At 55.0% G+C, this 57,671-nt stretch carries 48 protein-coding genes and 3 tRNA genes (2 of these 51 cut by a window edge); 21 read left to right on the forward strand and 30 right to left on the reverse strand.

From position 1 onward, the window contains the following. On the reverse strand, positions 1-841 hold the 5' portion of the coding sequence (gcvA, locus tag OOJ60_RS06875) for a glycine cleavage system transcriptional regulator GcvA (RefSeq protein WP_042288871.1). 77 nt of this gene lie to the left of the window's left edge; the window shows 841 of its 918 coding nt (coding positions 1-841); its start codon is at positions 839-841; its stop codon lies off the left edge, out of view. A gap of 350 nt (positions 842-1,191) precedes the next feature. Further along, positions 1,192-1,419, reverse strand: coding sequence for a YgdI/YgdR family lipoprotein (locus OOJ60_RS06880; RefSeq protein ID WP_012906999.1), 228 nt, complete (start codon positions 1,417-1,419; stop codon positions 1,192-1,194). Positions 1,420-1,610: 191 nt separating this feature from the next. On the opposite strand from OOJ60_RS06880, the gene csdA reads away from it, so the two are divergent. Further along, positions 1,611-2,819 carry a cysteine desulfurase CsdA gene (gene csdA, locus OOJ60_RS06885; RefSeq protein WP_200035440.1) on the forward strand — a complete coding sequence of 403 codons (1,209 nt, stop codon included), beginning with the start codon at positions 1,611-1,613 and terminating at the stop codon, positions 2,817-2,819. After that, entirely contained in the window at positions 2,816-3,265 is a 450-nt protein-coding gene (gene csdE / locus OOJ60_RS06890) for a cysteine desulfurase sulfur acceptor subunit CsdE (RefSeq protein WP_042288877.1), read from the forward strand. The genes csdA and csdE overlap by 4 nt, the downstream gene beginning before the upstream one ends. A 63-nt stretch (positions 3,266-3,328) precedes the next feature. Here the strand turns inward: csdE and tcdA are convergent, their stop codons facing one another. Both tcdA and mltA read right to left on the reverse strand, forming a co-directional pair. Next, positions 3,329-4,135 (reverse strand): tRNA cyclic N6-threonylcarbamoyladenosine(37) synthase TcdA, encoded by an 807-nt coding sequence (gene tcdA / locus OOJ60_RS06895; RefSeq protein ID WP_060569367.1) that lies wholly within the window; start codon positions 4,133-4,135, stop codon positions 3,329-3,331. Positions 4,136-4,212: 77 nt separating this feature from the next. Further along, positions 4,213-5,310, reverse strand: a complete 1,098-nt coding sequence (gene mltA / locus OOJ60_RS06900) for a murein transglycosylase A (protein WP_042288882.1) — start codon at positions 5,308-5,310, stop codon at positions 4,213-4,215. Positions 5,311-5,517: 207 nt separating this feature from the next. Between mltA and OOJ60_RS06905 the strand changes: the two genes are divergently transcribed. The 3 genes from OOJ60_RS06905 (at position 5,518) to OOJ60_RS06915 (ending at position 5,833) form a co-directional block, all read left to right on the forward strand. Then, a tRNA-Met gene (locus tag OOJ60_RS06905) sits at positions 5,518-5,594 on the forward strand. 43 nt (positions 5,595-5,637) lie between these two features. Continuing rightward, positions 5,638-5,714 (forward strand) — tRNA-Met (locus OOJ60_RS06910). A 42-nt stretch (positions 5,715-5,756) separates the two neighbouring features. Then, positions 5,757-5,833 (forward strand) — tRNA-Met (locus tag OOJ60_RS06915). A 110-nt stretch (positions 5,834-5,943) separates the two neighbouring features. Here the strand turns inward: OOJ60_RS06915 and amiC are convergent. After that, entirely contained in the window at positions 5,944-7,197 is a 1,254-nt protein-coding gene (amiC, locus tag OOJ60_RS06920; protein ID WP_042288884.1) for an N-acetylmuramoyl-L-alanine amidase AmiC, read from the reverse strand. 234 nt (positions 7,198-7,431) lie between these two features. Between amiC and argA the strand changes: the two genes are divergently transcribed. After that, entirely contained in the window at positions 7,432-8,763 is a 1,332-nt protein-coding gene (gene argA, locus OOJ60_RS06925) for an amino-acid N-acetyltransferase (protein WP_205612295.1), read from the forward strand. 40 nt (positions 8,764-8,803) lie between these two features. Here argA and recD read toward each other — a convergent pair whose 3' ends face one another. The 12 genes from recD to rppH form a co-directional block, all read right to left on the reverse strand. After that, positions 8,804-10,630, reverse strand: coding sequence for an exodeoxyribonuclease V subunit alpha (gene recD, locus OOJ60_RS06930; RefSeq protein ID WP_205612296.1), 1,827 nt, complete (start codon positions 10,628-10,630; stop codon positions 8,804-8,806). Next, positions 10,627-14,172, reverse strand: coding sequence for an exodeoxyribonuclease V subunit beta (gene recB / locus OOJ60_RS06935; protein ID WP_205612297.1), 3,546 nt, complete (start codon positions 14,170-14,172; stop codon positions 10,627-10,629). Before recB ends, recD begins: the two co-directional genes overlap by 4 nt. Then, positions 14,165-17,053: a pitrilysin gene (gene ptrA / locus OOJ60_RS06940; RefSeq protein WP_205612298.1), complete on the reverse strand. Its 2,889-nt coding sequence runs from the start codon at positions 17,051-17,053 to the stop codon at positions 14,165-14,167. The genes recB and ptrA overlap by 8 nt, the downstream gene beginning before the upstream one ends. Positions 17,054-17,163: 110 nt before the next feature. Further along, a complete protein-coding gene (recC, locus tag OOJ60_RS06945; protein WP_205612299.1) occupies positions 17,164-20,535 on the reverse strand; it encodes an exodeoxyribonuclease V subunit gamma in 3,372 nt (1,123 codons plus the stop codon). A 15-nt stretch (positions 20,536-20,550) separates the two neighbouring features. Beyond that, positions 20,551-20,871: a prepilin-type N-terminal cleavage/methylation domain-containing protein gene (locus tag OOJ60_RS06950; protein WP_042288899.1), complete on the reverse strand. Its 321-nt coding sequence runs from the start codon at positions 20,869-20,871 to the stop codon at positions 20,551-20,553. Then, positions 20,856-21,263, reverse strand: a complete 408-nt coding sequence (locus tag OOJ60_RS06955) for a DUF2509 family protein (protein ID WP_205612300.1) — start codon at positions 21,261-21,263, stop codon at positions 20,856-20,858. Before OOJ60_RS06955 ends, OOJ60_RS06950 begins: the two co-directional genes overlap by 16 nt. Continuing rightward, the gene (locus OOJ60_RS06960) at positions 21,260-21,823 is read right to left on the reverse strand and encodes a prepilin peptidase-dependent protein (protein ID WP_205612406.1); all 564 of its coding nucleotides are present in this window, start codon (positions 21,821-21,823) and stop codon (positions 21,260-21,262) included. The genes OOJ60_RS06955 and OOJ60_RS06960 overlap by 4 nt, the downstream gene beginning before the upstream one ends. Continuing rightward, on the reverse strand, positions 21,814-22,284 hold the full coding sequence (locus OOJ60_RS06965) for a prepilin peptidase-dependent protein (RefSeq protein WP_181822594.1): 471 nt from the start codon (positions 22,282-22,284) through the stop codon (positions 21,814-21,816). Before OOJ60_RS06965 ends, OOJ60_RS06960 begins: the two co-directional genes overlap by 10 nt. A gap of 183 nt (positions 22,285-22,467) precedes the next feature. Further along, entirely contained in the window at positions 22,468-23,262 is a 795-nt protein-coding gene (thyA, locus tag OOJ60_RS06970) for a thymidylate synthase (RefSeq protein WP_042288907.1), read from the reverse strand. A gap of 6 nt (positions 23,263-23,268) precedes the next feature. Continuing rightward, positions 23,269-24,144, reverse strand: a complete 876-nt coding sequence (gene lgt / locus OOJ60_RS06975) for a prolipoprotein diacylglyceryl transferase (RefSeq protein WP_042288910.1) — start codon at positions 24,142-24,144, stop codon at positions 23,269-23,271. Positions 24,145-24,319: 175 nt separating this feature from the next. Beyond that, positions 24,320-26,566 carry a phosphoenolpyruvate--protein phosphotransferase gene (ptsP, locus tag OOJ60_RS06980; protein WP_042288913.1) on the reverse strand — a complete coding sequence of 749 codons (2,247 nt, stop codon included), beginning with the start codon at positions 26,564-26,566 and terminating at the stop codon, positions 24,320-24,322. A gap of 12 nt (positions 26,567-26,578) precedes the next feature. Continuing rightward, positions 26,579-27,109: an RNA pyrophosphohydrolase gene (rppH, locus tag OOJ60_RS06985; RefSeq protein ID WP_042288915.1), complete on the reverse strand. Its 531-nt coding sequence runs from the start codon at positions 27,107-27,109 to the stop codon at positions 26,579-26,581. Positions 27,110-27,793: 684 nt separating this feature from the next. Between rppH and mutH the strand changes: the two genes are divergently transcribed. The 4 genes from mutH (at position 27,794) to OOJ60_RS07005 (ending at position 30,769) form a co-directional block, all read left to right on the forward strand. Then, complete coding sequence (mutH, locus tag OOJ60_RS06990; protein WP_205612301.1) at positions 27,794-28,489, forward strand: DNA mismatch repair endonuclease MutH; 696 nt, start codon at positions 27,794-27,796, stop codon at positions 28,487-28,489. A gap of 63 nt (positions 28,490-28,552) precedes the next feature. Beyond that, positions 28,553-29,266, forward strand: coding sequence for a TerC family protein (locus OOJ60_RS06995; RefSeq protein WP_042288921.1), 714 nt, complete (start codon positions 28,553-28,555; stop codon positions 29,264-29,266). Between the two features lie 136 nt (positions 29,267-29,402). Continuing rightward, positions 29,403-29,621, forward strand: coding sequence for a lipoprotein YgdR (gene ygdR, locus OOJ60_RS07000; RefSeq protein ID WP_042288923.1), 219 nt, complete (start codon positions 29,403-29,405; stop codon positions 29,619-29,621). Between the two features lie 107 nt (positions 29,622-29,728). Continuing rightward, positions 29,729-30,769: an NADP(H)-dependent aldo-keto reductase gene (locus OOJ60_RS07005; RefSeq protein ID WP_205612302.1), complete on the forward strand. Its 1,041-nt coding sequence runs from the start codon at positions 29,729-29,731 to the stop codon at positions 30,767-30,769. Between the two features lie 76 nt (positions 30,770-30,845). On the opposite strand, the gene lplT is transcribed toward OOJ60_RS07005, so the two are convergent. Both lplT and aas read right to left on the reverse strand, forming a co-directional pair. Further along, the gene (lplT, locus tag OOJ60_RS07010; RefSeq protein WP_042288927.1) at positions 30,846-32,051 is read right to left on the reverse strand and encodes a lysophospholipid transporter LplT; all 1,206 of its coding nucleotides are present in this window, start codon (positions 32,049-32,051) and stop codon (positions 30,846-30,848) included. Further along, positions 32,044-34,203, reverse strand: coding sequence for a bifunctional acyl-ACP--phospholipid O-acyltransferase/long-chain-fatty-acid--ACP ligase (gene aas, locus OOJ60_RS07015; RefSeq protein WP_042288931.1), 2,160 nt, complete (start codon positions 34,201-34,203; stop codon positions 32,044-32,046). The genes lplT and aas overlap by 8 nt, the downstream gene beginning before the upstream one ends. Before the next feature lie 589 nt (positions 34,204-34,792). On the opposite strand from aas, the gene galR reads away from it, so the two are divergent. Both galR and OOJ60_RS07025 read left to right on the forward strand, forming a co-directional pair. Then, positions 34,793-35,821 (forward strand): HTH-type transcriptional regulator GalR, encoded by a 1,029-nt coding sequence (galR, locus tag OOJ60_RS07020; RefSeq protein WP_042288933.1) that lies wholly within the window; start codon positions 34,793-34,795, stop codon positions 35,819-35,821. A gap of 13 nt (positions 35,822-35,834) precedes the next feature. Further along, complete coding sequence (locus OOJ60_RS07025; protein ID WP_199957162.1) at positions 35,835-36,869, forward strand: LacI family DNA-binding transcriptional regulator; 1,035 nt, start codon at positions 35,835-35,837, stop codon at positions 36,867-36,869. A 28-nt stretch (positions 36,870-36,897) separates the two neighbouring features. Here the strand turns inward: OOJ60_RS07025 and lysA are convergent, their stop codons facing one another. Continuing rightward, entirely contained in the window at positions 36,898-38,160 is a 1,263-nt protein-coding gene (lysA, locus tag OOJ60_RS07030; RefSeq protein ID WP_042288939.1) for a diaminopimelate decarboxylase, read from the reverse strand. A 117-nt stretch (positions 38,161-38,277) separates the two neighbouring features. Between lysA and OOJ60_RS07035 the strand changes: the two genes are divergently transcribed. Further along, complete coding sequence (locus OOJ60_RS07035) at positions 38,278-39,213, forward strand: LysR family transcriptional regulator (protein ID WP_181822587.1); 936 nt, start codon at positions 38,278-38,280, stop codon at positions 39,211-39,213. Here OOJ60_RS07035 and OOJ60_RS07040 read toward each other — a convergent pair. Next, positions 39,200-39,892 (reverse strand): aspartate/glutamate racemase, encoded by a 693-nt coding sequence (locus OOJ60_RS07040; protein WP_205612303.1) that lies wholly within the window; start codon positions 39,890-39,892, stop codon positions 39,200-39,202. The genes OOJ60_RS07035 and OOJ60_RS07040 overlap by 14 nt on opposite strands. Before the next feature lie 93 nt (positions 39,893-39,985). Next, positions 39,986-41,110, reverse strand: a complete 1,125-nt coding sequence (gene wzz(fepE) / locus OOJ60_RS07045; protein WP_205612304.1) for an LPS O-antigen length regulator Wzz(fepE) — start codon at positions 41,108-41,110, stop codon at positions 39,986-39,988. Positions 41,111-41,523: 413 nt separating this feature from the next. Between wzz(fepE) and OOJ60_RS07050 the strand changes: the two genes are divergently transcribed. The 5 genes from OOJ60_RS07050 (at position 41,524) to OOJ60_RS07070 (ending at position 46,573) form a co-directional block, all read left to right on the forward strand. Then, positions 41,524-41,850 carry a cupin domain-containing protein gene (locus tag OOJ60_RS07050; RefSeq protein ID WP_042288945.1) on the forward strand — a complete coding sequence of 109 codons (327 nt, stop codon included), beginning with the start codon at positions 41,524-41,526 and terminating at the stop codon, positions 41,848-41,850. Positions 41,851-42,346: 496 nt separating this feature from the next. Continuing rightward, positions 42,347-43,237, forward strand: coding sequence for a carbohydrate ABC transporter permease (locus tag OOJ60_RS07055; RefSeq protein ID WP_042288949.1), 891 nt, complete (start codon positions 42,347-42,349; stop codon positions 43,235-43,237). After that, positions 43,230-44,132 carry a carbohydrate ABC transporter permease gene (locus OOJ60_RS07060; RefSeq protein WP_042288951.1) on the forward strand — a complete coding sequence of 301 codons (903 nt, stop codon included), beginning with the start codon at positions 43,230-43,232 and terminating at the stop codon, positions 44,130-44,132. Before OOJ60_RS07055 ends, OOJ60_RS07060 begins: the two co-directional genes overlap by 8 nt. A gap of 12 nt (positions 44,133-44,144) precedes the next feature. Next, a complete protein-coding gene (locus OOJ60_RS07065) occupies positions 44,145-45,272 on the forward strand; it encodes an ABC transporter ATP-binding protein (protein WP_181822586.1) in 1,128 nt (375 codons plus the stop codon). Between the two features lie 14 nt (positions 45,273-45,286). After that, positions 45,287-46,573 carry an ABC transporter substrate-binding protein gene (locus OOJ60_RS07070; protein WP_060569446.1) on the forward strand — a complete coding sequence of 429 codons (1,287 nt, stop codon included), beginning with the start codon at positions 45,287-45,289 and terminating at the stop codon, positions 46,571-46,573. A 123-nt stretch (positions 46,574-46,696) separates the two neighbouring features. Here the strand turns inward: OOJ60_RS07070 and araE are convergent, their stop codons facing one another. The 3 genes from araE to kduI form a co-directional block, all read right to left on the reverse strand. Continuing rightward, a complete protein-coding gene (araE, locus tag OOJ60_RS07075; protein ID WP_060569447.1) occupies positions 46,697-48,106 on the reverse strand; it encodes an arabinose-proton symporter AraE in 1,410 nt (469 codons plus the stop codon). 315 nt (positions 48,107-48,421) lie between these two features. Next, entirely contained in the window at positions 48,422-49,183 is a 762-nt protein-coding gene (kduD, locus tag OOJ60_RS07080) for a 2-dehydro-3-deoxy-D-gluconate 5-dehydrogenase KduD (RefSeq protein WP_042288962.1), read from the reverse strand. Between the two features lie 57 nt (positions 49,184-49,240). Beyond that, positions 49,241-50,077, reverse strand: a complete 837-nt coding sequence (gene kduI / locus OOJ60_RS07085) for a 5-dehydro-4-deoxy-D-glucuronate isomerase (protein WP_042288966.1) — start codon at positions 50,075-50,077, stop codon at positions 49,241-49,243. 435 nt (positions 50,078-50,512) lie between these two features. On the opposite strand from kduI, the gene OOJ60_RS07090 reads away from it, so the two are divergent. Then, entirely contained in the window at positions 50,513-51,688 is a 1,176-nt protein-coding gene (locus tag OOJ60_RS07090) for an oligogalacturonate lyase family protein (RefSeq protein WP_205612305.1), read from the forward strand. Between the two features lie 199 nt (positions 51,689-51,887). On the opposite strand, the gene OOJ60_RS07095 is transcribed toward OOJ60_RS07090, so the two are convergent. The 3 genes from OOJ60_RS07095 to OOJ60_RS07105 form a co-directional block, all read right to left on the reverse strand. After that, positions 51,888-52,571, reverse strand: coding sequence for an oligogalacturonate-specific porin KdgM family protein (locus OOJ60_RS07095; RefSeq protein WP_042288972.1), 684 nt, complete (start codon positions 52,569-52,571; stop codon positions 51,888-51,890). A gap of 477 nt (positions 52,572-53,048) precedes the next feature. Next, positions 53,049-54,227 carry an acetyl-CoA C-acetyltransferase gene (locus OOJ60_RS07100; RefSeq protein ID WP_205612306.1) on the reverse strand — a complete coding sequence of 393 codons (1,179 nt, stop codon included), beginning with the start codon at positions 54,225-54,227 and terminating at the stop codon, positions 53,049-53,051. 109 nt (positions 54,228-54,336) lie between these two features. Beyond that, positions 54,337-55,212: a LysR family transcriptional regulator gene (locus OOJ60_RS07105; RefSeq protein WP_042288975.1), complete on the reverse strand. Its 876-nt coding sequence runs from the start codon at positions 55,210-55,212 to the stop codon at positions 54,337-54,339. Positions 55,213-55,312: 100 nt separating this feature from the next. On the opposite strand from OOJ60_RS07105, the gene OOJ60_RS07110 reads away from it, so the two are divergent. After that, complete coding sequence (locus OOJ60_RS07110) at positions 55,313-55,768, forward strand: multidrug/biocide efflux PACE transporter (RefSeq protein WP_042288976.1); 456 nt, start codon at positions 55,313-55,315, stop codon at positions 55,766-55,768. A 141-nt stretch (positions 55,769-55,909) separates the two neighbouring features. Then, positions 55,910-57,139, forward strand: a complete 1,230-nt coding sequence (locus OOJ60_RS07115) for an amino acid permease (RefSeq protein ID WP_205612307.1) — start codon at positions 55,910-55,912, stop codon at positions 57,137-57,139. Between the two features lie 23 nt (positions 57,140-57,162). On the opposite strand, the gene OOJ60_RS07120 is transcribed toward OOJ60_RS07115, so the two are convergent. Both OOJ60_RS07120 and OOJ60_RS07125 read right to left on the reverse strand, forming a co-directional pair. Further along, entirely contained in the window at positions 57,163-57,630 is a 468-nt protein-coding gene (locus OOJ60_RS07120) for a hypothetical protein (RefSeq protein WP_205612308.1), read from the reverse strand. After that, positions 57,620-57,671: the 3' portion of a winged helix-turn-helix domain-containing protein gene (locus OOJ60_RS07125; RefSeq protein WP_205612309.1), read on the reverse strand. The gene runs 737 nt beyond the window's last position; 52 of the gene's 789 nt are visible here — the last part of the coding sequence; its start codon lies off the right edge, out of view — the gene reads right to left on this strand; the stop codon is at positions 57,620-57,622. The genes OOJ60_RS07120 and OOJ60_RS07125 overlap by 11 nt, the downstream gene beginning before the upstream one ends.

Below are 57,671 nucleotides of genomic sequence, written 5' to 3' on the forward strand. Positions count from 1 at the left end.
TTTTACCCAGTTCTGCCTGACTGTCATGACAAACCAGATAAAATGCGTTTTTACTCACCAACACATCGTTAAACGGACAGACCAGACGTCCGGCCTCAATTTCCGATTGCGCCATCACGTTATTCGCCAGCGCAACGCCCTGACCGTGAATCGCCGCCTGCAGCACCATCGCGCTGTGGCTGAAGATCGGCCCCTGCTGGACGTTAATATGATTCAGGCCCAGCTGGCGCGTATAGGTTTGCCAGTCGCGGCGCGAGGCGTCATGCAATAGCGTGTGCTTCGCCAGATCCTCTGGCGACTTCAATGGCTTATCCCCCGTCAGCAGCAGCGGCGAACAGACGGGCAACAGATATTCTGCGTACAATTTTTCGACGCGCAAGCCCGGCCAGTTGCCGCGACCATAAAAAATCGCCACGTCGACATCGTCCGACAGCTTGTCTTCCTGACGGTCCACCGCCTGGATCCTGACGTCGATTCCCGGATAAGCTGAGTTAAAGCTAGAGAGTCGGGGAACCAGCCACTGGATCGCAAAACTGGGCAATAAACTGACCGTCAGCGCCCCTTTTGCGCTTCGCGCCTGAAGTTTACGCGTCGCTTCGGTTAATTGCGAAAAAATCTCTTTGATGTCGAGGAAGTAGCTTTGGCCTTCCTCGGTGAGAAGAAGAGAACGGTTGCGTCGCCGAAACAGTTTAAGTCCCAAAAAATCCTCAAGTGACTTGATTTGGTGGCTTACTGCGGCCTGCGTCACAAAAAGCTCTTCTGCTGCGCGAGTGAAGCTGAGATGCCGTGCGGCGGCATCAAAAACACGTAATGCGTTCAGAGGTGGAAGACGTTTAGACATGGCTATTAGACTTTGATGTTAAAACAATTTAACAATTAGATTACAAGCTGTAACCTATTAGTTTTTTTTATCTGAGCCATTATAATTTGTCCGTTGAGGAACTACCAGCAAATACCTATAGTGGCGGCACTTCCTGAGCCGGAACGAAAAGTTTTATCGGAATGCGTGTTCTGGTGGGCTTTTGGCTTACGGTTGTGATGTTGTGTTGTTGTGTTTGCAATTGGTCTGCGATTCAGACCACGGTAGCGAAGCTACCCTTTTTCACTTCCTGTACATTTACCCTGTCTGTCCATAGTGATTAATGTAGCACCGCCAAATTGCGGTGCTTTTTTTTACCTGTCCGCTACGGATTAGTCTTCCAGCGCGACCATCTCTTTCACGTCAGTACGGTTGATCTGCTGTTTGTTGCCGTTAGCGTCTTTGTAGGAAATCATCCCGGTATCGTTATCGGTCTGCGGTTTACCGTCAGACACGATGCTGCGACCATCGTTGGTGTGCATTACATAGTTCGGACCGGAACAGGCGCTCAGGGCAAAAGTCAGCATACATGCAGAAATAATTGCGGCAGTCTTTTTCATCTTCTTCTCCTTAAAGCTGTTTATGCTATTAAAAACGTACTCCGTAACAGGCAGAAACATTTGCCTAACACTATTCAGCATAAGACACTGGTCTGATTTCGCCAGGTTATCCAGAAGATTCCTGGTGACAGGCAAGCCTTGTCACGGCGGCAAAATTGCGCCACGATCGGCTGACTGAACCGAGGAATACCATGAACGCTTTCAATCCCGCGCAGTTTCGCGCGCAGTTTCCCGCACTGGCCGACGCTGGGGTTTATCTCGACAGCGCCGCCACGGCGCTGAAGCCACAGGCCGTTATTGACGCGACGCAGCAATTCTACAGCCTGAGCGCCGGAAACGTGCATCGCAGCCAGTTTGCCGAAGCTCAACGCCTTACCGCGCGCTACGAAGCCGCCCGGGAGCAGGTCGCACGGCTGCTGAACGCGCCGAATGACAAAACCATCGTCTGGACTCGCGGCACCACCGAGGCCATTAACATGGTGGCGCAAAGCTACGCTCGCCCCCGCCTTCAGCCTGGCGATGAAATCATCGTCAGCGCCGCCGAACATCACGCCAATCTCGTTCCCTGGCTGATGGTGGCGGAGCAAACCGGCGCGAAAGTGGTTAAATTGCCGCTCGATGCGCAATTTTTACCGGACGTTGAGCGCCTGGCGGAGAGAATAACGCCGCGTAGCCGCATCCTCGCGCTGGGACAAATGTCGAACGTTACCGGCGGCTGTCCGGACTTAGCCCGCGCCATTACCCTTGCCCATCGTGCAGGCATGGTGGTCATGGTGGATGGCGCGCAGGGCGTGGTCCATTTTCCCGCCGATGTACAACGGCTCGACATCGACTTCTACGCGTTTTCCGCGCATAAGCTGTACGGTCCGACGGGAATTGGCGTGCTCTACGGCAAACCAGAACTGCTGGCGGCCATGTCGCCGTGGCTTGGCGGCGGTAAGATGATCGACACCGTCAGCTTTGACGGCTTCACTACTCAGGCCGCGCCGTGGAAGCTGGAAGCTGGAACGCCTAACGTCGCAGGCGTCATCGGGATGAGCGCGGCGCTGGAATGGTTAGCCGATACCGATACTGCCCAGGCGGAAAACTGGAGCCGAGGGCTGGCGACGCTGGCGGAAGACGCGCTGGCGAAGCGTCCCGGTTTTCGCTCCTTCCGCTGTCAGGACGCCAGCCTGCTGGCCTTTGATTTTGCAGGCATTCACCACAGCGATATGATCACGCTGTTGGCGGAATACGGTATCGCCCTGCGCGCCGGACAGCACTGCGCCCAGCCGCTGCTGGCGGAAATGGGCGTAACGGGCATCCTGCGCGCCTCATTTGCGCCGTATAATACAAAGAGTGATGTGGATGCGCTGGTCAACGCCGTTGATCGGGCGCTTGAGCTATTGGTGGATGAATGACAAGCCCAATGTTTGCCGGACACCCGTTCGGCACAACCGTGAATGAAGAGACGCTGCGCAAGACCTTCCTGCCGCTCAACCAGTGGGAAGATAAATACCGCCAGTTGATATTACTGGGAAAGCAACTGCCGACGCTGCCCGACGATCTCAAAGCCCAGGCGAAGGAGATCGCGGGCTGCGAAAATCGCGTCTGGCTGGGTTACACCCGTGGAGAAAATGGCGCGCTGCACTTTTACGGCGATAGCGAGGGGCGGATTGTACGTGGACTGCTGGCGGTGTTGCTGACAGCTGTCGAAGGGAAAACCGCGGCGCAGCTGCTGGCGCAGTCACCGCTGGCGTTCTTCGATGAACTGGGGTTGCGCGCGCAACTGAGCGCGTCGCGCAGTCAGGGGCTGAACGCGCTGAACGAGGCGATCATGGTCGCGGCCCAGGAAGCCGGATCTTAACGAACCGAAGGCAAAATAAGCGCAGCTTCATCTCCCTCATTGCCGGCATCATTTCGGGTCCCACTAAGCCTGACGCGCCGCCTTCGCCATCATTTTCTTCAACGCATGAGAGACCGCGACAAAGCCAAACGTGGCGGTCACCATCGTCGCCGCGCCGAATCCCGATGCGCAGTCCATCCGTTTGGGTCCTTCCGCGGTCGCTTTCATCGCGCAGACGCTGCCGTCTGACTGAGGATAAACCAGCGCCTCAGTGGAGAATACGCAGTCAACGCCCAGCTTACCTTTGCTATTTTTCACCACCCCAAAGTCGCTTTTCAGCCGCTCGCGCAGTTTTGCCGCCAGCGGGTCCTGAATCGTTTTCGCCAGATCCGTCACCTGGATCTGAGTGGGATCGATCTGTCCGCCCGCGCCGCCGGTGGTGACCAGCGGAATTTTGTTGCGACGACAGTACGCGATCAGCGCCGCTTTCGGCCGCACGCTGTCAATGGCGTCAATGACATAGCTGAAGCCTGCGCGCAGATATTCCGCGACATTATCCGGCGTGACAAAGTCATCGACCACGGTGACCCGGCATTCCGGATTGATCTGGCGAATACGTTCTGCCATGACGTCTGCTTTCGCCAGACCAACGTTATCGCGCAGGGCATGAATCTGGCGGTTAGTGTTGGTGACGCAGACGTCATCCATATCAATAAGGGTAATGGCGCCGATGCCCGTACGCGCCAGCGCCTCTGCCGCCCACGAACCAACGCCGCCAATCCCGACCACGCAAATATGCGCATCGGCAAACAGTTGCAGCGCTTTTTCACCGTACAAACGCGCCGTGCCGCCGAAGCGCTGACGCCAGGCATCACTTATTACTACTGACATACCACCTCAGAATTAAAAAGGGCGAGGTTATCCCTCACCCTGTCTGATCCATAGAAACAGCGCTCAGAATACCATATTCAGCCGCTAAACACGTTACCAGCGCCAGGCGCGCTTTTCAGCACCCAGACGCGACCATAGTGGTTATACCAACCTGCGCGATGTCCGGCGTCCGGACCAATTCCCTGATAAATATCGAAGTGCTGGCCTTTTATCGCGCCGCCGACATCCAGCGCCACCATCAGACGTAGCTCATACTGGCCGTTGAATTTGCCGTTGTTGTCGAGCAGCGGGACTTCAGCGAGCAATGTTGTCCCCGGCGGGATAATGCTGCGGTCAGAGGCAACGGAAGCCCGGCCAATCAGCGGCACCGCGCTTGCGCCTTTCACTGGCGCGAAAGACTGCGGCTTAAAGAAAACAAACGACGGGTTTTGTTCCAGCAGTTCGCGGACTTCCGCTTCGCTGTGCGTTTCCCCCCAGTGACGGATCGCCTGCATCGACATGTCTTCCCGCTTCACTTCGCCGCGATCGATCAGGACCTTACCGATACTGCGATAAGCATGCCCGTTTTTCCCTGCATAGCTGAAGAAATTAAGCGGGGAGCCGTCGCCAAAATCGATATAGCCACTGCCCTGCACATCCATAATGAAGTTATCCATCAAAGAATTGCTGTAGGCAAGAATGTAATTGTCGCTCAGCGCGCCAGCGTAAATCTCTGCGCGAGACGGCAAGCGTCCGCGTTTTGGCGGCATACGGTAAATGGGATACTGGAATTCGCCCTGACGCGTGTGGCGCGCCTGAACAACTGGTGTGTAATAACCGGTAAACTGGACGTTGCCGTAGTTATCGGCTCCTTCCATCTGCCAGGCGTCGATTCCAAACTGGCGCATGGTACGGGTATCGCCGCCGGAACGTAGCCAGTCCTGAACGGCGTTATAGACGCTGCTCTGACTGCCGTACAAGCGCGGAGAGGCACTGCGGATCTGGCTCACCTGCTCGGCAAAATCACCGGCGTTGATGGGGGCGCCAACGGCGTCAGGCTGGTTCACCAGTGAGAAAGGCTGGGTAAACTTCCCGTCTTTATACTGCTGTCCGCGATCGGTCGGTTTAGAGGAACAGGCAGCAAGCATAGCAACCACCGCCCCCAAAAGAAGATAACTTACCCAACGTCCTTTCATTGTTCTCATCTTTTCGCTGTCATTCATACGCAAAGAAGATAACAAACCCCGCCAGCTAATGAAACGAGCAGGGTTACCCTGACGCAAATTCCGCGCAAAATTTAAACTGAAATGCCTTGTTTTTGTTCAATTTCGCCCTTAAACCGTGATCCAAGTGAAAAAAGGGTTGCATGAAAATGTTAGCAGAGTATAGTGCGCATCCACGGACGCGGGGTGGAGCAGCCTGGTAGCTCGTCGGGCTCATAACCCGAAGGTCGTCGGTTCAAATCCGGCCCCCGCAACCAATTAAAATTTGATAGCAGTGCTTTCTGCATAGCAGAAGACGGACGCGGGGTGGAGCAGCCTGGTAGCTCGTCGGGCTCATAACCCGAAGGTCGTCGGTTCAAATCCGGCCCCCGCAACCAATCAAATTTGACAGAAGTGCTTTCTGCACAGCAGAAGACGGACGCGGGGTGGAGCAGCCTGGTAGCTCGTCGGGCTCATAACCCGAAGGTCGTCGGTTCAAATCCGGCCCCCGCAACCAATACTAAACACCTTAACGGGTGTTTTTTTGTTTCTGCGATCCGTGAAAGGTTTTTCTGGTGACCAAACGCGGCCGGGCGGCGACACCTGCGCCTTCTCCGGCCTCTCTGTTTATCCTCTTCTCGCCAATGTTGCCCCGTCGGCAAAATAGGCTTTGATCCCGGCAAGAATCGACTCGGCCACTTCCTGCTGGAACTTTGCGGTTTTAAGCTTGCGTTCTTCTTCAATATTACTGATAAACGCCGTTTCGACGAGAATCGACGGAATATCCGGCGCTTTCAGCACCGCAAACCCGGCCTGTTCGACCTGATTTTTATGCAGATTGTTAATCTTGCCGAGCTTGTTCAACACCGCTTTACCAAATTTCAGGCTGTCGGCGATGGTCAGCGACTGCACCATATCGAACATCGTATGGTCGACGTAGCGGTCACCGCTTTTGCTCACGCCGCCAATTAAGTCCGAGGCGTTCTGCGTTTGCGCCAGATATTTCGCTGCCGTACTGGTCGCCCCTTTGGTGGAAAGCGCGAATACCGATGACCCGCTGGGCTGGCGGCTGGTAAAGGCGTCCGCGTGAATCGACACAAACAGGTCTGCGCGCTGTTTCTGGGCCTTCGCCACACGCACCTTCAGCGGAATGAAGATATCTTCGTTCCGCGTCATGTAGACCTTCATATTGCCTTCTCTTTCGATCAGCGCGCGTAAGCGCCGGGCGATTTGCAACACCACGTCTTTTTCACGCGTTTTGTATTTACCGACCGCCCCGGAGTCTTCTCCGCCGTGTCCCGGATCAAGCATGATCACAATCGGGCGATCGCGCCCGGCTTTCCCCGGCTGCGGCCCGCTCTGCGCAGGCGGTACCTGTTTATCCAGATCGCCCTTGTTGTAATCTTCCAGTAGCGCCAACAACGGATCCTGCATATCCTGCGCATTGACAGGATAAAGATCCATGACCAGACGCTCTTTAAACCCGGCAACCGGCGCCAGCGCGAACAGCTGCGGCTTCACGTTTTGCTTTAGTTCGAACACCATTCGGACGGTCTGCGGGTCGAATTGTCCTACCCGCGCCGACTTAATATAAGGATCATCAGGACGAATTTGCGCCCCCATGCCTTTCAGCACCGAGTTCAGATTTACCCCTTCAATATCCACCACCACGCGCTCAGGATTGCTCAGGGCAAACTGTTTGTACTTCAACTGTCGGTTCGACTCCACCGTCACACGGGTGTAACTCGACGCTGGCCAAATACGAACCGCAACGACCTGACTGGTGGCAGCCAGGCCGACCTGACTGACGCTCAATAGCCACATGGCGCCCGCCCCTTGTAGTAATCGACGGCGGCTGATGGGTGGATGTGATCCCGACATGCTTCTCCCGAGCAAAGTAAATCTTAACGGTGTTGAGTGAGTAAACGTCCAAATTGACCGGAAACTTTAGCGAATGACGCATAATCTGTCATCAATAAAAGGGTAAACATTCTTTTGGTATTCACGGTATTACTGAGAAAAAACTTTGCCCGGATTAAAATTTGCGCTTGCGCACGGCGAAGAAACAGAATAAAAATACAATAATTACGAATAATCATGCAGTGAGGGTAGGCCGTGGTGAAGGAACGTAGAACCGAACTGGTACAGGGATTCCGCCATTCTGTTCCCTATATCAATACCCATCGGGGAAAAACGTTTGTGATTATGCTTGGTGGCGAAGCCATTGAGCATGAAAACTTTTCCAGTATTGTCAACGACATTGGCCTTCTCCATAGCCTTGGCATTCGCCTGGTGGTGGTGTATGGCGCGCGTCCGCAAATCGACGCCAACCTGGCCGTGCATCATCATGAGCCGATGTATCACAAAAATACGCGTGTCACCGACGCCAAAACACTGGAACTGGTTAAACAGGCAGCGGGCACCTTGCAGCTGGATATCACTGCGCGCTTATCAATGAGCCTGAACAATACGCCGCTTCAGGGCGCGCACATTAACGTGGTCAGCGGGAATTTCATTATCGCGCAGCCGCTGGGCGTCGACGATGGGGTCGACTATTGCCACAGCGGACGCATTCGCCGTATTGACGGAGAGGCGATCCACCGGCAGTTAGACAGCGGCGCGATCGTACTGATGGGCCCGGTCGCGGTCTCGGTGACTGGCGAAAGTTTCAACCTGACGTCGGAAGAAATCGCCACCCAACTGGCGATCAAGCTGAAAGCAGAAAAGATGATTGGCTTCTGTTCGTCTCAGGGCGTGACCAACGAGGACGGCGATATCGTCTCTGAACTGTTCCCCAACGAAGCGCAGGCCAGAGTTGAGGCGCAGGAAGAAAAAGGCGATTACAACTCCGGCACCGTGCGTTTTCTGCGTGGGGCGGTGAAAGCCTGTCGCAGCGGCGTGCGCCGCTGTCATCTGATTAGCTATCAGGAAGATGGCGCGCTGTTGCAGGAGCTGTTCTCCCGTGACGGCATCGGGACCCAGATCGTAATGGAAAGCGCCGAACAAATTCGTCGCGCGACCATAAACGATATCGGCGGCATTCTGGAACTGATTCGCCCACTGGAGCAGCAGGGGATCCTGGTGCGCCGCTCACGCGAACAACTGGAGATGGAGATCGACAAATTCACCATTATTCAGCGCGATAACATGACCATCGCCTGCGCCGCCCTGTACCCCTTCCCGGAAGAAAAAATCGGCGAGATGGCCTGCGTGGCGGTGCATCCGGACTACCGTAGCTCCTCGCGGGGAGAAGTTCTGCTGGAACGCATTGCCGCCCAGGCAAAGCAAATTGGCCTGAGCAAGCTGTTCGTACTCACCACCCGCAGCATTCACTGGTTCCAGGAGCGCGGCTTTACGCCGGTGGACATTGATTTGTTGCCGGAAAGCAAAAAAGAGATGTACAACTACCAGCGGCGTTCAAAAGTGCTGATGGCGGATTTAGGATAAGCGGGGGCCGGAACGCGCAACCGCTTCTCCGGCCAGACAGTTAGCCTTCGCCATTGAACAACGCGGACAAACCGCTTCGGCGTTCGGTGCGGGTGGCCACCGCGCTGCTCAGAATGCGCTCATCGGCATACAGCGACAGCCGCTGGCGCGCGCGGGTTACAGCAGTGTACACCAGTTCGCGGGTCACCACCGGCGAGCGCTGGGTGGGCAACACCAGCGCCGCATGGTCGAACTCCGATCCCTGCGATTTATGCACCGTCATTGCCCACGTTGTTTCATGCTCCGGCAGGCGGCTGGGCTGTATGTCTTTGATGCTGCCGTCCGGCATCGCGAACCAAACCCGTAAGCCGTCCCCGCGCTCAAGCGCAATGCCAATATCGCCGTTAAACAGCCCCAGCGCGCTGTCGTTGCGGGCAATCATAACCGGCCGCCCTTCATACCAACGGGAATGCGGCAGACGGCGAATTTTCCGCTTCTGCTGCATAGCCTGCTCAAGACGTTCATTCAGTCCGCTGACGCCAAACGGCCCTTCACGGAGCGCGCAGAGCAACTGGAATTCATTGAAAGCCTCAATGATTGCGTCTGGTTCCGCACGCTGTGAAAGCAGTTGCAAATAGCGTCCGTAGCCGCGCAGCGCGTCATCAAGCATAGCGCTATAGTCTTCCCCGCTCTGCAATATCCGTTTCTCAATATCTGCAAAATCCTGCTGAAAGACGGTGTTTATCGCCGCCTTATCGCCCCGGTTGATCGCCGCCGCCAGTTGGCCAATGCCGGAATGGCTGCCAAAGCGATAGCTTTTTTGCAACAGACACAGGCTGTCCCGCAGAGAAGCGGCTTCAGTACCGGTACCTGCCGGGACGGGCATACCGGTCAGGCGGGTCAACTGTTGCGCCCGCTCCGGCGTATAACCCGCGTTCACATACGCGCAGATATCGCCGAGCACCGCCCCTGCTTCTACCGACGCCAGCTGGTCGCGATCGCCGAGGAAAATCACCCGCCCATGCGGCGGCAACGCGTCTATCAGGCGCGACATCATCGGCAGGTCAATCATGGACGCTTCATCAACCACCAGCACGTCCAGATGCAACGGGTTACCCGCGTGATGACGCAAGCGCTGACTGCCCGGTTGGGCGCCCAACAGCCGGTGCAGCGTGCTGGCCTCTTCAGGAATGCGTTTTTTCTGTTCGTCTGTCAGCGGAAGCTGGCGCAGGGCCTTACCTAATGATTCGGTCAGCCGCGCTGCCGCTTTGCCCGTCGGCGCCGCCAGTTGGATGCGGCATCGCTCGCCGTCCGCCAGTTGAATTAACGCCGCCAGCAGTCGCGCCACGGTTGTGGTTTTTCCCGTCCCCGGCCCGCCGGAAATCACCGAAATCCGTCGGGTCAGCGCGACCGCCGCCGCCACTTTTTGCCAGTTAATGTCATCAGCGTCCGGAAATAGCGCTTCCAGCGTTTGCGACAACAGGGCTTCATCCACCGCAATGGGCTGATTTACTTCGCTAAAGAACCGCGCTACCGTCCGTTCGTTACACCACATGCGATTCAGATACAAACGTTCGCCGTAGAGAATCATCGGCGAGGGACGCTCGCCGCGGCTGACCGCGCTGGAGGCCAGCAGACATTCACGCCAGTCTGCTGGCTCGCCGATCTCACTCAGGCAGGCGGCCAGCACCGGTGGCAGATCATCCTTCTGCGTCAGGCGCGCAAGCGGTAAACAGACGTGCCCCTCTCCGGCGTCCCGACTCAACAGCGCCGCCGCCAGCGTCACGGCAGGCTCATTCTCGCCAGTTACCGCCAGCGCAAACTGCGCGTCCAGCGGGCGAAGCTGTTTTTGTTCCACAGCGTCGAGCAGTCGCTCCTGTAACGTCATCGCGTCTCCTCCTCTGTCACACCCGCAAACATCTCATCCATGCGGGTAATCAGCTCGCTGTCAGGGCGGGTAGTGAAAATCCCCTGCTGCGGCTGTTCGCTGTCCACTCCGCGTAAAAACAGATAAATCACGCCGCCAACGTGGCGCGTATAGTCATAATCCGCAATGCGATGTCGCAGGTAGCGATGCAGCGCAAGGGTATAAAGCTGATACTGTAAATCGTAGCGGTGTGCCTGCATTGCCGCCGCCATCGCTTCCGGCGTGTAGGCCTGGCTATTGTCGCCCAGCCAGTTTGACTTATAGTCCAGCAGGTAATAGCGGCCTTGATGACGAAACACCAGGTCGATAAAGCCTTTCAGCATCCCACGAACCTGCGTGAAATCCAGCGGCGGACAGCCCGCCGAGAGCGGATCATATTGACGAATAAGCGCATCAAGTTCCGCAGCGACCAGCGGCTTGCCGATCGGCAGATAAAACTCCATCTCAACCTGTTTTTCACGCGCCGAAAGCTGGTTCAGGCTGACGCCCGTTTCATTGAGGGGGGTGCGTAAAATCGCCGCGATCCACTGGGTAAGCGTCGGCTCCCAGTGCGTCTCATAGCCGCCCAATTCAAGCTTTTCCCGTACCCAGGCGGGATCAACCGGCTGGGTAAAGTCGAGATCTTCAAACAGGCTGTGCAGGAACGTGCCCGGCGACGCGCCGCGCGGAAACTGGTGCGGCGTCAGTTCAGGGGCGTCCACCACCTCGCCGACGCCTGCGGCATCGATATCCAGTCGCGGCATAAGATCCTGAGCGATGCCGTGTCCGCGCTGCTGCAGGCCAGAATAACTGGTCACACGCCAGCTATCGCCGGGGGTGCGCAGTACATGACGAACGCTCAGCGCCGCCTCGCTTTCCGCGAAGGCTGGCAGTGACTCAGGACGGATCACGTCCGGGGTCCGGCAATGAATATGCTCATCGCACAGCGCTTCAATCGCGGCGCGAAGCCCGGCGGCGTCTTTCGGCTCGCCTTTTTGCAGCAGACGGCCAAGCGCGCTCAGATGCACATCGGTATCGCCTTTTTTGTCGCCCCGGCGGCGCACCAGAGGCGCAACGCCCAGACTACAGTGCCAGACGGAACGGGTCAGCGCCACGTAAAGCAACCGCAGATCTTCCGCCAGCCGCTCGGCTTCGGCCAGCGCAATGCTCTCTTCCGCATGGCTGAGATCCAGTACCGCTTCAAAGGACTGACGATCATGGTAAAACGCCTGATCCTGAACGCGAAAGTGGGTGATAAACGGCAGCCACACCAGCGGGTATTCCAGCCCTTTCGATTTATGAATGGTGACGATTTGCACCAGATGCTTATCGCTTTCCAGACGCATCTGCTGGCTGGCGGCATTGTTGTCCGGCTCAAGAATATGTTGAGAAAGCCAGCGTACCAGCGCATGTTCGCTCTCCAGCTGCGACGCCGCCTCCTGCAATAGCTCGCTGATGTGCAGGATATCGGTCAGGCGACGTTCGCCCCCCGCCGTTGCCAGCAGGTTTTCCGCGATATGACGCGCCGACATCAGCGCGCGCAGCATCGGCATGACGCCGCGCTTCTGCCAGATCTGACGATAACCGACAAACTCTTCCACCACCCGATCCCAGGCGCTTTCGCTTTGATTAAGCGTTTCGATATCACGGGCGTTCAGTCCCATCATCGAAGTAGCTAACGCGCTACGTAAGGTATTTTCCCGCTCAGGGTTCATGACCGCCTGCAGCACCCAGAGCATTTCCTGGGCTTCCAGCGTGTCGAACACGCTGTCGCGGTTGGATAGATAGACAGAAGGAATGGCAAGCAGGGTCAGGGCATCGCGCACCAGCGCGGCTTCCTGGCGGCTTCTGACCAGTACGCTGATATCGGACGCGCTCACCGCTTGCGCGCGCTCACCGCGGATGAGCAGAGCGTCGCCACGCTGCCCGGCTTCCAGCCAGTCGCGGATTTGCGCAGCACAGACCTGCGCCATGTAGCTCTGGTAATCCCCCACGCCGCAGCCTTCCCCGTCCATCAGCCACATTGTCATCGCGGGCTGTGCTTCGCCACGAAACTCAAAGCGCAGCGACTGGTTTTTTTCGGCTGACTTAACTGGCTGGAACGGAATCTCACGAAACATGAAGGCATCGTCCATCTGGCCGAACAGTCGGTTAACACTGTTGACCATTCCTGGCGCGGAACGCCAGTTGGTATCGAGCGTATAGTGCGCGTTCACTTCGCTACGCGCTTTCATATACGTGAAGATGTCCGCGCCGCGAAATGCATATATCGCCTGCTTCGGGTCGCCGATCAGTAACAGCGCCGTCTCCGGCTGCCGCTGCCAGATACGGCGGAAAATTCGGTATTGCTGGGGATCGGTGTCCTGGAATTCGTCAATCATCGCGACCGGAAAACGGGTACGAATGGCGGCCGCCAGCGCATCGCCGCTCTCACTGCGCAGCGCGGCGTCCAGCCTGCTGAGCATGTCGTCAAACCCGAGTTCGCCGCGGCGGCGCTTTTCGCGGGCAACCGTTTCACGAATTTCCGCCAGCGCGCGCGTGATCACCAAATCCCGGATGGTCAGAGGCTCCGCCAGCAGTTCATCAATGGCGACAAACAGCGGATGTTCCGGCACGACGCCGCCCGCTTTGGTCCGTTCCTGCAAAAAACGCTGCGAAAATTTCTCCAGCGCGTCCGGGAGCTGGTAACTCAGGGTCTCTTCCTGCGCCCAGGCGCTGATCTTTTCGATCCATTTACCCTGATTACCACGGTTAAATTTGCGCCGATCAATGCCAGAGGATTCCAGCAGCCCCTCCAGTTGGTCGACTGATTCACACCACTTTTGCTTGAGCGCGTTGATCCGTCCGACGATGGCGTCATGACGGGAGGCCAGCGTTTCGTCATCGGGCGGCGGCGCTTTAATGACCGGCGCTTCCCCCTGCAAATAACGATTGATATCGGCGAGCAGCGACTTAGGGCCTTTCCAGGTCTCAAATACCACCTGAGCGATTTCACGCGGTAAGGGATAGCAGTGGCGACGCCAGAAATCCGCGCACGCCTGATAGCGCAGCAGGGATTCGTCCTCAATCAATTGCTGTTCAAACAGCATGCCGGACTCAAAGGCATTCAGGCTCAGCATGCGCTGACAAAAACCATGGATAGTAAACACCGCCGCCTCGTCCATCTGCCGCTCAGCCAGCAGCAGCCACTGGGCCGCCTGTTCGGTATCGGCGATCTCATCCAGCAGGCTGGCATAAAGCGGGTTATCGGTGGACTTGCGCAGGCAGGCGATACGCAGCTCATGAATATTGCTGCGAATACGGCCGCGGAGTTCTTCGGTGGCGGCCTCGGTGAAGGTCACCACCAGGAGTTCTTCCACGGTGAGCGGACGAGGAAAGGCGGCTGTACCGCCGAGTCCAAGCAACAGGCGCAAATAAAGCGCTGCGATGGTAAAGGTTTTGCCGGTCCCCGCCGAGGCTTCAATCAGGCGCTCGCCCGTAAGGGGCAAGCGCAGGGGATCAAGGGACTCGGCAACATCATTCATTCTTATCACTCATCAGGGGCAAAGTTTGCTGCAACGCGCTGACGTTATCCCACACTTTCCAGCCTTCCGGGCGGGCGTAACCCGTCTTCCCGCTCTGACCACCGGAAATTTGCGACAGTATCGCCATGCCTTGCGGCGCGACCACCGCCTGATGGAAGAAATCCGCGAGCTTCTGTGGCGTCAGCAGTTTTATCTGGGCGACGATTTTATCACGCGAATCGAAACGCATATTGCCGCGATCGAAATCTTTGCTGATTTTCGATGCTTCTTCACCCAGCGTCTGCGGCGCCTGCACCATTTGCGCAATGATCGCCTGCTGGATCTGCACAAACTCTTCCGGCTTCATTGCCCGTAGTTTTGCTTCCGCCGTTGGGAAAAACGCTTTATAACGCTCCCACAAATACTTAGGTTGTTTGTCGCTGCTTTGCAGGAGGAAGCCCATCCCCCATTGACGCCCTACGCTCATCGGGAAAGCGAATACCGCGTAACCCAGTTGTTCTTCAGTACGAAGCTGATGGTAAAACCACGGCTGCACAATCTGACCGAGCATCGCACTGTAGGCCGAGCTGGCATACTCGTCGTAGCCCGTGGGCACAAAGACCGCCGCCAGTGCGGAGTCTGTACTGCTGCCCGCTTTTTCAAAAATCACGGACTGCTTTTTATCGACCACCACATCTTTATTACGACACCACTCAGAGCCGTTCGCGCCCAGCTGTTTCTGGATATCGCGCGCCATTGACGTCACCTGCGCCTCGCTCATGTTGCCGATAGCCAGGAACTCCGGACGCGCGCCGGTTTTTAACGCCTCACGATACTCCATCACCTCTTTCAGCGTGATTGACGGCAGCAGCGCGCGACGCTCATCGCGGGTGAAATAAGGCACCTGCGAGATCATCTGCACCGGCATGATGGCTTGCTCGTAAGCTTTACCTTTCTCAGCGGAATCCATCATCTGGCTGTACCAGGATTTCGCCTGTTCCAGCTGTTCTTCCGTCGCGCTATAGGTGAAATACCCTTCAAGCAGCGCCTTGAAAAGCTGCGGCAAGCGCTGCGTATAACCGTCGGCATTCAGCATCAGACCATTATTCGCGTTCGTGGAAAAGCCGATCCCGCCGACGGAGGCCTGGTTGCTTAACTGATCGAGCGCGATCCCCGCCAGATAATCATTCAGGGCAAACATCACCTGATTTCTGGCGCTGTCCATCGCTTTAGGGTTGCGCAAAATGACGCTGACGTCCGCCCTGGGTTCGCTGGCAAAGTGCTGGCTTGGCGCGTAAACCACTCGCAGCGCCGGCTCATCGACAATCAGCGCCGGGCGGGGGTATGACTTTTGCGGTTTAGTCAGGGTGAAATCGTCAGGAATATAGGGGTTAAGTTCCGGCAGCGACAGGGTAATGCCCTGCGCTTTTTTCTGCCATGCAGCAAACGTCTGCTCGCTGATTTTATCAACCTGATACGGCGCATCGACAAAGTAAGCGGTTTTATTGTGCGGCTCTTTCGGGCTGATGTACCAGATACGCGCATTTTGCGGCGTCATCATGCCAAGACGCGCATTTATCGCTTTGGCGTCGTAATGATCGGCAATGTTTACGGCGTCGAGAGTATGCGCCACCGGTACGCGGATCATGGTATCCGCCAGCCACTCGACGTAGTCCATATCGCGGGTAATTGACGGATAACGGAAGTCGAGGTCAAGTACATGCGCCAGTTCGTCAAAGTAGCGCTTATCAATTCCCTTTTCACGCAGCAGATTGAGGTAACTGAAAATAGCGGCGACAACCTCTTCGCGTTGGGCCAGCCCTTTGTCGGTCAACGTAGCCGAAATTGCCAGCACGCCGCTGTTGCCATTCACTACCGGATCGGAGTCCGCGCGAATACCTTCCACCAGTCCCTGCTTTTGTAGCCAGTCAGAAAGCGTGCCTGGCGTACGATTACCGATCAAATATGCGATCAGTTCGTCCGTTTTGCTGCGAAACTGCGCGCTGTTATTGTCGATGCGAAACTCGACGCGCAGCACTTTTCGCGGCAGCGCGGGAACGTAGTGGATGATAATCCCTTTTTGCGCGTCGGTGACCACCGGGACGGTGATAGCCGGTTTTTCGATGTTTTTATTCGGCACCCGACCATAGGTTTCAGCAGCCATCTTCGCCAGCTCCGGCAGCGGCTTATTGCTGTATATCACCGCTTTCATGAGGTTGGCGGAGTAATATTTTTTATGGAAGTCGACCAGCGCCTGTTGCACCGGGTTTCCGGGTTTATCGCTCAGGGTTTCCAGGTTTCCACCGGAAAAGCGTGAGCCCGGGTGCGCAGGGTTGATGGTTTCTGCGCTGACCTGCGCCATTCGCATCCCGTCACGAGTACGCGCCATCGTCAACTCTGCGTTCACCGCGTTGCGTTCACGATCCGCATATTTTTTATCCAGAAGCGGTTGTGCGACGGCGTCTGACAATCGATCAACGGCTCCGGCCAGAGCGTCGTTTTCGACTTCCAGATAAAAAGCGGTGCGATACGGCGCGGTGCTGGCGTTATGGCTGCCGCCGTGCAGTTTGAGATATTCAGCAAGGCTGTCGGCCTGAGGGTATTTTTTCGATCCCATCAGACACATATGCTCAAGATAGTGCGCCAGCCCCTGATGCGCCTCCGGATCTTCAAGCGAACCAACGGGTACCACCAGCGCAGAGAGGGATTTTACCGCCTGCGGATCGGATACCAGCAAAACCACCATGTCATTATCCAGACGCACGGCCTGATACTGACGGGTATCTTTGTCGCTTTTCCGGATAGTTTCCGCTATGGGTTGCCAACCGGTGTCTGCCTGACTTAAGGGCGCCCAAAAGGCGACGAACAACAGTAACGCTTTGAACCAGGTGCTGCGGGGCATTCAAAAACCTCATCATTAACTTTCTTTCTGCGCAAAGACACGCCGTTTGCGACTCCGGGCAGGGCAACGCATCTTAAAGGAAGCCTTTAAATTGCGCAATTTTTATACAATCATGACGACTGATTAAATCTGAAAAGCGGAAGCAGGTAACGTTGCGACTGCGCGAGTATCATCTCAAGCGTGTCTGGCTCCAGCTGCCGCCACAGGCGCTGATACCAGATATCATCGCCTTCGCCACGCACGATCATATTCCCTTCGTAAGCCTGCAAAAACTTCGTGCGGGCCTTCTGGCGCGTGTCGTCGTCCTCTAACATGGCATCATTTGCCGCGTCGTAACAGGCTTTTATCCACGCGCCGCCGCTTTCCGGCAGAACCAAAAGCGGCGCGGACATCCCTTCGCGATAGCCTTCAATCAGTTGCGCAAGGTAGCCTAACGCCTGCTCTTTTTCTAACGGCGGGAAGCGCCATTCGCCGTCTTTTCGCAAAAACAGCCGACTTTCGCCTTTTCCCCCGCAGGCACAATAGACAAGGTGTTCGAGCCAAAGTTGCACGCCCTGCGAAACGCTGATTAGGGAAGGCCGCCAGCGTAACAGGCCGTCCTCCTGCACCTGCGGCAGCCAGCCGGTCAACTGGACGCCGTGACAGTCGAGATCAATTTCCAGACTCTGACTCGGCTGGCGACAGGCAATAATTTTGTCGGCCAGCGTCTGCATTTCCTGATGCTGAGCTTCCCAGAAAATTTCGCCAAACGCCCCGTAAGGCAGATCGCCCGCCGCGCGGAAACGACGGAACAGGCTTTCCGCATCGCCCTGCTCGACCAGCGCGTTCAGCAACTGCTGGTTGAGCTGATAACGGCTTAAACCTTCCAGAGTAAAAGGCTCCGTGTCCGGAATATCACTCTCCTCAGCGCGAAAATTAACCCGCAATCGCATCTGGAAAAACGCCCGTACCGGATGCGCCCAGAAACGCTGAAGCGTGTCGAGATTCAACGTATCCGGCATCGCAAATTCCAGCGGCTGGACAAAATCGCTATGGGCCTTTCCGCTACGGCTGGCCGCTGGCAACCACTCGCTGGCGTAGCTCTGCAACTCGCCAGGCTGGAAGTTCTGCGCGTCAAACGGCATTCGCGTATGCAGACAGGCAATATGTGCTTTCACCCGCGCCTCGCTTTCATCGCAGGTCAGCGCCTCGTCGCCCGGCAAATAATGGCTTTGTCCGATATAGTCGAGCAGTTCCTGCACCAGAACCGAAGGAAAGCGTTCACTGTTATCCTGAATGGAGCGCCCGATGTAGCTGATATACAACGTCTGTTGGGAAGAAATTAATGCTTCCAGGAATAAGTAGCGGTCATCATCCCGACGACTGCGATCGCCACGCATTGGCTTCTGGTTCATCAGGTCAAAACCAAGCGGGGGCAGTTGGCGTGGGTAAATGCCGTCGTTCATTCCCAGCAAACAAACCACTTTGAACGGGATGGACCGCATCGGCATCAGGGTACAGATGTTCACCGGGCCGGCCAGGAATCGCTGACTGATTCGCTCCTGATCCAGTCGCTGCGCCAGTTCATCACGCAGTAGCGAAAGCGGTACCGCATCGCCATATTCCGCGCCTATTCCTTCGGCAATAATCGTCTGCCACTGCTGCTCTATCAGCGTCATGGCGGCTTCCGTTTCGCTGTCCGGCTGGAAAAAATCGTTGAGCATGTCCCGGCAAACGGGTAACCACTCCTCCAGAGGCCGCTCCTGCGCCAGTCCACGTCGCCAGATGTTGAGCTGCATCAGCAGAGACGCAAGATGCCCAACCAGTTCCGCAATCAGCCCGCTGGATTCGTCATACGGCAGGACGGACTGCCATTCGCCCTGCGCGCTTTCCATCGCGTAGCCGAGCAGCATTCGCGTCAGGCCAAATCGCCAGGTGTGCTGCCCCGTCGCCGGAAGCGCCAGCTCCCGTACGTTATCGTCATCAATCCCCCAACGGATGCCGGATTCGTTAACCCACAACCGCAGATAGCGCAGCCCTTCTTCACTGATATTAAAACGCGCCGCCAGCACCGGCACATCCAGTAAAGCCAGCACATCTTCAGAAACAAAGCGGCTGTCAGGCAGTGACAGCAGACTGATAAACGCCTGCAAAACCGGGTGAGACTGGCGGGCGCGGCGATCCGAAATGGCATAGGGCAGATAACGCTCAGGCGGCGCGCTGCCAAATACCGCCTGAATAAACGGGCTATAACTGTCGATATCCGCCACCATTACGATAATATCGCGCGGGGTCAGCGAGGGATCGGCCTCAAGCATTGCCAGCAGGCGATCGTGAAGCACTTCCACTTCTCGCTGCGGACTATGACAAACGTGAAAAGTAACGCTGGTATCGTTCGGGTCAAGCCGACGCTTACTGTCGCTGCGCGAATATTCTTCCAGATTCACGCCCGCTACCGCGCGGTTCTCCAGCTCAAGGATATCGGCCTGAATAGCGTGCAGCAGGTTATCCGGCGTGACGTCGACGAACGCATCCAGCTCCTGGCTGTTTTCCAGTTCGGAGAGCAGGTAAATGTAGTCTCGTCCCAGCTTCCCCCATGACGCCAACATTGGATTGCCGACGTCCTGTTCTCCGTCGCGGTTAAATAAGCTTTCGGCTTTCGCATTATCACGAAACAACGGTAAATGGCGCTCTTCGAAGCTATGCTGCCGTTGACGCGCCAGCAGCTTTGCCAGCCAGGCCGGATCTTTAATATCACCCCAGTAATAACGGCAGGGATTGGTAAAAAGCAAATGAATGTCGATATGTTTACCGAGGGCCTGCAGCGCCTGCAAATAGACGGGCGGTAGCGCGGAAATTCCGCAGATAAACACCCGAGAAGGCAGCCCGGGCGGACAGGAACTGGCGTTGTTAAGAGTCTGAATGAAACGCTGGTAAAGGTTAGCGCGGTGCCAGCGCGGTTGTCCTAACTCCGCGGTGTATTCCACCAGCGCCTTCCACAGCGGCGCCTGCCAACGTTGAGCCTCGCCCAGCCCCTCAATCCTGCGCCCTGTTTCCCACTGCGTCAGCCAGTCAGGACGGTAAACCAGGTACTGGTCGAACAGATCCGCCGCGCGCGAAGAAAGCTGGAACAGTTTGCGTTTGTCACTGTCGTCCGTCAGATAGTGGCGCAGCAACGCGAAGTCGTCTTGCTCCAGAAGCTGTGGCAACAGCGTCATAAGTTTCCAGCTCATGCTCTGTTTGCTAAATGCGCTCTCTTTAGGAATTTCCGGCAACACGCGAACAAACATGTCCCAGATAAAACTCGCCGGCAGGGGAAACTCGATATTGGCGGCGATGCCAAACTTCTGCGAAAGGGTCATTTGTAACCACTGCGCCATACCGGTGCTCTGCACCAAAATCATTTCTGGCTCGAACGGATCGTCCAGCCGCTCGCGCTCGACGATAAACTCCATCAACGCTTCCAGCACATCCAGACGGTTTGAGTGGTAGACCCTTAACATAGAGACTCCTGACAACTAACGATTAGGGCAGTGCAGACGCGTCATCGCGCCCTGTCTGCCCAGCGGTGAAACCAGCTGAACGCTGATGCTGACACATCCGGCCTGCGTTGTCTGCATCCGGTTAACCCGCCAGTTATCAGGTGGCGATAATGGCCGCAGTTGCGTTTGTCGCCAGGCGAGTCGCCACTGTTGCAGATACTGGCCGTTCACGACAAAACTGTTCATTAGCGCACGCTGATACCCGGAAAGCGCGGTGACCACCATGACCATCAACAGCATGGCTAACAGCACGTCAGGCAGGCTAAAACCACGCTGGCGGCTCAGGGAAGCTGGCATAGCGCAACCTCCCGCAGCGGGCAAAAATCGCTCCAGCCAGACGGAGAAAACACGACGCTTTCTTCGCGCTGTTCCGCTTGTCGCCATAATGATGTCCCCTGCCAGCTTGTAATAAGCAGCGCGCGTTTTCCATCGATCTGACGCAGGCAGACGGGAACCCTTTCCGCCGCATAATACCGACACTGTTTTTCAGCGCCTGTGCCCCAATGCTGCATTCTGCCCCACTCTATGGCTGACTGCACCAGCGCCTGACGCTGTAAGGCCTGGCTTTCCAGCGCCACGCGCCGGGAAAAATGCGTTTGCTGCTGGTTTAGCCCTTGCAACAGCAGGCTCCCAAGCACCAAGAGCAACAGTACCAGCGCAAGAGAAGAGACGCCTCGCTCACGGTTCACAGATTAAATCCCGTCACGCTATATAACACGTCAATCGCCATCCGCGGACGGGCCCGGCTCTCGCCGCGCAACCGTAGGGTCAGTTCGGGCGAAAAACCAGCAGTGTCTTGCCGTTCAACCACAAACCCGGTGATCTGAACGGTGTCTGGATCGGTCATTTTATCCCAACCTTTGTCGGTACAGCTTCTTGCCCCCCGCAATGTTTCCAACGCGCTACCGCTAAGACGAAACCCAATCTGTTCGGCGTCTTTTAGCGGCTCGCGCTCCCAGATACCGTTACCGTTGGCATCCCACTGCGCGATCACGCATTGCCCCTGTTGGGCAATAAACAACCCTTTTCCCTTGCAGCTACCATAACAATACCCGGCTCGCTGAAGATGCTTCGCGACGGTATACACCCGCTGCCACACGTCGTCTTCCAGCGAAAGCCTTCGGGTATGCTGCAAAATGTCGCGCTGTAAGGCGGGCAAAAAGCGGGCGGCTCCCAACAGCAGTACACTACCGATGGCCATCGCGATTAAAACTTCGAGCAATGAAAATCCGCGTTCGTTCATCGGCAGGCCTCGGTGTTGTCGCGCTCGCACAAGCGAATGCGCCCCCACGGCGACACAACCAGACGCCATTCTCCCGCCGGGTTTTTCAGGCGGATATGTCCGGCCCAGGCAGTGTTGCGCAGGCCAAAGAAGGCCAGCGACGGCGTGATCTCCGCGATGGCGATGTCGTGCCAACGCGGCGTAAAGACCAGCGCGGAACGTGGCACACAGGTCGTTTGTTGGGCAAGCGAACTGACAAGACACTCTCTTTCCTCCTCCCTGATGACGGCAATGGTATGGTCGCGGTTATGCCAGTTGGCATCTTCACGCAGTTGAAGCAAATAATCCCGCAGTTCGCAGGCGGTCTGCCATAAGCGCTGCTGTTGCTGCCAGCGTTGCCAGCCATACAGTCCCGTTGCACTCAGGCTGACGATAATAAGCATCGCGACCAGCATTTCGATGAGCGTATAACCCTGCTGTTTTTTCATAGCGGCAGTATGGCCGGGCGAAAAATAAAAACGAGGGGAGAACGCGGATTATTCGGCGCGTTACGAAGAATATTTACGGCGTTGCAGCAGATTGCAGAATCGTTGGAATCCGCGCCGAAAGATCGGTATCAGGATAAAAAAAACCGACGCACTGTGGCGTCGGTCATGACAGGATAGCAAGGGTCAGATAGCCACGGGCGCTTTGATGCCGGGATGCGGATCGTAGCCCTCAATATCAAAGTCTTCAAAGCGATAGTCGAAGATCGATGCCGGCTTACGCTTGATCACCAGTTTCGGTAGCGCGCGCGGTTCACGGCTTAACTGCAAGTGCGTTTGCTCCATATGGTTGCTGTACAGGTGGGTGTCGCCACCGGTCCAGACGAAATCGCCCACCTCCAGGTCGCACTGTTGCGCCATCATATGCACCAGCAGGGCGTAGCTGGCGATGTTGAAAGGCAGGCCGAGGAACACGTCGCAAGAACGTTGATAAAGCTGGCAGGAGAGCTTGCCGTCCGCCACATAGAACTGGAAGAACGCATGGCAGGGCGCCAGCGCCATTTTATCCAGTTCGCCGACATTCCAGGCAGAAACGATGATACGGCGCGAATCGGGGTCGTTTTTCAGCTGATTCATCACCGTGGTGATCTGGTCGATATGACGGCCGTCAGGCGTCGGCCAGGCACGCCACTGCTTGCCGTAAACCGGACCGAGATCGCCATTTTCATCCGCCCATTCATCCCAGATGGAGACATTATTTTCATGCAGATAAGCGACGTTGGTGTCACCCTGCAGGAACCACAGCAGTTCATGAATGATCGAGCGCAGATGGCAACGCTTTGTCGTCACCAGCGGGAATCCTTCCTGCAGGTTAAAACGCATCTGATGACCAAAAATGGAAAGCGTTCCGGTTCCGGTGCGGTCGTTTTTCTGTGTGCCTTCATCCAGCACTTTTTGCATCAGTTCTAAATACTGTTTCATGGTTCCTCAGGAAACGTGTTGCTGCGGGCTGCGGCGGTAAGCCCAAACCATCATGATCACACCAGCGACAATCATCGGAATTGAGAGGATCTGCCCCATGCTGATGTACTGTACCCATTCGCCGGTAAACTGCGCATCCGGCTGGCGGAAGAATTCCACGATGATACGAAACGCGCCGTAACCAATCAAAAACAATCCGGATACGGAGCCCATCGGTCGCGGTTTACGAATAAACAGGTTAAGAATGATAAACAGGACTATCCCTTCCAGCACCATTTCATAGAGCTGGGAAGCGTGGCGAGGCAGGACGCCGTAGGTGTCAAAAATGGACTGCCACTGCGGATGCGTTTGCAGCAGCAGAATATCCTCGGTACGCGAGCCAGGGAACAGCATGGCGTAAGAGAAATCAGGGTCCACACGCCCCCACAGTTCGCCGTTGATAAAGTTGCCCAGACGGCCCGCGCCCAGGCCAAACGGGATCAACGGCGCGATAAAATCAGAAACCTGGAAGAAGTTACGCTTTGTGCGTCTGGCAAAAATGATCATCACCAGAATCACGCCGATCAGGCCGCCGTGGAAGGACATGCCGCCGTCCCAGACGCGGAACAGATACAGGGGATTTTCCAGAAACAACGGGAAGTTATAGAACAGCACGTAGCCAATACGTCCGCCGAGGAATACCCCGAGGAAGCCTGCATAGAGTAAATTTTCGACTTCATTCCTGGTCCAGCCGCTGCCCGGGCGGTTGGCACGCCGCGTCGCCAGCCACATCGCAAAAATGAACCCCACCAGATACATTAAGCCGTACCAGTGAAGCGCGACGGGTCCAATTGAGAAAATGACCGGATCGAATTCCGGAAAATGCAGATAGCTACTGGTCATCTGTCACCACAAGTTCTTGTAATTTTGCTGAAATAAGTCAGCGCGCGAGATGCACGCCCGCAGGTTACAGGCGCTCCGAAGGTGCGAATAATAGCATAAGGGGCGCGCGGCAGTTGCGTCGGGTTGTAAAAGTTCTGTCAGGCAACGGACAAACGCACTGGAAACAGTTGCGTAATCACAGTCCGCCGCGGATCAAACCGCCGACCCCACGCCGCTCCATAAAGGCTGCGACCTGATGCCGGACCTCCGTCGCCAGCTGCGCCTCCAGACTGCGCCGGGCGAGCACCTTCGCGTCTTCAAAATCGATATGGCGAAGCAGGTATTTCACTCGCGCTACCGAACGGCCGTTCATCGAAAGATGGCGGAACCCAAGACCAATCAGGATCGGTACGCACATGGGATCCCCGGCCATTTCACCGCACAGGCGCAGATCAATGCCGCTTCGCTCCGCTTCCTGCACGATCATTGCCAGCGCGCGCAGCATGCCTGGATGCAGGCTGTCATAAATACTGGCGACGCGCGTGTTATTGCGATCTACCGCCAGAATGTACTGGGTCAGATCGTTCGTGCCAACCGAGATAAAGTCGATGCGACTGGCAAGATGCGGCAGCATAAACACCATTGACGGCACTTCAAGCATGATGCCGATCCGTGGTTTAGGGATCGCGTAACCGATCATCTCTTCCACTTCGCGCCCGGCGCGATCGATCAACCGCCGCGCTTCATCCACTTCATCAATGCTGGTGACCATCGGCAGCAAAATGCTCAGGTTGCCCGTTGCCGCGTTGGCGCGGAGCATCGCACGCACCTGGATCAGGAAGATCTCCGGCTGATCGAGCGTAATGCGGATCCCCCGCCAGCCAAGACACGGGTTCTCTTCGCTGATCGGCATATACGGCAGCTGTTTGTCCGCCCCGACGTCCAGCGTACGCAGCGTGACCGGCTTGTCGTTAAACATTTGCAGCATGCCCTGATACTGCGCGACCTGCTCCTCTTCAGACGGAAAGCCGCTTTGCAGCATGAAGGGTATTTCGGTGCGGTACAGGCCAATACCGTCAATGCGGCTACCGAGTTTTTCTTCATGCTCCGGACTCAGACCGGCGTTCAGCATCACCTTAACCCGTTCGCCGCTTTTCAACTGCGCAGGCTGGTTGACATCATCTTCCGCCAGACGGCTGAGCGCGATCTCCTCGCTGACAAGCCGCTGATATTCCTGGATCAATACCGGTTCAGGATCAACCAGTAGTTCGCCACGATAGCCGTCCACCACCAGCGTGCGCCGATGCAGTACCGAAGGCTGAATATCGGCCCCCATGACGGTCGGGATCCCCAGCGCGCGAACCATAATCGCCGCATGTGAGTTGGCGGCGCCGTCACGAACCACAACGCCAGCCAGTCTGTCCTGCGGCAGCTCCGCAAGCGTCGCGGCGGAAAGCTCATCGGCAACCAGAATAAAGCGCTCCGGCCAGGCGTTTGGCCCCTGGATGGCGTCATCAAGATGGAACAACAAGCGCTGGCCGAGCGCGCGCAGATCGCCCGCACGCTCTTTTAAATAATTGTCACTCAGCGCCGCAAACTGTTCGGCAAACTTCTCGATGATCGTTTTGACCGCCCATTCCGCCACTGCGCCTTTATCGACTTCGGCGAACAGCTCCCGCCGCAGCCGGGCATCAGAGAGCAGGTGCGAATAGAGATCAAATATCGCCGCCGTCTCTTTTTGCGCGCCAGCCGCATAGCGTTTACTGTAACGGCGAAATTCGTTCGCCGCTTCTTCGAGCGCGCCGGTCAGACGCTCGCGCTCTAGCGCCGGATCCAGAGTGGAAGCCTGATACACCTGCTCCATCAGCGGCAGCGTTGCATCCTGCCAGCCTTCGGCAATGGCAATACCTGGCGAGGCGGGCAGCGCGCGGATGCGCGTCTGACGGTACTGACCGAACAGCGCGGTGAGCTGAGACTGTGAAAGAATGGCCGCCATCTGGGTGGCGAGCGTGACGAGGAATGATTCTTCGCTTTCGTCGTACTGGCGCAGCTCGCGCTGCTGAACCACCAGCACGCCCAGCAGTTGTCGCCGCTGGATGATCGGCACGCCAAGAAACGCGCGAAAGCGCTCTTCTTTAACTGAGGGAATGTACTTGAAACTGGGGTGTTTTTGCGCATCGGCAAGGTTGATCGGCTCCGCCAGCCTGCCTACCAGGCCGACGATCCCTTCATCGAAGGCGAGCGCAACCGTGCGACCTCGCGGTTTTTTTAGCCCCCGCGTCGCCATGAGATAATAACAACGTCGATCGTGATCGGCCAGGTAGACCGAACAGACCTCAGTATCCATCGCCAGACAGATGTCGGTGACCAGGATGTTCAACGCTTCATTCAGACGTGGAGCACTGGCCACCTTTTCGACTATTTCGCGCAGGCGGGTGAGCATAATTTGCGTGGCTTAACCTCTTTTACGTCGATAAGCAGGCGCGCTTTGCGGCTTCGGCGTCGCTTCCTGAAGCGCCATCACGACACTTGCGAACTCTTTCATCACCCTGCGGTAAACATCACGTTTGAATGAAACCACTTGCCGAACCGGGTACCAGTAGCTTACCCAACGCCAGCCATCGAACTCAGGTGTACTGCTGGTTTGCATGTTGATTTCCGCGTCCGCGCTCATCAACTGCAAAAGAAACCACTTTTGCTTCTGGCCGATACAAACCGGCTTTGTGTCCCAACGCACCAAACGTTTCGGTAACTTGTAACGCAACCAGTTGCGAGTAGAAGCCAGGATCCGCACATCTTTACGGCTTAACCCAACTTCTTCAAACAGTTCCCGGTACATCGCCTGTTCTGCTGATTCTCCAGGGTTGATTCCGCCTTGCGGGAATTGCCAGGAGTGCTGACCAAATCGCCGGGCCCACATGACTTGCCCCTGACGATTACAAATTACGATACCTACATTTGGGCGGTAGCCATCGTCATCAATCACCGGACTACCTCAACGTAAACCTTATATATGAATGATTGTTTCACACTCCTGACAGGCGGTAAACCATTGTGTTAGCGACCTGCGTATCTAATAACAATTGAATAACTCACAGTTAAGAACGAAGTTATAAACAGAAACTGGCATTTTTGACCGATCTTATTCACCTTTTCTGTGGATAGAGTTGTGAAAAAGTATGGAATTACTCCGGGAAAACCCAGAACAGTCTGAATAAACGCCCTGACGGGGTAAAAAAATAAATGCGGTTATTCATGCGGTTACTTCACTTATTTACCGGTTCCCCGATAAAAAAGTGATGTCCATCACACCAACGATCCTCGGGCTGATGAAAGATCGAACAGCGTCGGTTTTATCCACAGATTGTGCCAATAAGTTAAACACAATTTGTGTGAAAATTCGATTTTCCCCGCACGTCAAGGCTGTAAATGGAAACAGTAGTCGCGGTTTTTCACAGTTATCCCATCTTTCTGTGGATAACATGGTGTAAGATCCTGTTTATTTTCAGTGACCAGAATTGGAAAACCGGTTTTCATGTTGCGCAACTCACCGCTCTGTCATCTAAAAAGCACGTTAAATCATAGGATTGAACAGAAGGGGCGGAAAACGATAAACTTCTTTTCTGCGGTATAAATCCGTTGTCTATTTTTTCACCTAAGGTATCTCGCTATGTCCGCTCTCCAGCCGTTACGTTTTCCACCGGAATCAGAAACGCTGCTACTCCAGCAGGCGCAGCAGATTTCAGGCTATACGCTGGGTGAACTGGCCGCGCTTGCCGGGATGACAACGCCAAAAGATCTCAAACGCGATAAAGGCTGGGTTGGCGTTTTACTGGAGCTGTGGCTGGGAGCCAGCGCGGGCAGTAAACCTGAGCAGGATTTCGCGGCTTTAGGTGTGGAACTGAAAACGATTCCTGTAGACAGTCAGGGACGCCCCCTTGAGACCACCTTCGTCTGTGTCGCCCCGCTCACCGGCAATAGCGGCGTTACGTGGGAAACCAGCCATGTGCGGCATAAACTGAAGCGGGTGTTGTGGATCCCGGTAGAGGGCGACCGCGCCATCCCGCTCTCCTTGCGGCGTGTCGGCTCCCCTGTGCTGTGGAGTCCGGACCCGGACGAGGAGCGCCAGTTGCGTCTCGACTGGGAAGAGCTGATGGATATGATTGTATTAGGCCAGGTGGAACGAATTACCGCCCGGCATGGCGAATTTTTACAATTGCGCCCCAAGGCCGCCAACGCCAAAGCGCTGACCGAAGCCATTGGCGCGCAGGGCCAGCCAATCCTGACGTTGCCACGCGGTTTCTATCTGAAAAAGAACTTCACTCGCGCCCTGCTGGAACGCCATTTTTTGTTACAGCAGCGTTAGACTTTCGCCTGCCGTGGTAGAGGCATATAATTACCGCTTCTTTTTTTGGCAGGACTTTGCTCAATGTTATTTGCATGGATAACCGATCCCAACGCCTGGCTCGCGCTCGGTACGCTGACGCTGCTGGAGATCGTGCTCGGGATCGATAATATTATTTTTCTCTCTCTGGTCGTTGCAAAACTTCCTACCGCGCAGCGTGCGCATGCCCGACGCCTCGGTCTCGCCGCGGCGATGATCATGCGTCTGGCGCTGCTGGCTTCCATTGCCTGGGTGACACGCCTGACGAATCCGCTGTTTGAGGTTTTTGGCGAGGAAATCTCCGCACGCGATCTCATTCTGCTGCTCGGCGGTCTGTTCCTGATCTGGAAAGCGAGCAAGGAGATCCACGAATCCATTGAAGGTGAAGAAGAAGGGCTGAAAACCCGCGTCTCCTCTTTTCTGGGGGCGATCGTGCAGATTATGCTGCTGGATATCATCTTCAGTCTGGATTCGGTGATTACGGCGGTAGGGTTGTCCGACCATCTGTTCATCATGATGGCGGCGGTGGTGATAGCCGTAGGCGTGATGATGTTTGCCGCGCGTCCCATCGGCGAGTTTGTCGACAGACATCCATCCGTGAAGATGCTCGCGCTGTCGTTCCTTATCCTGGTTGGCTTTACGCTTATTCTGGAAAGTTTCGACGTTCACGTACCGAAGGGCTACATCTATTTCGCCATGTTCTTCTCTATCGCGGTAGAGAGCCTGAACCTGCTGCGAAACAAAAAGAACCCGCTGTGATCCTCCCTTTCGCTCCCTACGGGGAGCGAATGCCTTCTCCGTCCTTTCACAGATTAAGATTTTACTGCTTTCCCTGAGCATAACTTCACGTTATTACTAGACTATTATCAGACGAATGCCACGTGAGGATAAATGGATGAAAAAATGGGCAGTAGTAATTTCCGCCGTAGGACTGGCTTTTGCCGTTTCCGGCTGCAGTAGCGACTATGTCATGGCGACCAAAGATGGACGTATGATCCTGACCGACGGAAAACCGGAAATAGACGATGATACCGGTCTGGTGAGCTACCACGATCAGCAGGGTAACGCCATGCAAATTAACCGCGACGACGTTTCTCAAATCATTGAGCGTTGATGGTTGAGGTCAGCATTCACGCTGGCCTTAACAATTTTTCTTCCCTTTTTCCCTTCCCTCAGCCATTTTTATCATCCTTATGTCGTGATTATAAAAAGGAAACGGCTATGCACTATCACCTTATACCCCACAGCTCACTTGAAGTCAGTACACTGGGGCTGGGCACAATGACGTTTGGTGAACAAAATAGCGAAGCCGATGCACATGCACAGCTCAACTATGCCGTCGCGAATGGCATTAACCTGATCGACGTGGCCGAGATGTACCCGGTCCCGCCGCGACCGGAAACCCAGGGACTCACCGAAACCTACGTTGGCAACTGGCTGGCGAAACAGGGCTGCCGCGAAAAGCTGATTATCGCCTCGAAAGTCAGCGGTCCGGCGCGCAATAACGACAGCGGCATTCGGCCAAACCAGGCGCTGGACCGCAAAAACATTCGTGAAGCGCTGCACGACAGCCTGAAGCGGCTGCAGACCGATTATCTGGATCTGTACCAGGTGCACTGGCCCCAGCGTCAGACCAACTGCTTCGGCAAGCTCGGCTACAGTTGGACGGACACGGCGCCGGTGGTCTCGCTGCTGGATACGCTGGATGCGCTGGCCGAATTTCAGCGCGCCGGAAAGATTCGCTATATCGGCGTTTCCAACGAAACCGCTTTCGGCGTGATGCGCTATCTTCATCTTGCGGATAAACACGACCTGCCGCGCATCGTCACCATTCAGAACCCGTACAGTCTGGTTAACCGCAGCTTTGAAGTCGGCCTGGCGGAGGTGAGCCAGTACGAAGGCGTCGAGCTGTTGGCCTATTCCTGCCTCGCCTTTGGCACCCTGACAGGTAAGTATCTGAACGGCGCAAAACCCGCTGGCGCGCGCAATACCTTATTCAGCCGCTTTACCCGCTACAGCGGCGCGCAGACCGAAAAAGCCGTGGCGGCCTATGTGGATATCGCGAAACGTCATGGTCTGGATCCGGCGCAAATGGCGTTGGCATTCGTTCGCCGTCAACCGTTTGTCGCCAGCACCCTGCTGGGCGCCACCACGATGGAACAGCTACACGCCAATGTTGAAAGCCTGCATCTGGAATTAAGTGAAGAGGTGCTGACGGAGATCGAAGCGGTGCATCAGGTTTATACCTATCCGGCACCGTGACGATTAGCGCCCGGCGGCGTGACGCTTATCCTGCCTACAGGGACGAAGTAGGCAGGATTAAACACAGCCGCGATCTTTAGCGCGATGACGCCTGGCGACGCTGCCAAATCCACAGCGCGGCAATCGCCAGTGCGAACAGACCGCCAAACCCAATGCCGACGGCAACGACCGGGATCCCAACCCACACCGCCAGTGAGTACAACCCCAGCATCAGCAGCATCGCGCTGTTTTCCCCGAGGTTCTGCACCGCAATGGCGTTGCCCGCGCCGACGCTTCGTTTACCGCGCTCCTGCAGCAGAGCGTTCAGCGGCACCACAAAAAAACCGCCCAGAATGCCGATCAGCATCAGCAGTCCATAAGCCGGAAGCAGCGCGTGTTGCAGAGAGAAAATCAGTACGACCACGCCGATCAGGATCCCCGCAGGCATGCAGCGCGCGACGGTTTCCAGGGTAACCAGCCTGGCCGCTGCGCCAGCCCCCGCCACGATACCGATGGCAACCATCGCATTCAGGTAGGTTGGCGTGGCGTTATCGGCGATCCCCAGCGCGACCGGCACCCACAGCACCAGCAGAAAACGCAGCGTCACGCCAGCGCCCCAGAACAGGCTGGTGCCAACAAGGGAAAAACGCGTTTCGCCATTGCGCCACAGCGACGCGCAGGCGCAGAAAAAACTGCGGGTCATCTTCGCCAGATGCCAGGACTGTCCGGGACGCGCAGCCGCCAGCTTTGGAATGAACAGGTTTGCCACGACCGCCCCGGCGTAGGCCAGCGCGCAGGCGACCAGCGCGGCGATCACATGCCAGTCAGCCAGCACGCCGCCCGCCACCGAACCGAGCAGGATCGCGGCAATAGTAGAGGCTTCCATTAAGCCATTGGCCTTCACCAGCTTATCGCCGGTAGTCAGTTCGCCAAGAATGCCATATTTCGCAGGTGAATAGGCTGCCGCGCCAATCCCCACCAGCGTATAGCCGATAAACGGGTTGAAGCCGAAACAGATACTTGCCGCTCCCAGCAGTTTCAGGCCGTTGGCGAACATCATCACCCGACCTTTGGCGAAGCTGTCAGCTACCTGTCCGACAAAGGGCGCAAACAGAATGTAAGCACCCACAAACACCATTTGCAGGATCGGCTGACTCCAGTCCGGATAAAACTGCGCTTTCAGCAGCGCCAGTGTGGCAAACAACAGCGCGTTATCGCCAAACGCAGAGAGAAACTGCGCGGCAATAACCGACATCATCCCTTTCGACCAAATCGAGGTGTTAGTATGCACTGACTCACCCATGTTGTTGTTCCGCTTCATCGACCCAGCTTTTCAGCGTAACAAAATCCGGCTTACCGCTTCCCAACAGCGGCATTTGTTTCAGATAGCGGATGTCGCGCGGCACCGCCAGTTCCGGAACGCCGTGCGCCCGGGCGTACTGCTGGAGTTTGTCGCGGGTCAGTTCGCTGTCGGTAGTAAAGAGCACCAGCGCTTCGCCTTTGCTGGCGTCGCTCTTGATTGCCGTGGCGTGCATTTTTTCCGGTGAAACGCCCAACGCCACCTGTTCGACCATCTCCAGCGACACCATTTCGCCCGCAATTTTGGCAAAGCGCTTTGCGCGCCCCTGAATCTGCACAAACCCCTGTTCGTCAAAACGCACAATATCGCCGGTGTCGTACCAGCCGCGCTCCAGTTCTCCCTGCGCATTTTCCGCTGTCGGCACCTCGAGCACGCCCGGTTTTTCCACCCGCAGATAACCGTTCATGATATTCGGTCCTTTCAGCTGTAACCGTCCGCCGTCGTCAATGCCAGGCACCGCAAGCAGGCGCGCGTCCATTCCCGGCAGGATCCGCCCCACGGTGCCCGGTTTCGCCGCCATCGGTACGTTAATGGAGACCACCGGCGCGCATTCCGTCACGCCGTAGCCCTCAAGGATGCGCAGACCAAACTTATCCTGCCAGAGCTGCTTCGTGCTCTCCTGCAGTTTCTCCGCGCCGGCCACCACGTAGCGCAGGCGATAAAAATCATACGGGTTCGCAAAGCGCGCATAGTTGCCAAGAAACGTCGAGGTGCCAAACAGCACCGTACAGTTCCGGTCGTAAACCAACTCCGGCACAATGCGGTAATGCAACGGACTGGGATAAAGGAACACTTCCGCGCCAGTCAGCAGCGGCGTGAACAGCCCCACGGTCAGACCGAACGAGTGAAACAGCGGCAGCGCCGACATAAAGCGGTCGTTAGCGGTAAAATCCGCGATGGTTTTGATCTGCTCAACGTTAGCCAGCAGGCTTTTGTGGCTATGGACCACGCCCTTTGGGTGGCCCTCAGACCCGGAGGTGAAAAGGATCACCGCCGCCTCTTCCGGTTGCTGTTTCACCTGCGCCAGACGCGGCATCAGCAGGTGGGCGAAAATCCACACCTTGTCGGCGGGGGTGACGTCCGCTTTCAGGTCTTCCAGATAAACCCAGCGCACCTGAGTCAACTGCTCCGGCAGGTGCCAGAGTTTGCCTTTATCGAGGAACTGGCGGGAGGTGAAAATGGTTTTAATCTCTGCGGCGGCGATCGCGCTGCTTAGCCCTTTAACACCCGCCGTGTAGTTCATCATCGCCGGAACACGGCGACGCGAGACCGCGCCGAAAATCACCGCCGCGCTGATTGCGGCGTTCGGCAGCATCAGGCCGATCCTTTCGCCCTCCGCGCTGTATTTTTCCAGAATACGCCCGACAAACAGCGTTTTGATGAGCAGTTGCCGGTAGCTGTCCGGCTTGAAGTTGATGTCTTCAATACACTTTTTGCCCGCGCCATAGCGGTATTTTGCCGCCAGCAGCGATTCGTACAGGGTTTCACGCGGACGCACCGCCATCCGCGCTTCCATCATTTTTTGATGCAGCATTTCGCCAGCGATTCTGCGGCGATCGCGCGCACGCGGCGCGTCCGGCATCGGCAACTGGGTTGGCGGCAGGATATGAAGCTGAATGCGCGGGAAAAAACGACGTTTGACCAGCCCTTTCAGGCGGCTGAAATGGGTAAGTTCCGCGCCTTCAATACGTACCGGCACCAGCGTGGCGCCGGATTTCGCCGCGACGAATCCGGCGCCGTCGTAGATCTTCATCAGCGAACCGCTCACCGAGATACGCCCTTCAGGGAAGATCACCACCGGACGTCCCTGCTCAATCAGTCGCACCAGATGTTTGATGGCCATCGGTTTGGTGGGATCGAGAGGCACGAAATCAATCAGCGAGGTCAACCAACGCATATACCACTGCTGGCTAATCGAGGTATACACCGCAAAGACCGGGCGCACCGGCAAGAACAGCGCCAGCAGGATGCCGTCAATAAACGAAACATGGTTCGGCGTGATTAATACCCGCTCTCCGTGCAGTGCCTTCATATCGCCCGTGACGCGTACCCGATAGAGCACACGGCACAAGCTGCGGAAAAATCCAAATAGCATTTCAACTCCCTTTGCCGAGGATTCGGTTAAATAATGGTGGCAGATTACACGATTAGGGCAATGGGAGCGACACAGAAAGTCAGTACGAAAAAAAACCTGCGCATCCGCGCAGGTTGGTGCAAGAGACAGGTACGAAGAGCGTACCGAATAATCTCACCAATCAATACCTCTGGGATCTTGATTGTGGTCCGACGCTGGCCGCTTCGCCAGCAAGAAAACGCAAAGGAATGAAGGGAAATGCAACGAGTTGTGTAAATTATCGGTTACTGTTACAGAATGGCTGATGGGCAAAAAAAAACCTGCACATCTGCGCAGGTTGGTGTAAGTCATGTGGTCAACCCGAAAGTCGACGCCACCTATCAATACCTCTGGGATCATCACTGTATCAATGCGCGGCGAACGCTCGCCAGCGAACAAACGCAACAGCCTTTCGCAAAGTGTAACTAAAGGTTTGTATTGTCGGCACTGAGTCGTCTATCTCCTGGCCGTGCTCACATTTGCGGCGTTGTCGCGGGCGAACCGCTTGAACCGTCGGGCGTTTTCCGTAACACTGACAGAATGTAAGCGTTTACCCACAATAGGTACTGTCATGGCGACCATAAAGGATGTAGCCCGACTGGCTGGTGTTTCAGTCGCCACCGTTTCTCGCGTTATCAATGATTCTCCCAAGGCCAGCGAGGCCTCGCGCCTGGCGGTGACCAGCGCGATGGCGTCGCTCAGTTATCACCCCAATGCAAATGCGCGCGCGCTGGCGCAACAGTCCACCGAGACCGTGGGTCTGGTGGTCGGCGACGTGTCTGACCCCTTTTTTGGCGCAATGGTGAAAGCCGTCGAGCAGGTCGCCTATAACACTGGCAATTTTTTACTGATCGGCAACGGCTACCATAATGAACAGAAAGAGCGACAGGCGATTGAACAGCTTATCCGCCACCGCTGCGCGGCGCTGGTCGTACACGCCAAGATGATCCCGGACGCCGATCTGGTCTCATTAATGGAGCAGATGCCCGGCATGGTGCTGATCAACCGCATTCTGCCTGGCTTTGAACAGCGCTGCGTCGCCCTTGACGACCGCTACGGCGCCTGGCTGGCGACGCGTCATTTAATTCAACAGGGTCATACCCGCATCGGCTATCTCTGCTCCAATCACTCTATTTCAGACGCCGAAGATCGTCTTAAAGGCTATTACGACGCCCTCGCAGAGAGCGGAATTCCGGTTAACGACAGGCTCGTCACCTTCGGCGAGCCCGACGAGAGCGGCGGCGAGCAGGCGATGACCGAGCTATTGGGTCGTGGCCGAAACTTTACGGCGGTCGCCTGCTATAACGACTCGATGGCGGCGGGCGCAATGGGCGTACTCAACGACAACGGCGTGGAAGTGCCATCGGAGATCTCACTGATTGGTTTCGATGATGTGCTGGTGTCCCGCTACGTCCGCCCACGCCTGACGACCGTGCGTTACCCTATCGTCACCATGGCGACCCAGGCGGCGGAACTGGCGCTGGCACTGGCGGAAAAACGCCCGTTACCGGATATCACCCATGTCTTCAGCCCCACGCTGGTGCGCCGTCATTCTGTGGCCTCGCCAGCCGAAGCGGGACAACCGTCATTAAACGAGTAATCAGGAAAGCGTCATGACAACAATGCTGGATGTTTCCCGCCGCGCTGGCGTGTCGAAAGCCACCGTGTCCCGCGTGCTTAACGGCACCGGACAGGTTAAAGAGAGCACCCGACAGAAAGTTTTTAAGGCGATGCAGGCGCTGGACTACCGGCCCAACTTTCTCGCCCGTTCGCTGGCGCATCGCACCAGCAACAGCATTGGCCTGGTGGTATCGACCTTTGACGGTTTCTATTTTGGACGCCTGCTGCAACAGGCGTCCCGGCAGACCGAGTCCCACGGCAAACAGCTCATCGTGACCGACGGCCACGATACGCCGGAGCGTGAACAGGAAGCGGTGCGGATGCTGGCCGACCGCCAGTGTGACGCGATTATTCTTTACACCCGCTATATGAGCGAGAAAGCGATTCTGGCGCTGGCGGACGCCATCCCGATGCCGTTGGTGATCATCAACCGGGAGGTGGCCCTGGCCCGTGAGCGCGCAATCTTTTTTGAACAGGAAGAGGCGGCGTTTCAGGCGGTCGATTACCTGATCTCGCAGGGGCATCGGGAGATCGCCTGCATTACCGTACCCGGCCATACGCCGACCGGAAAGTCACGTCTGCGTGGCTATCGTAAAGCACTGGAGAAAAACGGAATCGCCTGGGATCCGGCGAAAGTGAAGTATGGCGACGCCAGCATGACCCGCGGCTACGACGCCTGTCATGAACTGCTTGCGGAAGGGATTAAATTCAGCGCCCTGTTCGCCTGTAACGACGATATGGCGCTGGGCGCATCCAAGGCGCTGCATCAGGCCGGGTTACGCATCCCTCAGGATGTGTCGCTGTTTGGTTTTGACGATGCCCCGAGCGCAAAATGGCTTGAGCCGGGGTTATCCACAGTTTATTTGCCCATCGACACCATGATCACCACCGCCATTGACCAGGCGATCCGCATGGCGAACGGCGAAGCGGTGGCCCCTATCCCACCGTTTACCGGCACATTAGTGCTGCGCGATTCGGTGACGACCGGGCCGTATTTTACCGGCGGCAGCCAGCCGCAGGCCGGATAACGCGCTTGCGCCGCCTCCGGCATGCGCCTCAGATGCGTTCCAGCGCCAGCAGTTCGTCTATTGTCTGCCGACGCCTGATCAGCCGCGCCTGGCCGTTATCAAATAACACTTCCGGCAGCAGCGGGCGGCTATTGTAGTTCGACGACATCGACGCGCCATAGGCTCCCGTATCATGTAACACCAGGTAGTCACCGGGGACAACCGCTGGCAGCGCGCGAGTTTCGACTTTCCCGCCCTCCTGTTGGGTAAAGACATCCCCGGATTCACACAGCGGCCCGGCGACCACCGTTTCCACTTGCGGCGCGTTGGCAAGCGAGCGTCCGTCTGCCGCCAGCGCGGAGATGTGATGATAACTGCCGTACATCGCCGGGCGCATGAGATCGTTAAAACCCGCGTCCACCAACACAAAATGACGGCTGCCCATCTGTTTCACACTGCGCACCTGGGTCACCAGCACGCCCGCCTGGGCGACAAGAAAACGTCCCGGCTCGATCTCCAGTTTTACAGGGTGTCCGAGGTGGCGGGCGATTTGCTCACGCGCGGCGTTCCACAGGCCAAAATAGTGCTGCGTGTCCACGGCTTCTTCGCCATCGTGATACGGAATCGACAGCCCGCCCCCCGCGGAGATCGCCTGCAGATCCTGGCCAAAATCGATCACCTGACGCACCATCGCTCCACACACCTGTTCCAGGTGGCCGTAATCCACGCCGGAACCGATATGCATATGGATGCCGACCAGTTTCAGCTGATGGCGCTGCATGACGGCCAGCGCCTCGGGCAAATCGCTATGCCAGATACCGTGTTTACTGTTTTCGCCGCCAGTGTTGGTTTTTTGGCTGTGACCGTGACCAAAGCCCGGATTAACACGCAGCCAGACGCGATGCCCCGGCGAGACCTGACCAAGCTGGTCCAGCATGTCGACGGAACCGGCATTCACCGGGATGCTGAGTTCGCTGACGCGCGACAGCGTCGCGTTATCAATCACATCGGCGGTAAAAACGATATCGTCCGGATGCGTCTGCGGATCGTAACCCGCAGCCAGCGCGCGCTCGATCTCGCCTAATGATACCGAATCCACCTTCACGCCCTGCTCACGCATCAGACGCAGAATATGAATATTCGAGCAGGCTTTCTGCGCGAAGCGGACAACATCAAACTGTTGCAGCGCGGCAATCTGGCGGCGAACGATCTGCGCGTCATACACCCATACCGGGCAGCCAAACTCGGCGGGCAGCCTGAGCAGGTTTTCAGCGGTCAGGTCGGTATCAGAGGCATTAAGAGAATGTGGCATTTCAGGCTCCGGACATCATGTTTTTACGGATTACGCCACATCCTGAAGACAATAAAAAATATCGTTTCATACGTATTCTATGCAAAACTGATATGGATTCACTTCAGCGGGATGATTATGGCCAGCGTTAACTTACGTCACATTGAAATTTTCCATGCGGTGATGACCGCCGGGAATCTCACCGAGGCTGCACGGTTGTTGCATACCTCACAGCCGACCGTCAGTCGCGAACTGGCGCGCTTTGAAAAGGTGCTTGGGCTTAAGCTGTTCGACCGCACCCGGGGGCGTCTGCATCCGACGGTTCAGGGATTGCGATTGTTCGAAGAGGTGCAGCGTTCCTGGTATGGGCTGGATCGCATTGTCAGCGCGGCGGAAAGCCTGCGTGAATTTCGCCAGGGGGAACTGTCGGTTGTCTGCCTGCCGGTCTTTTCCCAGTCGCTGTTGCCTGCGCTGGTCCAACCGTTTCTCGCGCGTTACCCGGACGTAAGCCTGAATATTGTGCCGCAGGAGTCGCCGTTGCTTGAGGAATGGCTCTCTGCCCAACGCCATGATCTGGGATTAACGGAAACCCTGCACACCCCGGCGGGCACCGAGCGGACGGAATTATTCTCGCTGGACGAGGTGTGCGTACTGCCGTCGGGGCATCCGCTGGCGGAAAAACCCGTGTTAACGCCGCAGGACTTCCACGGCGAGCGCTATATTAGCCTTTCGCGCGCCGACAGCTACCGCCAGTTACTCGACGCGCTGTTTAACGAACATCAGGTTAAACGACGCATGGTTGTGGAAACGCACAGCGCGGCGTCGGTTTGCGCGATGGTGCGCGCCGGTGCAGGTCTGTCTATCGTCAACCCGCTTACCGCGCTGGATTATGCCGCAAGCGGCGTGGTGGTTCGCCGGTTCAGTATCAGCGTGCCGTTTACCGTGAGCCTGATTCGTCCTCTTCATCGCCCTTCGTCAGCGCTGGTGGACGCGTTCAGCCGCCATCTGCAAACCGGTCACGCCCTGTTTACCCGGGCGCTGGAAAAAATTTCCGCGCCGGTTATGACAGCATAAACGCGACGGCGTCCGCGGCGTGAATGGCGGCGGTGTCAAACACCGGAACGGGGCTTCTTTCGGCGGGGACCAACAGGCCAATCTCCGTACAACCGAAAATCACGCCCTGCGCGCCCTGAGACGCCAGTTGCTCAATGACCTGCACATAATAGTCGCGTGACGCGTCGCTAAACTGTCCGAGGCACAGCTCATCAAAAATGATGGTGTTGATCTTCGCGCGATCTTCCGCCTCCGGCACCAGACATTCGATGGCAAACTGCTGTTCCAGACGTCCACGGTAAAAATCCTGCTCCATCGTGTAACGCGTCCCCAGCAGCGCCACGCGACTCAGTCCTTGCGCTGCAATCGCGCGTCCGGTCGCATCGGCAATATGTAAAAAAGGCAGCGTACAGCGTGACTCAATGGCGTCCGCCACTTTGTGCATCGTATTGGTACATAAAACGATCCCTTCTGCGCCCGCTTTTTGCAGACCCAGCGCCGCATCGGCCAGCATCTCGCCCGCTTTATCCCATTCACCGCGTTGCTGACAGGCTTCAATGTCGTGAAAATCAACGCTATGCAGCAGCAGGCTGGCGGAATGAAGGCCACCGAGGCGCTGTTTGATCCCTTCATTGATCAAGCGATAATAAGGGATGGTTGATTCCCAACTCATACCGCCTAACAGTCCAATTGTCTTCATAACCTGCTCCTTTATCAGTGAGGAAAAACCGGGAAAGTAAACCATAAAAAAAGCGGCTGTTAAGCCGCCTTCATAGTGACAAGTCTCGCAACGTTATTCCAGTACCGGCATCATCTGCGCCGAACGCGATTTGATCGCTTCACGAAGCAGCACGCCGCCGCAGGCAAACATCCCGCCAAGCAGCATGGCGAGCGTGATAATCATCAGCCTGCCCGGTCCGTCTTTTCGGATCGGCAAAGAAGGCGACATCTGGTATCTGAACGGCGCAAATTTCACGTCATTGAGGCTGACCTGTTGCAACTGACCCAGCAGATACTCACGGTTCTTAAAGTCTGCGTTCAACTCTGCGACATCTTGTAGGGATTCTTCAATCTGCAATTTTCTGGCGATACCGTTAGCGCCCAGCGTAACGGAGTAATCGGGATCGTCTTTTACCGCCTGGCCGTTACTGAACACCGGCTGCTTGATACCCGCCGCGTTGGCCACCTCAAGCGAATAGCTCAGACGCTGCAAATTGGTGTTATGCGCATTTGTCAGGCGGACGTGATCCAGCGCCAGTTGCTCTTTCATGATCCGCGTTTTTAACTCCAGCGCATTGCGCACATTTTGCATGGTTTCTTTCTGCACAATCGCGGAAACCCAACCGATATACCCGTCAAGGACGGTTTGCGCATCTTTCGCCGTGGGCGCAGTAAAACTTAATGTCCAGGCGTCATAAGGCGTTTTGTCGGCATTTTTTGCCGTCGCATTGTTCGTCACTTTTAGCTTTTCGGATACGTTGACCACGGCGCGATGTAAGGCCAACGGATCAATATCCGCGTCTTTCAATTGGCCCATGACATAAGGCGAAGTTTTAAGATACTCCTCAAGCAACGACTGCGACTGGAGCTTTTTAATAAACAGATTAAACACATCGCCCCGCGAGATGTTTATTTCGACGCCCAGTATCTGTAAATCTGCCAGCGTTTGCCGCAGGTCATACCATTGCGTTTGCTCTGCCGGGGTGACAACAGACTGGCTGGTCCATTTTTGCGGTAAAAGCCATGAGACTGCCGCGCCTAACAGCGCACAGGCGAAAACAACGGCAATAATATGATTTTTAGCGGAAAAGAGGATTTCGACGAGTCTCAGCAGATCGATCTCGTTTTGCCTGACCGCAGGCGGCGCGTAGTCGGCAAAATTAAGTTCCGTATTTTTCTTTATATCTATTGTCGACATATCGGTTCTTCTGATCTTATTAAAATGAAATATAAGCATAAAATGTCACTGACGACGCTTATCATATAAGAACATAAGATTTTTCTGAACAAAATCTTTATAAATTTGCTACCTCCCCACCATTATTGGCAGTATTTCAAGATTGACTTTCAAATAAAGTCAATCTATGTATAGCGCCGCTCACCCCGTGTATTTCTGACCAGCCCGATACGAGCCTCGCTGTTATATGGGTTAATATCCTGACTTATTCAAAATTAATCGCCGTTTTAGCTTTTCCCGGCGCATGGAATTCCTTAACGGCGAGGCACAAACTTGTGATCCACTTTCCACTTCGTTCCGACAGCCGTTTTCTTTTTCGGCTGGCTGCGCTAATTTAAATGAAACACCGTTTCAAACATTAACAGGATCCGTGCATGTTTATTTTTCATAAAGAGACAACGCTGGAAGATCTGGGCAATGGCGTCACCCGCCGGATTCTCGCCCATGACGGCAAAATGATGGCTGTAGAGGTCAACTTTGAAGAAGGGGCCGTGGGCCCGCTGCATAACCATCCCCATGAACAGTTGACCTATGTCCTGTCAGGCGAGTTTGAATTCACCATCGGCGACGAAAAGCACGTCGTCAGCGCAGGGGATACCCTTTACAAAAAGCCTCACGTAATGCACGGCTGCGTTTGTCTCAAGCCTGGCACGTTGCTCGATACCTTCACGCCAGTGCGTGAAGACTTCCTGAAAGCGTAAGCCCGGCCGTCATCGTCCAGCAGCCGACGCAGCTCACAAACCTTCCTGCGGGAAGGTTTTTTTTGCCTCCTCGCCCACAAATTAGTTCACTAATAATTGCTAATAATATTAGTTTTTATAACCTTGAGGCGCGTCCGGTTTCCGCAAATGTCGATAGCGCAGCGGCAATCATGACGTATTTATGTCAATTATGATGAGCATCTCACCTATTTGAAACACCGTTTCGACTTTGATCACATTTCCACCATTATGTGAATGACGGCGAAACAAATAGCAATAAAATAAATTAAAACGATGTTTTACAAATCAAGAACAGCGGTTCATTTAATCGAGCCGCGCTGAAGGTTGAGATTAATAAAGTATTCTAAATCAGTGACTAACAAGGAAGGCTGACAGAACGAATACGCAGAGAACACAGGCGACTACGCCGTCTTGACCGGGCGTGGTCGGTAACATCCGGTTCCATTTTTTACTAATCATCGTCAGGTAGGTCGCTATGAATGAAAACAGGATGCTTGGGCTGGCATGGATATCACCCTATATCATCGGGCTGATTATCTTTACCGCCTTTCCGTTCGTTTCATCTTTCTTCCTCAGTTTTACTGAGTACGATTTGATGAGCCCTCCGGTGTTTAACGGAGTGGAGAACTATCGCTATATGTTTACCGAAGACACGCTGTTCTGGAAATCGATGGGCGTGACCTTTGCCTATGTCTTTTTAACGATCCCCTTAAAACTGGCCTTTGCGTTAGGGATTGCGTTTGTTCTGAACTTTAAATTACGCGGCATTGGCTTTTTCCGCACCGCCTATTATATCCCGTCGATTCTCGGCAGCTCCGTGGCTATCGCCGTATTGTGGCGCGCTCTGTTTGCTATTGACGGTCTGCTGAATAGCTTTATTGGCGTATTTGGATTCGACCCAGTGAACTGGCTCGGCGAACCGTCGCTGGCGCTGATGTCCGTTACCCTGCTGCGCGTCTGGCAGTTTGGCTCAGCGATGGTGATCTTCCTCGCGGCGTTACAGAACGTACCGCAGTCACAGTATGAAGCGGCAATGATCGATGGTGCGTCAAAATGGCAGATGTTTATGAAAGTGACCGTACCGCTGATTACGCCGGTGATTTTCTTCAACTTTATTATGCAAACCACCCAGGCGTTCCAGGAGTTTACCGGCCCGTATGTCATCACCGGCGGCGGTCCGACCTACTCCACCTATCTGTTCTCGCTCTACATCTACGACACCGCGTTTAAATACTTTGATATGGGCTACGGCGCAGCGCTGGCCTGGATCCTGTTCCTGGTCGTTGCGGTGTTTGCCGCCATCGCCTTTAAGTCGTCGAAATACTGGGTGTTCTATTCTGCCGATAAGGGAGGCAAAAATGGCTGATATTCAGGAAATTACATCAGCACAGAGCGTGGCTGAACGTGAAGTGGCGCGTACCCTGCGCCGTGAGAAAATCAACGCCACCGTTCGCTACATCATTCTGCTCTTCGTCGGCCTGCTGATGCTGTATCCACTGGTGTGGATGTTTTCGGCGTCGTTCAAACCGAACCACGAGATCTTCACCACCCTGAGTCTGTGGCCCGCGCACGCCACCTGGGACGGTTTTGTGAACGGCTGGAAAACCGGTACGGAATACACCTTTGGCCATTACATGCTGAATACCTTTAAGTATGTCATCCCGAAAGTGATTTTGACCATTATCTCTTCCACCATCGTGGCCTACGGCTTTGCCCGCTTTGAGATCCCGTGGAAGAAATTCTGGTTCGCTACCCTTATCGCCACCATGCTGTTGCCGAGCACTGTATTGCTGATCCCGCAGTATCTGATGTTCCGCGAAATGGGCATGCTGAACAGCTATATGCCGCTGTACCTGCCGCTGGCCTTCGCCACTCAGGGGTTCTTCGTCTTCATGCTGATCCAGTTTTTGCGCGGGGTGCCGCGTGATATGGAAGAGGCGGCGCAGATTGACGGCTGTAACTCCTTCCAGGTGCTGTGGTACGTGGTGGTGCCCATTCTGAAACCGGCGATTATTTCGGTTGCGCTGTTCCAGTTCATGTGGTCGATGAACGACTTTATCGGGCCGCTGATCTATGTCTACAGCGTGGATAAATATCCGATCGCACTGGCGCTGAAAATGTCCATCGACGTCACCGAAGGCGCTCCGTGGAACGAAATTCTGGCAATGGCGAGTATCTCCATTCTGCCATCCATCATCGTCTTCTTCCTGGCACAGCGCTACTTCGTACAGGGCGTGACCAGCAGCGGAATTAAAGGTTAAGAGGGAAATACCATGGCTGAAGTGATTTTCAACAAACTGGAAAAGGTGTACTCCAACGGCTTCAAAGCGGTACATGCTATCGACCTTAAAATCGCCGAAGGGGAATTTATGGTGATCGTCGGCCCATCCGGCTGCGCCAAATCCACCACCCTGCGAATGCTGGCCGGGCTGGAGACCATCAGCGGCGGTGAAGTGCGCATCGGCGATAAGATCGTTAACAATCTGGCGCCAAAAGAGCGCGGTATTGCGATGGTGTTCCAGAACTACGCGCTTTATCCGCACATGACGGTGCGCGAAAACCTCGCCTTCGGCCTCAAGCTAAGCAAGATGCCAAAAGATCAGATTGACGCGCAGGTGAATGAAGCCGCGAAGATCCTCGAACTGGAAGAGTTGCTTGACCGTCTGCCGCGCCAGCTTTCCGGTGGTCAGGCGCAGCGTGTGGCGGTTGGCCGGGCGATTGTGAAGAAGCCAGACGTATTCCTGTTCGACGAGCCGCTGTCGAACCTCGACGCCAAGCTGCGCGCCTCTATGCGCATCCGCATTTCCGACCTGCACAAGCAGCTAAAGAAATCAGGTAAACCAGCGACCACGGTTTATGTCACGCACGACCAGACCGAAGCGATGACCATGGGCGACCGCATCTGCGTGATGAAGCTCGGACATATCATGCAGGTCGATACGCCGGATAACCTTTACCACAAGCCGAAAAACATGTTTGTGGCGGGCTTTATCGGCGCGCCGGAAATGAACATTCGCCCCAGTAAACTGGTGGATGAAGCGGGACGTCTGGCGCTGACCATTGGCAACGAAACGCTGCCCCTGAGCGAAACGCTGCAGGAAAAAATTTCCGCCAGCCAGGGACAGGACGTGTTTTACGGTATTCGCCCGGAATTTGTCGCGCTTTCTGACGAGCCGTTTACCGAAGGAAGTTGCAGCGGTGAGATGGTGCGCGTGGAAAACATGGGACATGAATTCTTCGTCTACCTGAAGGTGTCTGACTACGAGCTGACCGCCCGCATTCCTTCGGATAAAGCTAAACCGATGATTGAAAAGGGACTTCATCGTAAGGTGTATTTCACGTTCGACATGAATAAGTGTCATATCTTTGACGCAAAAACTGAACAGAACATCTCTCTCTGACTGGAGTTATAAAAATGAAAAAAGTGCTTTTAAGCGCCGCTATCTCCGCTACCCTGGGTCTGACTGCTATGCCTTCTATGGCGCAAAACGTCGATTTACGTATGTCCTGGTGGGGCGGCAATGGCCGCCATCAGGTGACGTTGAAAGCCCTCGAGGCGTTCCACAAGCAAAACCCGGATATCAACGTTAAGGCGGAATATACCGGTTGGGACGGTCACCTGTCGCGTCTGACGACGCAGATTGCGGGCGGCACTGAGCCGGACGTGATGCAGACCAACTGGAACTGGCTGCCGATCTTCTCGAAAACCGGTGACGGCTTCTACGATCTGAACAAAATGAAAGAGGTGATCGACCTAAGCCAGTTCGATCCGAAAGAATTACGTTCGACCACCGTGAACGGCAAGCTGAACGGCATTCCGATCTCCGTGACCGCCCGCGTATTCTATTTTAATGATGAAACCTGGAAAAAAGCGGGTGTCGAATACCCGAAGACCTGGGATGAACTGATGGCGGCGGGGAAAGCGTTCGAGAGTAAACTGGGTAAGCAATATTATCCGGTGGTGCTTGAGCATCAGGATACGCTGGCGCTACTGAATTCTTATATGATTCAGAAATACAACATTCCTGCGGTCGATGAGAAAACCAAAAAATTCTCTTACAGCAAAGCGCAATGGGTGGAATTTTTCCAGACCTATAAAAAGCTGATCGACAGTCACGTGATGCCGGACACCAAATACTACGCGTCATTTGGTAAGAGTAACATGTACGAGATGAAGCCGTGGATTCAGGGTGAATGGGGCGGTACCTATATGTGGAACTCCACCATCACCAAATACTCTGACAACCTGAAGCCACCGGCGAAGCTGGAGCTGGGTAATTACCCGATGCTGCCGGGCGCGACCGATGCGGGTCTGTTCTTTAAACCGGCGCAGATGCTGTCAATCGGTAAGTCCACCAAAAACCCGGAAGCAGCAGCGAAACTGATCAACTTCTTACTGAACAGTAAAGAGGGCGTCGAGACGCTGGGACTGGAGCGCGGCGTGCCGTTGAGCAAAGCGGCAGTCGCGATCCTGACTCAGGATGGCACTATCAAAGAGGACGATCCGTCGGTAGCGGGCCTGCGTCTGGCGCAGTCTCTGCCGGCGAAACTGACCGTATCGCCATACTTTGACGATCCGCAGATTGTTGCGCAGTTCGGCACCTCTTTGCAGTATATCGACTACGGTCAAAAAACGGTGGAAGAAACGGCAGCGGACTTCCAGCGCCAGGCCGAACGTATCCTGAAACGCGCGATGCGTTGATATCAACCTGCCGGGTGGCGGCTTCGCCTACCCGGCCTACAAATTGTGCGTTGATGTAAAACGCGCGCCAGTGCCTGCAATAATCGGTAGGCCCGGAAAGCACAGCGCCACCGGGCAATAACCTCACACCCCAATATTTCTTAACTTCTCACCGGCCATCAGCTTACGTTCAATATGTTCCAGGGTGACGTTTTTGGTTTCCGGAATCAGCCAGAAGGTAATGCCGATAAACGCCACGTTCAGCGCGGTATAAAGCCAGAAGGTGCCCGCAGCGCCGATGCTGTCGAGCAGGGTCAGGAAGGTTGCGCCGATAATCATGTTCGACACCCAGTTCGTGGTGGTTGAGCAGGTAATACCAAAGTCGCGGCATTTCAGCGGCTGAATTTCCGAACACAGGATCCATACCACCGGCGCGGCGCTCATCGCATAACCGGCAATACACATCATGGTCATGCCCACGGAAAGCCAGGACAGGCCGCTTGAGGCTGTGCCGTTATCAAACTGCATCAGGCAGTAACCCAGCACCAGCGTACCGAGCGCCATCACACTGAAGCCGATTTTCAACGCCGGTTTACGTCCGGCTTTATCAACGGTGAACACGGCAATAAAAGTAGCGAACATAAAGGTCAGACCGACCACCAGCGTGGCGATCATCTGCTGTTCGGTAGTGGTAAAACCCGCCATTTTAAAAATGCGCGGCGCGTAATACATGATGATGTTCATACCGGTAAACTGCTGCATCGCCTGCAATAACATGCCAAGGAACACCGCCCGGCGCACATTACGGTTGACCCTGAACAGTGCCCAACCGCCCTGCTTCAGCTTCAGGCTTTCCCGAATCTCATTTAGCTCCTCGCGGGCTTTTTCCGACGTATCACGCAGCATACGCAGTACTTCTTCGGCTTCAATATGACGACCTTTTTGCGCCAGCCAGCGCGGACTGTTAGGCAGAAAAACAACCAGCACGATCAGCACTACTGCCGGCAGCGCCAGCACGCCCAGCATTGCGCGCCAGTTGCCACTGTAGCTGAACGCAGTATCGGATAAAAACGCCAGCACAATGCCCAGTGTAACCATCAGTTGATACATGCTGATCATCTTGCCGCGTACATGTTCACTTGCCATTTCAGACAGATAAAGCGGCGCCGTGTACGAGGCGATCCCTACGGCGACGCCCAACACCACGCGCGCGACGATCAGTATCTCTACGCTGGTGGCGAACGCCGAACCCAATGAACCGACGACAAAGAGGATCGCCCCGGCCATCAGGCTGTATTTACGCCCCAGCCGGAAGGAGAGCCAGCCATTGAACAACGCGCCAATCGCCGCGCCGAGCATCATGCTGCTGACCACCCACTCCTGCAGGCGACTGGTCAACACAAAGTGATCGGTGATAAACGGCAACGCGCCGGCAATCACCCCAATATCCAGGCCAAAAAGCAAACCCGCCACGGCAGCCGAGACGGACACAAACAAGTTCATGCGGCGCGTATCGCGCAGCGTTAAAGCAGAGTCATTATTGATTGAGACCATTTTTTCCTGCCACAACAGAGTAAGACATGATCAAAAAGTACGGTATTCGTCAGCGAGGTGTCAGGCAGGAAACGGCATAAACATGGACGAAATGGCTACGCAGTAGCGTTATGTGATGGACATTACACTTTCAAAAATATTTGTTTATCTGGCTGGATTTTATATCTTTATGATTATTAATGCTTTTAATAAATAAAAATGAAAACTGCCCGTGTGGCGTATGGATTAATGACTAATCTGAGTATGGACTATGCTCACGAAGTGATAAAAAAAACCCTGCCAGAAGGCAGGGTTTTAGCGGGCACGCCAGACGGATTAACGCGCCAGCCAGCCGCCGTCAACCGCGACGGTATAGCCGTTGATATAATCAGATGCGCTGGAAGCCAGGAAAACCACCGGCCCCATCAGATCGCTTGGCAGACCCCAACGACCCGCCGGAATACGGTCGAGAATTTCCGCGCTACGCTGTTCATCAGCGCGCAACTGCTGGGTATTGTTGGTCGCCATATAGCCAGGGGCGATCGCGTTCACGTTGATGTTGTGCTTCGCCCACTCGTTCGCCATCAGACGGGTCACGCCCATCACGCCGCTTTTTGACGCGGTATAAGACGGTACGCGAATGCCGCCCTGGAAGGAAAGCATCGAAGCGATGTTAATGATTTTGCCGCCGTTGCCCTGCGCGATGAAATGCTTCGCCGCAGCCTGAGACATAAAGAACACGCTCTTAATGTTCAGGTTCATCACGTCATCCCAGTCTTTCTCGCTGAAGTTGATCGCATCTTCGCGACGGATCAGACCGGCGTTGTTTACCAGAATATCGATATGACCGAATTCAGCCACCGCGCGCTCCAGCAGCGCCGGAATGCCGTCGATCTGACGCAGGTCAGCGGTCAGGCTTAAAAAGCGACGTCCCAGCGCAGTAACGCGTTCGATCGTTTCCGTCGGTTCAACGATGTTAATCCCGACGATATCGCAGCCCGCTTCCGCCAGGCCGAGCGCCATGCCCTGGCCCAGGCCGGTGTCGCAACCGGTCACTACCGCGACTTTACCTTCGAGTGAGAATGCATTCAAAATCATTGTAAATCCTTAATATTATTCATGCCTGTCACGGACAGGCGTTGTACGCGCCCGCGACTAGCGGAGATCTTTTACCGCAACGTGATCCATGTCATCGAAGACCTGGTTCTCACCCACCATTCCCCAAATGAAGGTATAGGCTTTGGTACCCACCCCGGAGTGAATCGACCAGCTCGGAGAAATGACCGCCTGCTCGTTGTGCATTACGATATGGCGAGTTTCCTGAGGCTGACCCATCATATGGAAGACGCAGGTGTCTTCTTCCATATTGAAATAGAAGTACACTTCCATGCGGCGTTCATGCGTGTGACACGGCATGGTATTCCACAGGTTACCCGGCGCCAGTTCGGTAAGCCCCATGCTGAGCTGGCAGGTTTCCAGCACATCCGGCACGAAATATTTATTAATAGTGCGGCGATTGCTGGTGAGATTGTCACCGAGCGTGACCGGCGCAACATCGGCTGGCGTCACTTTTTTGGTGGGGTATGTGGTGTGTGCCGGAGCGCAGTTGTAGTAGAACTTGGCGGGCGTAGCGCTGTCGACGCTGGCGAAAACCACTTCCTTCGCCCCTTTGCCGACATACAGCGCGTCGCGATGGCCGATTTCGTAGCACTGGCCGTCAACGGTAATGGTGCCCGCGCCGCCAATGTTGATCACGCCCAGTTCACGACGCTCAAGAAAGTAGGTCACACCCAGTTGTTTACCGACTTCGCCGCCGACAGACACCGTTTTCGCCACAGGCATGATGCCGCCAACGATAATGCGGTCAATGTGGCTATAAACCATGGTGTATTCGTCAGCCACGAACACTTTCTCAACTAAAAACTCTTTGCGTAGCCCCTGGGTATCCAGTGTTTTGGCGTGCGCGCTGTGAATACTTTGTCTTACGTCCACATTTACCTCCAGTATGAACCGAGCCGGAATTCCTGCACGGAGAGCGAAACGCTGTTCCGTTTTACATTATGGCTCATGATATCCCTCCGGGAACGGCTTTTCAATTACAAATAAAACATCGTTTCACTTTTTCTGCATGTTATTATCAAAAGTGTAAGTGCGATCACGCTCGTTTTCTGAAATTGCGTCACAGTTTAGAAAAATCCTATTTAAAAACAAAAGGCTATATAGGGAGTGGTAAATATACCCCCCTCGTTGATTCCCTAAGTCCGTGAAATCCATCCGCTTTATTTTTGCTTTTTCGAAGTAAAGTGCGCTGTCAATCACATACAATGAAACAGTGTTTTGATATTTTGATACTCGCTTTTTAAACCTATCATAAATCTGGGTACTGCCGCGGGTCTTTTCCCCCGCCACGGTAAAAAGGAGTGCATCATGGCTAAAGGCATGCGGGTCAAACTGAACTATGAGGTCAGTCGCGATCCGGATACAGGCGTGGAAGTTACGCGTCTGACCCCACCGGAAGTAACGTGTCACCGAAACTACTTTTATCAAAAATGTTTCTTTAATGACGGTAGCCACCTGCTGTTCGCTGGGGAGTTTGACGGCCACTGGAACTACTATTTACTCGACATTGCAAAAGCCGAGGCCGTTCAGTTAACCGAAGGCGCGGGCGACAACACCTTTGGCGGCTTTTTATCTCCGGATGATAGCGCGCTGTATTACGTGAAAAACGATCGTACGCTGTTTGAAGTCAATCTCAGTACCCTGGCCGAGCGTGAAGTGTATCGCGTACCGGATGAATGGGTCGGCTATGGCACCTGGGTGGCAAATAGCGACTGTACGAAGCTGGTCGGCATTGAGATTGCCAAACGCGACTGGACGCCGCTGAACGACTGGAAAATCTTCCACGACTTTTTCCATAAAGGTCCACACTGTCGCTTGCTGCGGGTGGATCTGAGAAGTGGAGAAAGCGCGGTCATTCATGAAGAAAAGATCTGGCTGGGCCATCCGATCTATCGCCCCTTTGACGACAATACCGTCGCGTTTTGCCATGAGGGACCACACGATCTGATCGACGCGCGGATGTGGCTGGTTAACGAAGAGGGTAGCAATATCCGCAAAGTGAAAGATCATGCAGAAGGCGAAAGCTGCACCCATGAGTTCTGGGTGCCAAACGGCTCCGCGTTGGTGTATGTTTCCTATCTGAAAGGGCAGCAGGGACGCACAATTTCCAGCTATAACCCCGACACCGGCATCAATGAAGACATTATGTCAATGCCAGCCTGCTCGCATCTGATGAGTAACTTTGACGGCACGTTGCTGGTCGGCGATGGCTCCGGTACGCCGGTAGACGTCAAAGACACTGGCGGATACACCATTGATAACGACCCCTATTTATATGGCTTTGACGTGGCGAATAAAGCCTATTTCCGGATTGCCCGTCACGATACCTCCTGGGCGACAGTCGCTAACAGCCGCCAGGTAACCCACCCGCATCCGTCGTTTACTCCGGACGATCGCGCGGTATTATTCAGCTCTGACAAAGACGGCAAACCGGCGATTTATCTCGCCAGACTGCCCGAACAACCGGAATTATTGCGACTGTGAGATTGAGCGCCTGTTCCGCAGGCGCGACCTGTGTGCTTCTGTAACTGGCCTTGCCCTCCTCCTGGAGGGCTTTTTTTATGGCTGACTTTGCTGAATGTTCGATGGGTTTATTTCGCGGTGATGCCTGGCGCCCCCGGCAATAACGAAAAAACCCCGGCTGACTGCGCCGGGGGAATAAGACAATGAGGGTACCGCTGAATCAGAACGAATAAGCGACGCCCACACGGAAGCGGGTCTGACGTTCGTCAGAGGTTTTCACCCCCACGTTCCCCACTTCGACATAAGGCGCCCAGTTTTTATCCCATTTATACGCCAGCTTGGCGTTGTATTCGTTGGAGTAGGTTTTGTTGTTATTGCGAATTTCGCCTTCAGTACTTTTGGCGTAAACATAGTTTAGTTCGGTACGCCAGTCGCCCATGACCCAACCAATCCACGCATCGCCACGGTTAACTTTGTCATCGTCTTTATTATCGCTTGACGGATAACGTGTGTATTCATAACGGTAACGCGCCGCGACATAAAATCCATTTTCGAAGCTGTACTGCACGTGAATATTCGGCTTGTAAATGGTGCGGCTGTCGGTGCTTTCCAGCGTCATCGCCGGTGTGATGGCAATATTGTCAGTCGCCTTCCAGCGCCAGCTCAGTGAGTCTTCGTGGCCGTTACCCACAACGTCAGAGAATGGCTGATCGGCTTTATCTCCGCCAGATTTCCATTTTGCTTCAACAGAAAAACCGACGCCGTTATCGAAACGATGCGACACCGCCACACGGTCGGCGTTGGTGCCGCTATCAATATACTCATGACGCAAGTCGACAGTCACCGCTTGCGCGGCAAACGACGCACCAATTAATGACGCAAGGCCCAGAGTTTTTTTAAACATATCCTATCCTCAAATTAAAATGATGTTTCTTTTTTATGGAATTGCATTTTATTTTTTTGACACCATCATTTTAGTGATCGCGATCGTAATTATTTGTTTCAAAAAAAATGGACGTCCGTGGCGTGATGAATATCAAACAAAAAAGCCTTCCAACGCCATAAATAACGATTACGGTCACGTTTTAATTTAATTAAAACTCATCCCGGGAATTTAATTTAAATAAATAATCATTAAAAACAAGAAATTACAGAATTACACGCTTAATAACCTGCGTTACTTTATGATTTATAACTATCAACCGATTGATTATTATAAAACAGGGTCTGTTTGAAAAATAAAGGATGGGTTTCGAAAACAGCAGATGTTTACGGATAGGATTTTACTTATTTCAAAACAATGCGCGTGAATGCCGTCACATTTTATATAACGGCATTAAAGGGATTAATATAAAAAAGGGAAAAGAAATGAAATTAATCGTTAATCGCGCTCAATAGCTAACGCGACGCCTTGCCCACCGCCAATGCACAGGGTCGCCAGGCCTTTCCGGGCGTTCCGCTTGACCATCTCATGGACCAGCGACACCAGAATCCGGCAGCCGGACGCGCCGATAGGATGCCCCAGCGCAATCGCTCCTCCGTTGACGTTAACCCGCCGCTCATCCCATTCCAGCATTTTCCCGACGGAAAGCGCCTGCGCCGCAAACGCTTCGTTCGCTTCGATTAAATCCACATCGGCCAGTTGCCAGCCGACCCGCTCAAGACAGCGGCGAGTGGCATAGACCGGCGCAATCCCCATCAGCGCAGGGTCTACGCCAACGCTGGCGAACGCACGTATACGCGCCAGTACCGGTAAGTTTAACGCCTGAGCTTTTGCTTCGCTCATCATCATCACCGCCGCCGCCCCATCATTGATCGATGAAGCGTTGCCGGCGGTCACGGAACCACGTAAATCAAAAGCCGGATCGAGCCTCGCCAACCCTTCTGCGCTGGCGTCGGTTCGCGGCTGTTCGTCGGTATCGACAACCACGTTTTGCCCGTTACGCTGCGTTACCACCGGCACGATCTCGGCTTTAAAACGCCCGGCGTCGATCGCCGCGCGCGCCTTTTGTTGTGAGCTGAGCGCATAAGCGTCCTGCAATTCACGGCTGATACCGTATTCCCGCGCCAGATTTTCGGCGGTGACGCCCATATGATAATCATTGAACGCATCCCACAAACCATCATGCACCAGGCTGTCCACCAGTTGGCTGTTGCCAAGTTGCGCGCCCGTTCGGCTGTCGGTGAGTACATGCGGCGCCCGGCTCATATTCTCCTGTCCACCAGCAATCACAATGTCGGCTTCACCGCACTGGATCGCCTGTGTCGCCAGATGCAGCGCCTTCAGCCCGGAGCCGCAGACGTCGTTAATCGTGATAGCAGAAACCGTGTTCGGCAGCCCGCCTTTAATTGCCGACTGACGCGCCGGGTTTTGCCCAGCCCCTGCGGTAAGCACCTGGCCGAGGATCACTTCATCAACGGCATGCGCATTTACGCCGCTGCTGTCGATCAACGCCCGAACCACCATACTGCCAAGCTCCACGGCAGAATGACGCGCCAGCGTTCCCTGAAAGCAACCAATGGGCGTGCGTAACGCCCCTACGATCACAACCTCTTTCATTACGACCTCTGCGCAAAAGAACACCGCAATAGTAGAGGATTGTTAAAAATAGTTATCTTGATTGTTTAAAAAAGGTGAGTTTTATCACAAAGGAAATCCTTCTGCGCCTTCACTCCCCCATACCACCCTGCTGGAGATGGTATCTCAACCAGCTTCCAGCCGCGCCAGGCGGAGATTTTTTATTCCAGAGCAGATCGATTGAGATTGCCCTGGGCCAGCCGGGCACATCCAACTGCACCAGCGGTTTTTCCGCCGCAAACTCTTCAACAAGCGCACAAGGTAGCGCGCACCAGCCAAACCCCTGCACAGCCATACTGAGCAACAACAAATAGTTTGGCGCGGACCACACCGGACCACGGGCAAGCTGGGCGCCATTATCCAGATACGTGTTAAGCCGCAGCTCGCGCCAGGTATGCAACCTGTCCCACTCAACTTTTTCCTCACCGGCCAGGGGATGTGAGGCGGCGACGTAAAGGCCCATCCAGGTTTGCATCGGCAGGCGGGTCGCACCAATGTCGGTAGGATAATGATCCTTCGCTTCCGTCAAACCGACCTGCGCCCGTTCTTTTTGCAACAGGTCGATAACGTCGACATCTTCACCAATCAGACACTCAAATTCCGTATGAGGAAACTGGCGGTCAAACTGCGCCATCAACGCTTCGAGAACGTCCGGATGCAGGGTATCCGAGAGAACAAACGTCAGGCGCGCTTCAGTCTTGCCTGCCAGCGACAGCGCCACCTCATCCAGCCGATCGCTGGCGGACAAGATAGCCTGAACGTAGCCGAGCACTTTCTTACCTTCTTCGGTAAGTACCGGCTGGCGCGAGGTGCGATCGAACAACGTAATGCCAAGATCGGCCTCAAGATGTGCAATCGCTGTACTGACGGTGGACTGACTTTTGCGCAGCCTGCGCGCCGCCGCGGAAAACGATCCGCAGGCAACCGTCTCGACAAACGCGGTCAGTGCTTCAGGGGAATAACGCATGAACTATCTACTTTATCGATGGATTCTATCTTTTAGATATCACATTAAACGATAAAATGCTCGCCATTCCCTGTTCCGGGCGTTTTTCAAAAGGTGAAGTATGCAACACAACGATATTCAACGCAGATCGCTACTGGAGCGCGTTTTTCACGCCGTCTGTTTTGAGGGGATCGCCACGGCGATCCTCGCGCCCACAGCCGCATGGTTAATGCAGCGTTCGGTGCTGGAAATGGGAGGATTGACGATCCTGCTGGCGACCACGGCGATGATCTGGAATATCATTTATAACGCTTTGTTTGATCGCGTCTGGCCCGCGCATCTGCTCAAACGCACAGCCAGAGTGCGGGCGCTCCACGCGCTGGGTTTTGAGTGCGGATTTATTGTGATCGGCGTGAGCATCGTCGCGTATGTTCTGCGCGTCAGCCTGCTACAGGCGTTTACACTCGAAATCGGTTTCTTCCTGTTCTTCCTGCCCTATACCATGTTGTACAACTGGATGTATGACACCCTGCGCGCGCGGATTGTGAAGCGTCGCCAGCAGCGCGTTACTGCCTGATTATTCACTGAATTGCCGGGATCCTTGCGCTTCCGGCAGTTTCTGCCGCCATACCCCCTTCCCTTCTCTGCTCACTCATTACGCCCATTTATGGTAAATTGCGCTTCTTTTTGTTTAATTTATAGTTGATACGTTCAAATAATGTCGAAAATTTGGTCAAAAGAAGAAACGCTCTGGAGCTTCGCCTTATATGGTACGGCCGTGGGCGCTGGAACATTGTTTCTGCCTATCCAGCTCGGTTCGGCAGGGGCGATTGTTCTGTTTATCACCGCGCTGGTCGCCTGGCCGTTGACATACTGGCCGCACAAAGCGTTGTGTCAGTTCATTCTCTCTTCAAAAACGTCCGCGGGCGAAGGCATTACCGGCGCGGTGACGCACTATTACGGTAAGAAGATCGGCAGCCTGATCACCGCACTGTACTTTATCGCTTTCTTTGTCGTGGTGTTGATCTATGCCGTCGCCATTACCAACTCACTGACCGAACAATTAGCCAAACATATCGCCATTAACACCGGCGTGCGGATGGCGGTCAGTTTTGGCGTGGTGCTTATCCTGAACCTGATTTTCCTGATGGGCCGTCATGCGACGATTCGGGTAATGGGATTTCTGGTTTTCCCGCTTATCGCGTACTTTTTATTTCTCTCGTTGTATTTGATCGGCAGTTGGCAGCCCTCGCTGCTCACCGGACAAATGGCGTTTGATCAGCACACGCTGCATCAGGTATGGATCTCCATTCCAGTGATGGTTTTCGCTTTTAGCCATACGCCCATTATTTCGACGTTTGCCATCGACAGACGTGAGAAATATGGCGAGCAGGCCATGGGTAAATGCAAAAAAATCATGAAGGTCGCGTATCTGATCATCTGCCTGAGCGTGCTGTTCTTTGTCTTTAGTTGCCTGCTGTCTATTCCCCCTTCCTATATAGAAGCGGCGAAAGCAGAAGGCGTGACGATCCTTTCGGCGTTATCAATGATGCCCCATGCCCCCGCATGGCTGTCGATTTCCGGTATCGTGGTCGCCGTGGTGGCCATGTCGAAGTCTTTCCTGGGAACCTACTTTGGGGTGATTGAAGGGGCGACCGAAGTGGTCAGAACCGGTTTACAGCAAGTTGGTGTGAAGAAAAGCCGCGCCTTCAACCGCGCGCTGTCGATTCTTCTGGTTTCCGCCATCACCTTCGTGATTTGCTGCATCAACCCAAATGCGATCTCAATGATTTATGCCATTAGCGGACCGCTGATCGCCATGATTCTGTTTATCATGCCGACCCTGTCGACATATCTCATCCCGGCTTTAAAACCCCATCGCTCACTGGGCAATCTGATCACCCTGATTGTCGGGCTGCTCTGCGTGTCGGTCATGTTTTTCGGCTAGCTTCAGACGGCCCGCAAGGGCCGTTATTCCTCATCACTGCACAGCAGCGAGGGCGCGCCGATAGTGGAGAACGCCCATCCTTCCTTCCACGACTTTATCACCAGCGAAAACGTCGTATCGTCGGTCAGGTAAATGGGCGGCATCGCTCTGATCCCGGCGGTCTGCAATAGCTCATCAGTGGGAAAGCGTACCAGTTTATTCGTATGAAGAATGTAATTGTCGCGCACATTCTGATAGGTGAAATAGGCTATCCGGCTGACTTTATAATGCGCATCGTTGTGCATCACCAGTTCGCCGGTCACAATCACCACCCCTTCTCCGCCCTGCATTTGAAAGTCCAAATCCCCTTTGAACATTTCATCATTCACCTCCCAGACCACTCGCCCGTTACAGTTAATATGTGGCTGGCGCAGTTCTGAGTACCAATAAGCCGCCCCGGTCGCGAGAACCAGGAGAAAAACCAACATCAGCGAGATCGTTTTAGTTTTCATTATGAATGGAGTACCAGGTTGTGCATTGCGCGGCGGGATCG

The sequence above is a fragment of the Citrobacter sp. R4 genome (assembly GCF_026719175.1).
GTDB classification, from domain to species: Bacteria; Pseudomonadota; Gammaproteobacteria; order Enterobacterales; family Enterobacteriaceae; genus Citrobacter_A; species Citrobacter_A sedlakii.

Bases quoted from the DNA above. Each gene is read 5' to 3' on its own strand.
- recD (WP_205612296.1), bottom strand. From the start codon at position 10,630: ATGACGTTACAGGAGCGACTGCTCGACGCTGTGGAACAAAAACAGCTT.
- OOJ60_RS06995 (WP_042288921.1), top strand. From the start codon at position 28,553: ATGTTATTTGCATGGATAACCGATCCCAACGCCTGGCTCGCGCTCGGT.
- OOJ60_RS07035 (WP_181822587.1), top strand. From the start codon at position 38,278: ATGGCCAGCGTTAACTTACGTCACATTGAAATTTTCCATGCGGTGATG.
- thyA (WP_042288907.1), bottom strand. From the start codon at position 23,262: ATGAAACAGTATTTAGAACTGATGCAAAAAGTGCTGGATGAAGGCACA.
- OOJ60_RS07040 (WP_205612303.1), bottom strand. From the start codon at position 39,892: ATGAAGACAATTGGACTGTTAGGCGGTATGAGTTGGGAATCAACCATC.
- amiC (WP_042288884.1), bottom strand. From the start codon at position 7,197: ATGTCGGGATCACATCCACCCATCAGCCGCCGTCGATTACTACAAGGG.
- OOJ60_RS07050 (WP_042288945.1), top strand. From the start codon at position 41,524: ATGTTTATTTTTCATAAAGAGACAACGCTGGAAGATCTGGGCAATGGC.
- OOJ60_RS06950 (WP_042288899.1), bottom strand. From the start codon at position 20,871: ATGCCAGCTTCCCTGAGCCGCCAGCGTGGTTTTAGCCTGCCTGACGTG.
- OOJ60_RS06965 (WP_181822594.1), bottom strand. From the start codon at position 22,284: ATGAAAAAACAGCAGGGTTATACGCTCATCGAAATGCTGGTCGCGATG.
- csdE (WP_042288877.1), top strand. From the start codon at position 2,816: ATGACAAGCCCAATGTTTGCCGGACACCCGTTCGGCACAACCGTGAAT.
- lgt (WP_042288910.1), bottom strand. From the start codon at position 24,144: ATGACCAGTAGCTATCTGCATTTTCCGGAATTCGATCCGGTCATTTTC.
- OOJ60_RS07105 (WP_042288975.1), bottom strand. From the start codon at position 55,212: ATGCGTTATTCCCCTGAAGCACTGACCGCGTTTGTCGAGACGGTTGCC.
- OOJ60_RS07055 (WP_042288949.1), top strand. From the start codon at position 42,347: ATGAATGAAAACAGGATGCTTGGGCTGGCATGGATATCACCCTATATC.
- araE (WP_060569447.1), bottom strand. From the start codon at position 48,106: ATGGTCTCAATCAATAATGACTCTGCTTTAACGCTGCGCGATACGCGC.
- recB (WP_205612297.1), bottom strand. From the start codon at position 14,172: ATGAATGATGTTGCCGAGTCCCTTGATCCCCTGCGCTTGCCCCTTACG.
- OOJ60_RS07095 (WP_042288972.1), bottom strand. From the start codon at position 52,571: ATGTTTAAAAAAACTCTGGGCCTTGCGTCATTAATTGGTGCGTCGTTT.
- OOJ60_RS07100 (WP_205612306.1), bottom strand. From the start codon at position 54,227: ATGAAAGAGGTTGTGATCGTAGGGGCGTTACGCACGCCCATTGGTTGC.
- aas (WP_042288931.1), bottom strand. From the start codon at position 34,203: ATGCTATTTGGATTTTTCCGCAGCTTGTGCCGTGTGCTCTATCGGGTA.
- tcdA (WP_060569367.1), bottom strand. From the start codon at position 4,135: ATGTCAGTAGTAATAAGTGATGCCTGGCGTCAGCGCTTCGGCGGCACG.
- mltA (WP_042288882.1), bottom strand. From the start codon at position 5,310: ATGAAAGGACGTTGGGTAAGTTATCTTCTTTTGGGGGCGGTGGTTGCT.
- OOJ60_RS06880 (WP_012906999.1), bottom strand. From the start codon at position 1,419: ATGAAAAAGACTGCCGCAATTATTTCTGCATGTATGCTGACTTTTGCC.
- ptrA (WP_205612298.1), bottom strand. From the start codon at position 17,053: ATGCCCCGCAGCACCTGGTTCAAAGCGTTACTGTTGTTCGTCGCCTTT.
- OOJ60_RS07115 (WP_205612307.1), top strand. From the start codon at position 55,910: ATGTCGAAAATTTGGTCAAAAGAAGAAACGCTCTGGAGCTTCGCCTTA.
- recC (WP_205612299.1), bottom strand. From the start codon at position 20,535: ATGTTAAGGGTCTACCACTCAAACCGTCTGGATGTGCTGGAAGCGTTG.
- OOJ60_RS07090 (WP_205612305.1), top strand. From the start codon at position 50,513: ATGGCTAAAGGCATGCGGGTCAAACTGAACTATGAGGTCAGTCGCGAT.
- OOJ60_RS07110 (WP_042288976.1), top strand. From the start codon at position 55,313: ATGCAACACAACGATATTCAACGCAGATCGCTACTGGAGCGCGTTTTT.
- OOJ60_RS07060 (WP_042288951.1), top strand. From the start codon at position 43,230: ATGGCTGATATTCAGGAAATTACATCAGCACAGAGCGTGGCTGAACGT.
- OOJ60_RS07070 (WP_060569446.1), top strand. From the start codon at position 45,287: ATGAAAAAAGTGCTTTTAAGCGCCGCTATCTCCGCTACCCTGGGTCTG.
- OOJ60_RS07065 (WP_181822586.1), top strand. From the start codon at position 44,145: ATGGCTGAAGTGATTTTCAACAAACTGGAAAAGGTGTACTCCAACGGC.
- OOJ60_RS07025 (WP_199957162.1), top strand. From the start codon at position 35,835: ATGACAACAATGCTGGATGTTTCCCGCCGCGCTGGCGTGTCGAAAGCC.
- OOJ60_RS07005 (WP_205612302.1), top strand. From the start codon at position 29,729: ATGCACTATCACCTTATACCCCACAGCTCACTTGAAGTCAGTACACTG.
- csdA (WP_200035440.1), top strand. From the start codon at position 1,611: ATGAACGCTTTCAATCCCGCGCAGTTTCGCGCGCAGTTTCCCGCACTG.
- kduD (WP_042288962.1), bottom strand. From the start codon at position 49,183: ATGATTTTGAATGCATTCTCACTCGAAGGTAAAGTCGCGGTAGTGACC.
- ygdR (WP_042288923.1), top strand. From the start codon at position 29,403: ATGAAAAAATGGGCAGTAGTAATTTCCGCCGTAGGACTGGCTTTTGCC.
- OOJ60_RS07120 (WP_205612308.1), bottom strand. From the start codon at position 57,630: ATGAAAACTAAAACGATCTCGCTGATGTTGGTTTTTCTCCTGGTTCTC.
- galR (WP_042288933.1), top strand. From the start codon at position 34,793: ATGGCGACCATAAAGGATGTAGCCCGACTGGCTGGTGTTTCAGTCGCC.
- ptsP (WP_042288913.1), bottom strand. From the start codon at position 26,566: ATGCTCACCCGCCTGCGCGAAATAGTCGAAAAGGTGGCCAGTGCTCCA.
- lysA (WP_042288939.1), bottom strand. From the start codon at position 38,160: ATGCCACATTCTCTTAATGCCTCTGATACCGACCTGACCGCTGAAAAC.
- lplT (WP_042288927.1), bottom strand. From the start codon at position 32,051: ATGGGTGAGTCAGTGCATACTAACACCTCGATTTGGTCGAAAGGGATG.
- mutH (WP_205612301.1), top strand. From the start codon at position 27,794: ATGTCCGCTCTCCAGCCGTTACGTTTTCCACCGGAATCAGAAACGCTG.